A 57,671-nucleotide genomic window follows, 5' to 3' on the forward strand; every position below is an offset into this window, starting at 1 on the left:
ATTTTATTATATAAGAATAATATATAATTCTACTATTGTTCTTTCCTACCTCATTCTTTTCCAACCGTGAAATCCTTTATGATATAATGGCGTAGTTATTTCTGTTTATATAGAAATAACTGCAAAGATATTACATACTACGGAGGATAACTATGCCTAGACTATATACATTTGCATTTAAATCATTGCAAATATTAACGGCTTTATTTTTTGCAATGACGCTTATTTTCTCATTGCAATATTTAATAACCGAACCGAAGTACAACACCTTTTTACTTATAGTTGCACTCATGATTGTTCTAATCGGTATCGTATTCATTTCTATCATCATGAACCGATTCTTTACTCAAACACAATTTATCATATTTCTTTGTTTACTAGCATTCATACTGCGCCTTACATGGGTGTTAACAGTCCATACAAATATCGTACAAGATTTCGCACAAATGTATAACGGAGCAGTTGATGCGGCAAATAACAATTTCTCATTCGCAAACGAAACATACTTTACTACTTGGGTATATCAGCTAGGCTTTACGATGTATCAAGCTGGTGTTTTGAAATTGTTTGGAGAAAGTGTATTGGCGATTAAATTACTAAACGTACTATACTGCACTGGTATTACGTACTTTATATATCGCATAGCTTCGCATTTATTTAACGAATTTAGCGGCAGAGTTGCAGCACTCATTTTCGCAACATACATTCCTAACATTATGATGACTTCTGTTTTAACAAATCAGCACCTCGCAACATTTTTATTCTACGCTGGTTTTTATCTTCTCGTAAAAAAAGGAATCTCGCATTCGTATGCATGGATATTTGTCAGTATTCTTATTGCATTTGGCGATATTATGAGACCGATTGGTATTGTTATTTTACTAGCGCTCATTCTTTTCCTACTGATCACTCACGTAATAGGTGATCAAAAAATTAATAAAAAAATGGTCGTTTCAAAGTTAATTGGTATGCTTGGCGTTTATTATATCGTGCACTTTATCTTTAGTTATACATTAATCGCTACAGGGGTTACACAATATCCATTATCTAGTCGAGACCCTTATTGGAAATTTGTAGTCGGATTAAACCCTGAGACAACAGGTGGATTTTCTTTCCCTGACCATAAACTTGTTTTTCAATATCCGATTGGCGAGGAACGTTTTGAAATTGAAAAACAACTCATTACAGAAAGAATTGCGGATAAAGGACAGCTATTATTGTTATTCAAAAATAAATTTAAAGTTATGTGGGGAGATTATGACGCATCCATTTATTGGGGGCTAGAAGGGTATATAAAACCTGAATTATCACGATTACTATGGACGTTAGAAAAATTATGTTACGTAAGCATCTGCCTATTCGCTCTTATCGCTTCCATCAAAACGATAAGAGAACAAAAAAATAAAACGTTACTATTCTTCTCTCTATTAATTTTAGGTTACGCAGGAGTCCATATATTTATTGAGGTACAATCGCGTTATCGCTACTTTATAATACCGACGTTTATGATTATGCAAGGTTACGGCGTCTATCTCATTACGCAATATATGAAAAAAAGATTCAGAGCGTAAAGAAATACATTAACAAAAAAACACTCTACTTTTTCTGTAGAGTGTTTTTTTCTATATGATAAATAATTTTCTTGGCTGCTTGTTCACCTTGCAGTTGAAGCTCATCTACTCTTCTTTGCAGGGATTGCTGTATATCTTCATGCTGCATCACTTGCTTTTTCGCAATTTTATATAAATCGTCGGCACTCCAGTCTCCATCCACACTTCCTATAACAGGTTGATTCACTTGTCTTAAAAACGAATCAATTTTTGGATCGTATGAGATTCCGACCATCGGTGTTTTGGCGACAGCCGAAAAAATGAGAGCATGTAGACGCATACCAATTAAAAGTGAGCACTCTGACAAAATAGATATTTTCTCATCAATATCCATTTTATATGGAAGCATATACGTTTCTTCTCCCATTAAGTCCACTACATCACGCGAAGCATTTTGATCAAATGGCCCATGCATCGGGACGAATAAAATTTGGTATCCTTCTTGCTTCAATTTTTTTAAAGCGATCGCTAACTTTTTTATGTAATCTTCTTTTGCATTCCAGTGACGCACACTAACTGCAATAATTTTCCCGTGCAAATCATGTTTTTGTAGCCAATCCGATTGTTTTTTTCGTTTCCATGTTAAAACCGGATCTGGAACAAGCTCAATATCACTTTTCAATCCAAGTTCTTTTAAATATAAAAATGAATCCTCATCTCGAACTGATATATATGCAGCTTTTGACAAATGCCATTTCACTAATAGTCGATTATGTCTTTTTGTAATCGGTCCTATTCCTTGCGAATAAATGTAATACGGTTTTTTTAGCATACGGGCAAACCCCATTATACCCGTATAGTATAAAATGCTTTTCACACTTGTTTTATCTTGGAGGAGACTCCCTCCACCACTAATAAGCCCGTCACTATTTTTTATTGCTTTATAAACCGATTTTATACTCCAACGATTTACCGCTTCTACTCCGTACATTTTCCTTGTATAGTCAGGGTCATTTGACAGCACAACGAGTTCAATATTCGGATTCTCTTTATGTAACGATTCAATAATCGATTGTAGAATAGCTTCGTCTCCAACGTTATAAAAACCATAATATCCTGATAAAACTAACCGCACTCTTAATCTCCTCCAACATTTGGTAACCAATTGTTTCATCTATCATAACTGGTACCAACTCCTTACCTAAAAAACACGATACGTTAAAAAGTATCATCACAATAAGCCCGTCCGAATTCCAATTCTCAAATTCCGTAATTTTCTTTATCTATTTTTTCAAAAATGGTATTTGTCTTGTTGATATCCAGTTTAACTTCAAAGCACATACCCCGTACAAAATTGTTGCAATAACAAATGCTACACCACTATATACTAGCGCAATCATTCTTGAAGATGTAACGTCTATCACCGTAGTTAATTCATAGAGCCCTAATCCTAAAATACAAGATACTCCTATTACAGTAAAAAATCTTCCTATGCGAATGGAATAGGAGAGATATTTTCGAATGTATAGATGATTTACGATACAGATTAACACATATATAATCAATGTACTATACGCCGCTCCATCTATACCGAACTTTCTCGTTAATACTATGTTTAATAAACCTTTCACAAAGCTTGCGCCGATAACAATCCACGCAGCTTGTGCAGAACGGTTAATCCCTTGCAAAACTCCTATTGATAATACCATAACTGATGTGAAATACGAACTACCAATCATAATAGCTAACATACTACTTCCCTTCGCATCTGTAAACAATCCCACATTTAATGGAACTGTTAATGCCATTAGCCATATCGTTAACGGGGCTGTTAGCACATGCATAAGTGAGTTCGTATTTTGAACTGTCGTTTTAGCTAAATTCATATCTCTTTTCGTTAGCGCAGATGTTAATAATGGTATTAACGGAAATACAATTGCACTTGCGAAAACAACGATTAATTGTGTAAATGCAGAACCTCGGCTATATATACCAAATTGCGCTTGAATTTCTGCAGATGACCCTTGCAGTACATGTGGCACTGTAAGCGAATCTACTAAATTTAAAAGCGGCATGGATAAAGCTCCAATAGCAATTGGAATAGATACTTGCAATATTTTCTTTCCGTCTTCTCTCAAATCTCGCAGTGAATACGAGCTTTCCTTATATCGGTATGAACTTTTGTTGTACGTCATACGTAAATATATAAGGGAACTTATTACCCCGAGAAAAGATCCAACCATTGCCCCACTAGTAATGACTGCACTACTTTCATTCCAATATACTAATATATAAGCGATGATTAACATAAAGAATACTCGTACAAATTGCTCAATGACTTGTGATATCCCCGTCGGTTTCATATCACCAAACCCTTGGAAATAACCACGATAAACTGCCATATATGGTGCAACGAGTAACGCCGATGACGTAACGAGTAATGGAATCCTCGTTTCTTGTCCACCAAGCATGCTTGCAATTTCAGTAGAGAATAATACAATCACTAAACATCCAAATGCACCGAAAGCCATTCCTATAATCGATGCCGATTTAAATAATTTCGCAATGTCTTTTTTCTTATTCTTTCCGTTTAACTCTGCAATCAATTTTGAAATTGCTAGCGGAACACCCGCTACTGACAATGTAAGAGCAATCATATATACAGGGAAAACAAGGCGAAATATACCAAGTACTTCATCTCCTGCAATATTTTGTAACGGAATTTGAAAAAAACTACCAAGCAATTTCGACAGAAAAGTTGTAATTGTTAAAATTGCCGCACCTTTTACAAATTTCTTATTCATGTTCCTTCTCTTTTCTTTTTTACATATATTCTCAAACATATTATTACAAATTATAGAGACCGTATTTTATCTCATTAAATTATCATACCAAATTTCTTATATATTGAATACTTCCTTTTTTACAACAAAACGAAAGAATACTTACTCAAATAACCCTTTTACACACATCGCCTACCACTTTCCATTTCTACTTTTTTCTAGTATAACTATGCTATAATGTATCTATTGTCAGTCAGAGGAGTGTTACAAGAATGCTGGATTCGGTCAAGAAGTTATTGGGAGATTCACAAAAAAGAAAGATTAAAAATTATGAACAAATTGTGAATGATATTAATCAATTAGAATCTGTAATGGAAACATTATCAGATGATGAATTACGCCAAAAAACTATTGTTTTTCAAAACATGTTACAAAACGGAAAAACAGTTGATGATATAAAAGTAGAAGCATTTGCTGTCGTTCGAGAGGCTGCAAAACGAGTGCTTGGTCTTCGTCACTACGATGTACAGTTAATCGGTGGCCTTGTATTACTAGAAGGAAACATCGCTGAAATGCCTACAGGAGAAGGAAAAACGCTTGTTTCTTCTTTACCTACGTACGTACGTGCTCTTGAGAAAAAAGGTGTTCACGTTATTACAGTAAATGATTATTTAGCGAAGCGTGATAAAGAATTAATTGGACAAGTTCATGAGTTTCTCGGCTTAACAGTTGGATTAAATACGGGACAAATGGAATCTACTGATAAAAAGCTCGCTTATGAAGCTGACATTACATATGGAATTGGTACTGAGTTTGGTTTCGACTATCTTCGCGATAATATGGCAGCGTCTCAAGATCACCAAGTGCAGCGCCCATATCACTTTGCAATTATCGATGAGATTGACAGCGTTTTAATCGATGAAGCGAAAACACCTCTTATCATTGCTGGAAAGAAATCAAGTAGTTCTGATTTCCACCATTTATGTGCAAAGGTAATGAAAACCTTCCAAGATACAGAGCACTATATTTTTGATGCAGAAACGCGAACGTGTAGTTTCACAGAGGATGGCATTACGAAGATTGAAGACTTATTTGATATTGATAACTTGTATGATTTAGAACATCAAACTTTATATCATTATATGATTCAAGCATTACGTGCAAATGTCGCTTTCCAACTTGATGTAGACTATATTGTCGAGGATGAAAAAATCATGCTCGTTGATATTTTCACAGGACGTATTATGGATGGCCGCTCGTTAAGCGATGGATTACATCAGGCGCTTGAAGCGAAAGAAGGCTTACCGGTTACAGATGAGAATCAAACACAAGCATCTATTACAATTCAAAACTTCTTCCGCATGTATCCGTCATTATCTGGTATGACTGGTACAGCAAAAACAGAAGAGAAAGAATTTAACCGTGTATATAATATGGAAGTTATTTCAATTCCAACAAATCGCCCTATCATCCGTGAAGATAAACAAGACGTTGTATACGTTACTGCTGATGAAAAATATAAAGCGGTCCGTGAAGAAGTACTACATATACATCAAAAACAACGCCCTATTTTAATTGGTACGATGTCCATCCTTCAATCTGAAACAGTTGCACGTTATTTAGATGAAGCAAAACTATCTTATCAACTATTAAATGCAAAAAGTGCCGAGCAAGAAGCTGATTTAATTGCTTTAGCCGGGAAAAAAGGGCAAATTACAATCGCTACAAATATGGCAGGACGCGGAACGGATATTTTATTAGAAAAAGGTGTTCATGAACTTGGTGGTTTACATGTAATCGGAACAGAAAGACATGAATCTCGCCGCGTTGATAATCAATTAAAAGGTAGAGCCGGTCGACAAGGTGATCCTGGAAGTTCTAAATTCTTCCTTTCACTAGAGGATGAGATGATTCAACGTTTCGCAGGTGAAAAGGTAGATAAATTAAAAAAATCACTTAAAGTTGATACAGATGGGCTAATCCTAACGCAAAAAATTCACGATTTCGTAAACCGTACACAATTAATTTGTGAAGGCGGTCATTATGGAATACGAGAATTCAACTTAAAATTAGATGACGTGACTAACGATCAACGAAATGTCATCTATAAACTTCGTAATAACCTTTTAGACGCAGAAACAAATATGATAGAGATTGTTATCCCAATGATTGAACATACAATAAGTGCTGTAGCACAAAGATATTTAATAGAAGGTATGCTTCCAGAAGAATGGGATTATAAGAGTTTAACAGAAGAGCTAAAAGCCTTATTAGCAGACGAGGAAATCCCATCATTAACAGCAAATAATATCCATTCTATCGAAGATTTACATATTGCATTAAAGGATAATATTTCAAATCATGTAGAGCGTATTAAAACTTTAGAAAACAATACAAATGCACAACACGCATTACGTCAATTAGGGCTACACTTCCTTGATTCAAATTGGACAAATCACTTAAGTGCAATGCAACATTTAAAAGAAGGTATTGGCCTAAGACAATATCAACAAGAAGACCCAATACGCCTTTATCAAAAAGAGGGTCTTGAAATTTTCTTACAAACGTATAGTCATTTCGAGAGAGAAATGATTTTATATCTTGCACGATATTTAGAAGTTCCACAAAATGCATAATGAGGTGAATTACAATGTTATCATTTTTAAAAAAAGCAAAGAAAAAAGGTAAAGATACTGTCGTTTCTAGTTCTCAATTATTAGGCGGAGAAGAAACCCAACTAAAAAGTAAAAACGTAAAACCTACGCTTTACTTCCATCCTTCATGGGGCGAGGTTGCGCAAGAACAAAAATACATATATCAATTTTTACATAAATCATTACCTAGCTTACAAGAAAGTCAAGTTTCATTGGCTGGTATCGAAGCTGAACGACGTGATCACACGTATTACATTACAACATTCATTCGAAATAGTGTCGCACAACCTATTTCGTTCGAAACAATTACTTTATTACTAATAAACAAAGATGATGAGATTTGCGCACGTAAAACATTTGATCTATCAAACTTAGAAAATATCCCTTCAAATGTGAATATGCCTTGGACGTTTACATTTGAAGAATCTACAATGACAGATGCTAAATTGTCTGCTGAAGATTGGCAATTAGCCTTTGAATTTGATAAAGAACATACTTTAGATTTAGACCCTGCTTGGGCAGCACAACTAGCAGATTCTGCAAAAGAGAAATTAAAAGAACTCGTTGCAGGCCTAACGCCACCTAAAGTAAACGAACTGAATTTCTTAGGATTACAAGCTCGTCTAGCAGAAAATGATGGTTTACACACAACGATCTTACTACGTAATGGTCACAATCGAAATGTTACAATCGAACAGTTGCCGCTTCACATCTCAGACGCAACTGGAAATGTCATTGCAAAAGGTAGTTTCAACCTGAAAAACTTTGAAATAAAAGCAAATTCAACAAAACCGTGGACATTTACTTTCCCTACAACTGTAGTAGCTCAACAAGATATTGATTTATCAACATGGACTGCATTTGTTCCAAAATAAAACAAAATAAAAACAAGTCGTATTTTCTTTCCTATACGACTTGTTTTTTTATGTAAAATGTCATGTAATTCAACTACAAGCACTCAATATGATACGCTGCTTCTAACTTACAAAAATCATCTATATTGTTTATTTTGTTATCTTTTAATATTTTTAATTGCTCTTCAGTCGGCTCTTCGTTAATAAGCTCGTTAATTTTTTCATTCACTTTCACTGCTAACGCTTGATGGAAATCTGGATGTCCTTTCAACTCATCATCTACTTTATTAATCCAAGTTGATTTTGTGTATAAATACTGTTTCCACTGTTCAACAAATTGTTGCATATCAAACTTTTCTTCGTTCCATTCAATTTCCTTCATATACTGCTCAAAAGAAGCAACAATTGAACGTGTAATGCCGACTTTTACTCCGTGTGGTAACTGTTTGTACATCAAATATTCCCTCCAGCTTAAAACGATTTCTTTTCAGTGCAAAGAAATCTTAAAATTCTTACACTTTTTATGATATTATACTGCCAATCTAAGATGTTACTATACTGCTAAGTTTAGTAATTGTCAACAGACGTATAACATCTAGATATTCGAATTCAATACATACATATGCGAATAATAAGAAACCCTCACACTCTATCATGTGAGGGTCCTTCTCTATATTGTTTCAGCTTTCAAAAATTGCAATTGTTCCTTCTGCTCATCATTCGCCATCGTCACGATTGTTTTTTCAACATGCGGATGCACCTGTTCAAGCGTCACACTCATCCCCGCTTTACGAGACTGCTCAATGAAAGTTAATAATGCCATAGCTCCTGATACATCTATATAACGTACATCTTTCATACGTAAAATAACTGGAGATTTCACATCTTGTAAAGTATAAAAAACACGATCCACCGATAAGAAAGAAAGCGGTCCTTTAATTTTATACGTCACGTCCCCTTCATTTACAATAGAAGTTTTACGTTCTTTACATTTCACCATATATATAATGAAAGAAAGAATAATACCAAATGCAACAGCAATCATTAAATCAAACTTCACTGTAACGATCATCGTTACGAGCATAACAATAACATCACCTTTTGGCGCTACATGCATTTTCTTCATACTTTCCCAGTCGAACATTCCAATACCAGTTAAAATTAAAATACCTGATAATACAGCAAGCGGGATGTATTGTACGACCGAACCAAGTCCCATAATGAAAATAAATAATATAACACTATGCATACATGCTGAAAGCGCCGTTTTACCGCCACTTCTTATATTAACGATAGACCGAACCGTCGCACCTGCACCCGCTAATCCGCCAAACAATCCGCTCATCATATTACCGATACCTTGTCCAACGAGCTCTTTATTACTTTTATGACGTGTACCTGTCACATTATCCATTACGACCGATGTTAACAACGAGTCAATCGATCCTAACAAAGCAATACTAAGCGCTGGTAAAATAAGTTCCGCTATCCCTGCTCCACTTAAAGAGGGAATATGAAGCGTAGGCATCGCTTCTGGAATCGTTCCAATCTTTTCAATTACTTTATTTAGTGAAAGATTTCCGATAAACGGTACCTTCACTGTAAGCCCTTCAAGTAACGAAGAAAATAAAGGAAGCAAAGCAGTCACACCGACTAATGCAACTAAACTAGATGGAATTGCTTTAATCCACTTTCCAGAAACAATCATTACAATAATCGTTAATACTACGAGTAAAAAACTATTTTGCACATGTTTCATTTCACCTAAAATAATGATCAATGCTATACCGTTCATAAATCCTGAAACGACAGGATACGGAATATATCGAACGTAAGAACCGAGCTTACATACACCAAATAAAATTTGAAATAGTCCTGCCATCATAAAGGCAATAAAACTCGCCTCTAACCCATGCGTCGCAATAACTCCTGTCGCAATAACCGTAATCGGTCCAGTTGGCCCCGTTACTTGTCCAGGTGTCCCGCCAAATAACGCTGCGAATAAACCAGCAAAAATCGCACCGTATAATCCGACAAGCGCTCCTTCAGATGTTCCTGTCGCGGCAATACCAAATGCAATAGCAAGTGGCAACGCAACGATCGCAACAGTAAATCCTGCTAAACATTCCTTTGCTATTTTTTGAAACATATAAATAACCACCTTCATATAAAGTCCATTTCCCATTGTACACCTAAAAAGATATATTCGTTAGTCCACTTTTTACAGTATCGTGACGTAAACGTATTCAATGAAAAGTTTTCCCGTTATCTTTGGAAACAATTGCAACTATGCTATAATGAACGAATTAAATCTTTTACTATATACTTGGAGGCACTATGCTAACTTTTGAAGAAAAATTATCAATTATTGAATCTTTCCCAGAACTAGAAAGAAAGAACGTATCATTAAAACGTGTAAACTTTCACTTTGAAGAAAGTCGTTTAGATAAAAAGAACGTTGTATATCACTTACACCCAAATGGAAACGGATTTGTATATGCAAGCGGCATTAAAGGTTACAAAACGGACGATAAAGGCATGATTAACATCCGCGAGTTCTCAGCAGAAGAATTACGCTCAGTAATCGAGCAATCAATTGAATTACTTTCACAAGAAGAAGTAGTAGTACCTGCAGAACCTGCGAAAGAAGAAGAATGGCATAACGAAGATGGTCATATCCTGACTCTTATATCAGAAGATGACATGTGGAACGTGTACGCTGGTGTAAACTTAGACGGTACATTCAACTCTTATCCAGAAGCTGCAGAATACCTTGATGAAGAAGGATTTTCACGTAAATAATACGTTCAGCTGCATGCACAAAGAAAAAAGCGGAGACCTATCGTCTCCGCTTTTTTTACATCTTATTCTAAAAATACAAGAGCTTAACACTCTCAAATTCATTATTTTTTCGGGCGTCTAAATAACAACGCACCCATAATTAATGCGAACATACCTGCAATAGTAGAAGTAGCTTCAGTTGATGCTCCTCCTGTTTGAGGAAGTGATTTTGATTGCTTATTATTCTCTTTACTAGATGGTACTTCAGATTTATTTTGTGCTTCTACTTTATCTTGAGCCTCTGGTTTGTTTGAAACTTCCGGTTGCTCTTTTACTTCTGGTTTTTCTAGCACATTCGGCTCTTCTGTTACCTTTGGTGCTTCCAATTGTTCTTCTTGTAACTCTTCTGTTGCTTCAACTTCTACTTGTTCTTCTTTTGGTGTTACCCAAATTTCCGGTTTGTCTGTTACCTCTGGTTTTTCAAGCTCATTCGGCTCTTCTGTCACCTTTGGTTCTTCCGGTTTTAATGACTCTTCCAGTTCTTCTGTTGTTTCTTCTTCTATCTGTTCTTCCTCTAGATCTACATGAATTTCCGGCTTTTCTGTTACCTCTGGTTTTTCAAGCTCATTCGGCTCTTCTGTCACCTTTGGTTCTTCCGGTTTTAATGACTCTTCCAGTTCTTCTGTTGTTTCTTCTTCTATCTGTTCTTCCTCTAGATCTACATGAATTTCCGGCTTTTCTGTTACCTCTGGTTTTTCAAGCTCATTCGGCTCTTCTGTCACCTTTGGTTCTTCCGGTTTTAATGACTCTTCCAGTTCTTCTGTTGTTTCTTCTTCTATCTGTTCTTCCTCTAGATCTACATGAATTTCCGGCTTTTCTGTTACCTCTGGTTTTTCAAGCTCATTCGGCTCTTCTGTCACCTTTGGTGCTTCCGGCTTCTCTAGCTCTTTCAACTCTTCTGTTGTTTCTTCTTCTACTACTTCTTCTTTTGGTGTTACCCAAATTTCCGGTTTGTCTGTCACCTCTGGTTTTTCAAGCTCATTCGGCTCTTCAGTTACCTTTGGTGCTTCCGGTTTTTCTAACTCTTTCAAGTCTTCTGTTGTTTCTTCTTCTACTACTTCTTCTTTTGGTGCTACCCAAATTTCCGGTTTATCTGTTACCTCTGGTTTTTCAAGCTCATTCGGCTCTTCTGTCACCTTTGGTGCTTCCGGTTTTTCTAACTCTTTCAAGTCCTCTGTTGTTTCTTCTTCTACTACTTCTTCTTTTGGTGCTACCCAAATTTCCGGTTTATCTGTTACCTCTGGTTTTTCAAGCTCATTCGGCTCTTCTGTCACCTTTGGTGCTTCCGGTTTTTCTAACTCTTTCAAGTCCTCTGTTGTTTCTTCTTCTACTACTTCTTCTTTTGGTGCTACCCAAATTTCCGGTTTATCTGTTACCTCTGGTTTTTCAAGCTCATTCGGCTCTTCTGTCACCTTTGGTGCTTCCGGTTTTTCTAACTCTTTCAAGTCCTCTGTTGTTTCTTCTTCTACTACTTCTTCTTTTGGTGCTACCCAAATTTCCGGTTTATCTGTCACCTCTGGTTTTTCAAGCTCATTCGGCTCTTCCGTTACCTTTGGTGCTTCCGGTTTTTCTAACTCTTTCAAGTCTTCTGTTGTTTCTTCTTCAATTTCTTCTTCCTCTGGTTTTACCCAGATTTCCGGTTTGTCTGTTACCTCTGGTTTCTCTAACACATTCGGTTCTTCTGTCACCTTTGGTGCTTCCGGTTTTACTGACTCTTCCAGTTCTTCTGTTGTTTCTTCTTCAATCTTTTCTTCTTCTGGTTTTACCCAGATTTCCGGTCTGTCTGTTACCTCTGGTTTTTCTGGCTTATTCGGCTCTTCTGTCACCTTTGGTTTTTCCGGTTTTACTGACTCTTCCAGTTCTTCTATTGTTTCTTCTTTACCTTGCTCTTCTACCTCTGTTGCTTCATGGATCTTTATATTTGTAATATCATATCCATTAACTTTCGACTGATATCCCGATACAGGTTGTTCTTTCACTTCATACTTATAAGCTTTTCCTTCATTATCAACTGCTGCTAAATTTTCAAACTCATATTTCCAACCATTTGCCGCAGTAACTTCTTTCGTTGCAATGACTTTACCATTTTGCAGTAAATCTACTTTAATGTTTTCTGGGCGATCGTTTATTTTGTCGTCTTTCCACGTTTTCGTTCCTACAACAGATGTAGTTTTTAACTTATTTGGGATCATAAGTTTTATTCCGTTTATATCATCCTTCTTAATTGTGAAAGGAATTTTTGCTTTCGGATCAAACTCTACGTAGTTCGGGGCAGAAATTTCTTGCACATAGTAATTGCCTGGAGTAAGATTCGGAGCTTCAACTATTCCTTCTTCATTTGTTGTATAAGAATCACCAATTTTCTGTCCTGACTCTGTATACAATTCAAAAGAAACACCTGGGATAACTTTCCCTTCGTTTCCTTCAATATGCTTAACAATTTGCAGCGTTCCTTTTGCAGGTAAATCTCCTTCAGCTCCGCCGCCAAATGATATATTTTCAACCTGTGCACTATTAGTTTCAGTAATAGGTTTCTCATATAAAATTTGATAATCAAGTTTATAGTCATTCTGTAAATATTTTAACTTTTTTCCACTCTCAGTTATAGTTGATTTATAGGAAACGGTAAATGAAGTAGCGTTCGCCATATGTCTATAAATTACAACTTCAAATGAGTTATCACCCGTAAACTTTATAGTTCCATATCCTCGCTGTTGAAATTGCTCAAGAGACAAATATTCTCTACTATTAATAGTTATATTAAAACTATCTTTATTAAGCATTTGTCCTTCTTGTAAAGTATCTTTCAAAACAATATTGTCATGTAAATATTGTTTCTTTAAATTGAAATTTAAAAACCAACGTACTTCATCACTTTTGTTTGGCTGAATATCACCAGCTTTATAGAAAAAGATTCCCGGTTCTGTACCTTCCCCTTTCGGGTGTGTAACACTTACCGTTTGTTTTTCTAAATTTGTTCCTAAATTCGTTTGTACATCTTTCGTTTTTCCTGATTCTACATTCGTACCTTGAACAGTGAAATTAAAGTTCCCTCGAATATTTTCAAGCTTCTCTACTGTATCGTTAAATGTACAAACTACATTATTTGTATTGATCTGACACGTACCGAAAACACGCCCTGATTCATCCTTCAATGCAATCGTGCCACTATAGCCCATTAATTCTGGAGGAAGCGATAGCGTTAATGTGTCCCCTGACTTCATTTTCTTTCCAGGTTTTTCACTAAAGTTTACATGTATACTAGTCTTTTCCCCATAATTTAATTTTGTTTTTTCAAATGCAAAACTATCAACAAACCCTGCCGTGTTTAACTCTTGAGCATGCCCTATGATAGGCAGAAAAACCTGCCCAATGATAACAGTAAAAATAAAACAAATTACAGATATTCTTTTTAAATATGTACTCATAACGCCTCCAATTTTAATTATCACTTTGTTCTGTTGTTACATCTTCTCTCTCTTTAACCACCTTAAAAAAAGTTACGACTAGATTATTTGCAGCATCAAATGACCATTAGTCACGCAACGTAAAGCGATAAACAACACAATTCATTAATCATTCACTTACTAAATCATGTCGTTCCACTGTACTTCTTTTTGGGCAGCCAACAATAAATATTAATACTTATAAAAATATATTACAAGACTAGCTATTTAAACTTATTTTTGTTACTATTTTAGTAGTAACCTTTTCAAACCAAGTGACCATTCCGCTCATAAGGTCATCTGATGACTAACTATCTTTCTTTTCCAATATGCCCCACAACACTCTCCCTCAAATTTATTTATTCCACTCATACTAAACTATGAATATATTTCGTAATTACAAAAAGACTTCTATTTAAGACATAAAATATGATTTCAATGCCTCAACACTAAAATAGGATGTACATATTATTTTTTAATCAAACTACCTCACTTGATCATTCTAAAAAAACAAGGCTATCTTTCCTTAATAAGAAAGATAGCCTTGTTTATATAGACAATCACTTACTTTTTCGCGCCTTTCAACGACTCTCTCAGTACAAATTTTTGTAATTTCCCACTCGCATTACGAGGAAGTTCATCCACAAATAAATAATGACGCGGACGTTTATAATCTGCTAATTCATCACTTTCTTTACAATATGTTTCTAAATCAGCTTCTGTTATTGTTTCATCTTTCTTCACAACAACTGCCACAACACGCTCTCCCCATAATTCATCTGGCTCACCAAGTACTGCAACATCTAATACACCAGGATGACTATGAAGGAAATCTTCAATTTCACGAGGATAAATATTAACTCCACCGCTAATCACCATATCATCAACGCGATCTGCAACGAATAAATAGCCGTCTTTATCGAAGTAGCCTAAATCACCAGAATGATACCATCCTTTATACATTGATTTTGCATTTGCTTCTTCACGGTTATGATAGCCAGCCATCATAGTTGGGCCGCGTAAAATAATTTCTCCTACTTCATAAGGTGGCAATACATCATCTGGTTCTGCCGGTGCATCTTCATTCGGTTTTACAATACGAATTTCATGACTAAAACATGGCGTTCCTGCTGAACCGGCTTTCGTAATTTGATCCTCTTCTACTAGAAATGCAACAACTGGCCCCATCTCTGTCATTCCATATATTTGAACAAGATCAATATAAAGACGTTCTTTACATTCCTTCACTAGCGCTGGTGCCATCGCAGCCCCGCCATAAACACCGATCTTCATCGACGTTAAATCATACTCTGCTAAATCTTTTTGCAGTAACATATTCCACATCGTTGGCGCTGCAAAGAACGTTGTAATCTTCTCTTCTTGAATCGTATGTAATACTGTTTCTGTATCAAAATGATGTAAAATAACATTCTTCCCGCCAACTTGAATACGCGGGATGATTCCAGCGTTTAACTCACCGCAATGATATAAAGGTGCGACTACAAGCCCGACACTATCTCTATGATATTTTAGGAAATACGTACAAATCATACTATGCTCCGCCATATCGCGATGGCGATGCAGCACACCTTTCGGATGACCCGTCGTACCACTCGTATAAAGCATAGAACAATAATCCATTTCATCAATTGCAATATCTACTTTTTCAGAAGATGCTGCATTTACTTTTTCATGGTAAGAGCTTGCATAGGAAGGTGTATCGTCTTCTACATACCAAAAAAACGAATTAGGAAAATCTCGTTCAATCATAGCAACAGTTGACTCCACTGCTTTTTCAAAGACAACTACTTTTGAGGATGCATCCTGAAGGATATAAGATACTTCTTTTGCCTTTAAGCGAAAATTAATCGGGTTAAAGATCGCACCAATTTTCGCACAAGCTAAGTAAACGTTTACAAATTCACGGCAATTATATAAGTAAACAGATACACAATCTCCCTTTCTTACCCCTTCTTCTAATAGAGCGTGCGCCGTTTTATTTATTTGTTCATCCCACTGTTTATATGTCCAGCGAATATTTTTTTCCGGTTCCACTAACGCCTCTTTATTTGGATACTTACCAACAGATAAATCAAATATTCTCCCTATCGTCATGTACATGCCAACATTTTCCCCCTTTTCTCTTTCATAAATCTATCATTTCGTCTATAAGTAGACATTGTCCTCTAATAATTTGACTAATTTTTCTGATTATTATCGACATAGTTTTACAAACGATGCTGCATCTTGGTAAGTGAAATTATATTAGCGTTTTTTCGAATATATCAACTTACCAACAAAAACTAACAATATAAAGTGAAACTTTAATCAGTGGGGGTTTTCTTCATCCCCCACTGATTATTAGCCTTCACCAATCGGACTTTTATGGGCAGCCCGACCCCCACCTAACTTCTTTGCTTTCGCTGAATTTTGAGGTGGGGGTCTTACTGCCCATTAAAGCGGGATAAAAAAGAGATTGTTCCTAATTGGAACAACCTCTTCACTCTTACACAAATAGCTCTTCTAAAATTTTCAGTTTATCTTCTGTATATTTCACAAAGCCATCGTTATATGATTTTGGATCTTTCGGATTCGCAAAGTGCGTAATTGCACCTGTCTTCGGATGAACGAACTTACTTGAAGCACCACATCCAAGTCCGATAATCGATTGTACTTCTTCCATAATAACAATGTTGTAAATACTTTCTTGCGTCGGAATTGCATAACCAACGTTTTCTAAGTTACCTAAAATATTCTTTTGACGATATAGGTAATATGGTACGTAATTATGCTTTTGTGTCCATTCTTCTGCTTCGTGCATCATCGCTGTAATTTCTTCACGACCTGCCACTTTATATTTACGTTTGTTTTGCGTCATTTCAGAAGCACGTTTAAATGATAACGTATGAACTGTTAATGATTCTGGCATTAACTTTTCTGTTTCATCTAACGTATGCTTGAAGATTTCTAACCCTTCACCAGGAAGACCAATAATTAAATCCATATTAATATTGTTCATTCCCATTTCACGAGCTAAATGATACTTCTCAATTGTTTCTTCTACAGTATGATGACGTCCAATTGCTTTTAGTGTTTCTTGATGGTATGACTGCGGATTAATACTAATACGGTCAATATTCCATTTATTTAACACTTCTAGCTTCGCTGGCGTAATCGTATCTGGGCGACCTGCCTCAACTGTCACTTCACGCACATTTTTCACATCTGGGAACGCTTCATACATTTCTTCATACAGCATATCCATCTCTTCTGCTGTAATACTTGTCGGTGTACCGCCGCCGTAATAAATCGTCGTAACTTTCACACCTTTTTCTTTTAAAAACTTACCAATTTCACGAACTTCATAATGTAAACCACCTAAGAATGAATCAACTGATCCTTGGCGTCCGTTAATTGCATAAGCTGGGAATGTACAGTATGCACATTTCGTCGGACAAAACGGAATACCGATATAAATACTTACTTCCTCTTTCAAGCGGTATAAATCTGGAACAACCGCTAATTGGCAATCAACAATACGCTGAAGAAGTTCAATTTTCTCTTCATGAATTAAATAGCTTTCACGAAGTTCTTTGTGTGCTTCTTCTTTTGACATACCATTTTGAAGCATTTTGTGAAGAAGTTTCGTTGGACGTACTCCTGTTAAAATACCCCAGCTTTGTTCAAGTCCAGTTAACTGCTGAAGGACAGAAAGATATACATAAGAAACAACGTGTTTCACTTGCTTCATACGCTCTTTTTCATCTGTAAAAGCAGATAAATCTTTCGCGAATGTTTCTTCATACACATTTCCTGTGCTAACATCCGTTAAACGAGCTGATGCTTTCACATTATCCTCAATGTGAATATCAACGATAAGATTTGCTTCCTCTTGTTCAAATCCAATCGTACTATCTTCAAAAAATAAGCCGCCAATATTTTGTAGCGGACGTAAAAAACGATCATCTTGTAACGTTTTAATTGAAATTAACAACATTATCACCTTTTCATTTGCAAACTCTCTTTAGTTTACTTGAAGGGCGTTTGCAGGTCAATACAGAAGCTTTTACCTTATTTTTATATTCTATTTACAACTGAATAAATATTGCTTCTTCACGAAACTACACTAATACGAACAAAGATGCTAACGATTGAAATTGAATCTTAAACGCACAAAAAAAACGTAGCCAAAAAGCTACGTTTTCCTTTTATCGTCTCGATGTGTTTTTATGATTTTTCAAAAATGGAAGCGGGAATTGCTTACGGAAATGTTCTTTAATCATGTACTCCACACCATTTTCACTATTTGAACGTGTAATCCAGTCTGCTGCTTGCTTTAACTCTACAGGTGCATTCCCCATCGCTACCCCAAGCCCTACATTTTCAATTACTTCTAAATCCTCCATACTATCCCCAATCGCAACCATTTCATTTAGCGAAATATTTAAATGCTCTCCAAGCAATTGTAATCCACGTAATTTTGATACATTTTGCGGCAAAATTTCTATTCGTTTCGAATCACACTCCACATACTCTATATCTTGGAACGCTTTTCTTAATGTATTTAGCCCTCTTTCTTTTTCACCTTTACTATGGAAAATCACATCAATTTTTGGCGCGGCTACTGGATGATCACGAAGCGCATCCCCTAACGAATCTACAAATTGAACCGGATAAAATAGCGGATCTGCGCTTGATAATACAGTACGCGCAATTATGTTTGGTGTATTTCTCTCGCGATTCCCTATCGAAAACCGTTCATGGGCAATACGTACGTTACAATCAAAGTGCTCCAATACTTGCACAATGTTAAAAGTCTTCTCTTCAGATAATCTCCTTTGAACATACGGCTTATCTAACGTTGCTGAAACGAAAGCACCACCGTGTGTCACTAATATAGAATCTAATTTTAACGCTTTTGCTACTTTATGAGCGGACTGAAAATTACGGCTCGTAAATAATGTAACGTATACATCTTTTCTTTTCACAAATTCAATTGTTTCTCGTAATCCTTTTGCAATTTTTCCATTGTTGTATAGTAGTGTCCCATCTATATTAAGAGCTAGTAAGCGATAAATCATGTCGCACTCCCCCTCTTCGCTGTTGTACTCTATCCATAATTTATGAAATAAATGTAGCAAATAGAACGAGTTAGAATTACTACTGAAAATTTGGTTTACTATATACATATACAACCGGTAAAGGAGATAGTACAATGCAAGCACCACCTTCTTTTTACGAAGGCGATACGTTAGAAATCGCAAAAAAGTTACTCGGACAAAAACTTGTACATATTGTAGACGGCATAAAACGAAGCGGCATCATTGTAGAAGTGGAAGCATACAAAGGTCCAGATGATAAGGCTGCACATAGTTACGGAGGCAGACGAACAGATCGTACAGAAGTCATGTTTGGTGCACCAGGGCATGCTTACGTATATTTAATTTATGGCATGTACCATTGTTTTAACGTCATTACAGCACCTATTGGCATCCCGCAAGGAATTCTCATTCGTGCTCTTGAACCTGTAGATGGAATCGAAGAAATGAAACGAGCGCGCTACAACAAAACCGATCTCACAAAAGCGCAGTACAAAAACTTAACAAACGGCCCCGGCAAACTATGCCGTGCACTTAGCATCACTTTAGAAGAACGCGGTGTATCATTACAAAGTGACACGTTACATATTGAATTAATGCCAGAAGAAGAACACATGTCATCACAATATAAAATAACGGCAGGACCTCGTATTAACATCGACTATGCAGAAGAAGCTGTTCATTATCCGTGGCGATTTTATTACGAGGGGCATCCTTTTGTTTCAAAATAAAGGAACCATTTCATACTTCATCACACGTCAAAAAACCGAGACCCAAGATTGGATTTCGGTTTTGTTTTATTGCCAAAGAAAAAATTTTGAAAGCATTATTTTTTTAGTGCATTATAATTTTCCAAATTAAATCTCGACAGAATGAAAGTTCCTGTTGGTGTTAAAAGTTGCGAAATAGATTGTAGGACCTGAGGGAATTGCGCTAATTCAATAGGATGCGATATTAGAATGTACTGGAACTTTTGATCAGTAAATACCTCATGTAACTTGTCATACGCAACAGAAGTTGTAGGAGCTGTCCGATTTGCAAGAGCTGCCGCTTTTTCATTCACTTCTGCCCCGAATAAGGAAGCCTCTGGATAACACCTTTTCATTTCTAACAAAGTTGCACCGCATCCAGCTCCTAGATGAAGAACATTTACTTTATCAGGCGCAAATCGCTCTAAAATTGTTAGTAAATCATAATGAATGTATAAACCTTCACCATAAAATCCCCATTTTTCATGCAATTTTATATTATTCGCATGTAAAATTACGGAAAACTTCAAACTATCTTCCTTCCACGAGACGCTTCCATAGTGATGAATAAATGTATCTCTACATAAATACAATTTATATCCTTTTTCAAAAATTCTTAATGACAAATCATCATCTTCATAATTCCCTGGTGTAAATCGTTCATCTAGTAATCCAACTTCATCTAACACTGATTTTTTTATAAGCATACAAAATCCGATTAATTTCATACGTTCTTCCCATTTATTTTTATCACTTTGATTATATAAAGTTGCAAAAGTCTGCATCTCTTTCATATCTTTATAAAAGGTCGGTATAGCAGTATAGTAAGCAGCATTATTAGTTACGGGCCCTACCGCTCCAGTATCCTCACTTTCATACAGACACCGAATTAAGTTACTTAACCAATTTTCAGTTACGACCACATCATTATTTAATAATAAAATGTTATCGCCTTTTGCTTCTTTAATTCCCTGATTGCAGCCTTTTGGAAAACCCATATTTTCCGCATTTTCCACTAGCAAAATATCCGATTGTTTTTGTAACCATTCTACAGTACCATCTGTTGACGCATTATCGACAACTATTAATTCATATTCTTTTTCCTCTGTATAAGTTCTAATACTTTGGATGCATTCTTTTGTATATTGTAATTGATTATGCGTCAATATAATTATACTTGTGAGCATGAAACAAACTCCTCTCTGCAGCCAAAATGATTATCAAATACTATTTTTTGAATACACTATCAAAATATTTTCTATTATATTCAATACTTGGATTATTAGGTATGAACTTTGCAGCTTCTTCATTATGATAAATTGCCTTTTCATATTCTTTTATTCGATCATAGCAAATACATAATTGAATATGTGGCAACCACGTATGACACTCTTCCCGGACAAATGGAGAATCTTTCGGTCTTGGTCCGTCAATTGCTGCATGGTACCAATATATTGCTTTAGAGTATTCACCTTGTTGCAAAAACACACGTCCTAAATGACAACAAAGTTCTCCTCTCGGTATGTCATACATAAATGATTCTAAACAAGAATCGATCGATTGTTTAAGATTCTCCAATGCCAAATAACATTCGGCTCTTTTTAAACAAGCTTGAATATTATCTTCAACCCAACCCTTTCCTTCATCTAAAAACTTGGTATACCCCTGAATAGCTTTTTCATATAACCCGTGATCCTTACATTCATTTGCATAATAGTACACATCACGAGGGCTAAATTCTTTTCCACTTTCAAGATGTTTTTCGTATATTTTCAAATTACGATTCGTATATACTTTTACTTTTTTATGACTTACCCCAACATCACTATTTATAAGGTTTCCATACACCTCTAAATATTCGTGAATAAATCCATGCCATTGAAAATTTCTACTTCTTTTAACTAATCGATATCTCCTTAAAGAATGCGTTGGTTTTCCTTCTGCATCAAAAGTTAAGTAATAATGCATCGATACTGCATCCGTACTACGATGTAACGTATCTTTTAACTGCAGAAATTTCTTTCTATCCTCCGTAGCTATTATGTCATCTGCGTCTAGCCAAAGAATATATTCCTTTGTAGCTTTAGAAAACGCAAAATTTCGTGCCGCTGAAAAATCTTCAATCCATTCAAAATCATATATTTTTGCATCATACTTCTGCACAATTTCTTTTGTAGCATCTGTGGAACCTGTATCTACAATAATAATTTCATCCACAATACCTTTGACCGATTCTAAGCATTTTGATATCGTTTGTTCCTCATCTTTTACAATCATACATAAACTAATAGCAATTGAGTTTCCCATCATATCCCCCCTATCCTTTTGATATATATGTTTAGAGGGAAAATTATATTTCCTTTGCTTCACAGTTGCGTTTGGATAGAGGCATTTTATAAGGAGATTACGCGGCAATAAAAAAAACGAAGCTTGAATAAAGCTTCGTTTTTTTTCCTACTGACGTTAGTCACTTATTTCTTTATGGGCGAAAGTGTCAATCTGCACCTTCCGCAGTCGCAATATTATCCTCTAAATTTTCTCTTGATAATTCAGCTGCCATAAAATCAGCTGTTTCTGGAAGTGCTAAATGCATATGAGCTTTTTGACAAATTTGGATCGTACAGTTTTCAACAACATAGTCGAAAACATGTCCGCCCCCACTTCTTTCATCATCAATGTAATGTAAGTGGAATCCGGCTACACCAATACCTTGCGCATAATCTGGCGTCCAAAATCCAGCGAGCGTACCTTCTGTATTTTTAAATGAAAAGATTGGCTGTGATTTCGTCACTTCAACAAGTGGTGTATACGGTTTTTCTTGTCTTGGAACAGTTCTCGTCCTTACTTCACGGAACGTACCGTCCATTCGAATACCGTAAAATAGGTTTTTACTAGGCATTAATTCATGTAATAAAGCTTCCACTTCTTCACGTTTCATCGGACGCTCTACTGTATAACTCATTTCTTTTTCAAAAAACGTTACCGTCGCAAACGGTGTTGTTTCTTCTGGCTCCACTTTTTCTGCCGAACCGTCTGAACGTAAATGATAAAATTCGTTATCAAACGCAATCATTTCACCATCTAATTGATCAAAAGTGCCGATACCGAAATCACCACGTTCCTTTAGTTCCTCAAAGCTAATCACACCATCATATATACCATCTAATAGCGCAAGCATTGTAGATGTTTGATATACTTCGTTACTCATTTTCGTTCTTTTTGCATCAATATCAATTAATTGCGCAACAGTCATCTCAACCATGCCTCCATTAGTTTAATTGGTTTGGTAATAATTTTTCACTTAATTTAATGTTGTCACGGTAATCGATTGGAATATCAATAATGACAGGGCCGTCTGCTGCTAGTGCTTCTTTTAATACACCTTCTAATTCATCAGGCGCGTTAACACGAAGACCTGTCGCACCAAAACTTTCTGCATATTTCACAATATCAACATCACCGAACTCTGTAGCCGATGTTCTACCGTATTTCATCATTTGTTGGAACGCAACCATATCATACGTACCGTCTCTCCATACAAGATGTACGATCGGAGAATTTAAACGTACCGCTGTTTCTAATTCCATCGCTGAGAATAAGAAACCACCGTCACCTGATACGGAAACTACTTTTTTACCTGGTTCTACTAAAGTAGCAGCAATTGCCCAAGGAAGTGCAACACCTAACGTTTGCATACCGTTACTAAATAATAACCTACGTGGTTCATAAGAACGGAAACATCTTGCCATCCAAATGTAATGGGAACCGATGTCACACGTAACAGTTGTATCATCATCAATTAAAGAACGCAGTGTACGAATAACTTGAAGTGGATGCGTAACACCTTCTGATGCACGATTTGGAACTTCTGCTTGTTCTGATAATTTCGCACGTAATCTTTCTAATACTGCTTCTGATTTCGAACTTAATACAAGTCTCGGTAATTTCTCCGCAATACTATTTACAGTTAAAGCGATATCACCAATTAATTCACGTTCTGGTTGGTAATCATGGTCGATATCTGCTTGATGGTCATCAAGATGAATAATCGTTCTGTCTCCAAGTTTATTCCAGAATTTCGGATCATACTCAATTGGGTCATAACCGATAGAAATAACAAGGTCCGCTTCTTCTAGTAAAATATCACCTGGTTGGTTACGGAATAATCCAACGCGGCCAAAGAAATGATCTTCTAACTCACGTGAAATGGCACCAGCTGCTTGATATGTTTCAACGACAGGAAGTTCTGTATCCGCAATTAATTCACGAACAGCTTTCGTCACTTCATTTGTACTTGCTCTCATACCAAGTAAAATAACTGGTAATTTCGCTGATTTTATTTTTTCTACTACATATGTAATATCATGTGTGGGAGCGATTCCAAGCTGTGGCTTAGAAAGCGCACCGATAGACCCTACAGTCGTTTCCGCAGTCATAACATCTTGCGGAAGACTTACTAAAGTAGCGCCTGGATTTGTAGAAGTCGCACTTCGGAATGCATTTGATAATGCTTCTGGCACATTATCAGGATGCTCTACTTCTACGCTATATTTTGTGATTGGTTCGAATAGTGCAGCATTATCCATAGATTGGTGCGTACGTTTTAATCGATCTGTACGTGGAACTGCACCAGCTAAAGCAACAACGGGATCACTCTCCGCATTCGCAGTAACAAGACCTGTCGCTAAATTTGATGTCCCTGGTCCTGAAGTTACAAGACATACGCCCGGTTTCCCTGTTAATCTACCAATCGCAGCTGCCATAAATGCTGCGTTTTGTTCATGACGACAAACAATTAACTCTGGTCCTCTTTCTTGCAGTACATCAAATACAGAGTCAATCTTCGCTCCTGGAATACCGAAAACATGTGTAACACCTTGTTTAATTAAACAATCAACAACAAGATCTGCTCCTTTTGTTTTTGTCTTCACGTCGTTTGCTTTTACACCTGTACTCAAACTAATCACCCTTTATTTCATAATGTGTGTAATAAAGATTTTTAACTTCACCTAGTTAATTAACGTAGTGAAGTATTGTTTATCATTATATTACAAATGCATTATTTTTCCAATGATATGAATTTGACAGTTTTTTGACAAGCATCAAAGAATACGCTTACAACCCTTTATTTATCCTAGAATAATATTTTTATATCTCCTCTAAAAATACACAAAAAACTTCCATTTCATCACAGTATAAAAAAAATCACAGTACCTTGCAAAGAATACTAGCAAATGATATATTTGTAAATATTGGAACACCCATTAATTGGAATAAAGTTCATGATTAGTATATCGCCCTTTCAAAAAAGAGAGGATTCTCAGCTTTAATTCATCATTTTATAAAGGACAGTGATTGTAATGAACAAAAGTGAATTTTTAAGCCAACTTAGTTCCTCCCTACGGAATATGCCTAATTTAGAAAAGGAGGATATTATCTCAGAGTACGAAACTCATTTTATTAGTGGTAAACAAGATGGAATATCTGAAGAGGAAATTTCTAAAAAACTAGGAAACCCTAAAACGATCGCTAAAGAACTTAATGTTTCATATGCAATAAGCAATGCTGACAATAAACGAAGCTTTAAAAATATGATAACCGCACTTTTTTCTGTTATGAGCTTAAGTGTTTTAAACTTTGCCTTTATCATTATCGCCTTTTTCGTACTACTCTTTTTATTACCGATTCTACTAGCACTGATCATCGCTACTCCAATATTAATTATTTCACCTATTTTATTAATAGGATTAGGATTCTTTAAAGGGTTTCATCAAATTAGTTATTCCGATGTTTATAATGTGTTCATCGCTTTTTGCGTCGGTTTACTGATATCCGTCATATGTTATCAAATGGTAAAACATCTATATGCACTTTTAGTAAAGTATTTGAAATGGAATATTGCTATTTTACAAAGATAATAAGGAGATTAATATGAAAAAGTATATTTTATACCCAATTATGTTACTCACTATTGTATTTCTATCAGCTTGCTCAAACAGTTCACAACCTAAGGAAGAAAACGATGTACAATCTATTAAAGATGTTTCGATTAAAATTCCGGAAACTATATTCACTTCCTCAAAAAAGAATGAAACTATTAACGAAGACGAAATGAAACAAAATATAAAAACGTATTTAGATTATAGCGGAGAGCTATACGAAAACATAGTTCCACTTTCGTCAGCTATGTCTGACGAGAATGCTACGGAATCTGATCGGGAGAAATTAAAACAACTAGTAGATTTAGCGCAACAAAACGATGCGAACTTCCATAATTTTATTAGTAACAATACGATCCCTAATGATTACAAACAGCCTTCGAAGGAAATTCATGAATATATTTCATCATCTACGGCACTTTCAGTAGAACTAGAGCAAGAACTAGACAAACTCGCTGAAGATGGTAACTTATTCAAGACTGATTTTTCTTTTACAAAACACTTTGAGAAAGTTAATGGTAGGAAGCAAGAAGAAATTGAAAAGTTTTTGAAGGAAAAGAACATTGAGACTGAGTATTTCAAAAAATAACGTTCTATACAAATATCAAATGCCCTAAATAAAAAAGACGCCCCATCCAAGGGGCGTCTTCCACTATTACGCTTGTTGTTGCGCGTTATATAATTCTTCAAGTGGCTTCATGATAATTTTATTAATGTCACCAACTACAACGTTTAGACGTTGCTCAGTTTCCATTAATTTTGTGATTTTAGCATCTTGTTGAATGCGAACTACAACTTCTTGTGCTTGTTGGTTATCTTCTTCAGTGATTTCTTGACCTTGCATCATTTTTTGTTGTAGGCTAAGTTGCATTGTACGGAACTCATCGAATAAGTTCTTTGAAGCTGCATCAGCTTGAACTGCTGCGTAGCTTTCTTTTAACGTTTTGAAGTCTTCGTTTTCAGCGATTGCTTTTTGTAATTCATATGCAACATCATGAATGTTTTTTGTCATTTTATTTTTCCTCCTTTAGAAGGCTAGCACTTGTCATGCGCACTGCCTTTTAAGTACGTTTTCATACGCACCTCTTCTTACCATATCAAACTATGCAAGAGATGTGAAGAAATTTCACTTTTATTTCTATGTACTCATCTTTATTACTTAAGAAACAACAGTAACAATCCTTGCACAAGTCCGATCATTCCACCTAATAATGCTCCTAAATACGTAATCATTTTCAGTTCATTTTTTGTAATGGACAGAACTAGATCTTCTAGTCTCTCTGTTGAAAATGTAGATACTTCTTGCTGAACAATTTCCGCAAGATGTAGATTGTTTAGTATGCTCTCTACATTTTCTGTTCCCCACTTCAAGCCTTTCGTTACTATGCTTGGAACCACTTTTTCAAGTATTATTTCTCGAACCGGCTCACATACTTGCTGAACAGACTGACTTAAAAATTTACTTACTGTTTCTTCTACTTTAACAGCTGACAGCACGGAGCTTACAATCATTTCTTTCTCTACAAATACTTCTACTTCTTTAACATCTCTTCCTTTTAACTTTTCCCACTCTTTTTGCAGTACGTCAATTAAAATTTGCTTCGTGCCATCTTGTCCTAAAAACTTAATGACTTCTGGCTGCACACGATCTACTACACTTACATTTCCTAAAAACATCCCGACTAAGTTAAGTAGCGTTCCGCGAGAAGCGAAGAAATCATCAATCATTTTTGAAAGACGTGCTTTCCCTTCTTCACTTTCAAAAAACTCAATTCCTCGCTTTAAAATAAACGCCGAAATATTCGGAATCACACGCTCTACTTTTTCATGGACAGAATGAGGTAAAGCTTGTTCCCATGTATATGTATAATACTCTGCTAAAAATGCCTCTACTTTTTCTGTAATCACACGTTCGATTTTTTCTGTTGCCTCTTCTTCTACATGCGATACATTCCATTTTTCTAACATATGTCGCAGTGACTGTTCATTCGTCATTACTTTATCCACTTCTACTTGTGTCCATTGAATTAAACTTTTTTGAAATTCTTCATTTGTTAGCTTTTTTCCGATTCCTTCAGGCGTTAACAAATGCTCGACAACCATTTTTCCTAATTGAACAGCAAGCTCATCTCGGCGTTTCGGAATTAATCCTGGCGTAAATGGGACTTGAAACTTCCCGATATAAATAGGACGATGAGGACGAAATAACATTTTTATCGCTAAATGATTTGTGAATCCTCCAATAATTGCTCCGAGCCCTGTCGTCGTTAACATACTTAACCATGTATTCATTATAATCAACCTTTCGCTTCTCCAAAACTATAGCATATCATCATACGGACAAAAGTATAATGGTATAAAAACGTATTTGCAATATATAGCTTCGCCTATTATGCAAATGTTTGTAAAGGAGTGATTTCGTTGGTTCTTGGTCTTTTAACTTCTCCAATTCATTATGAGCAAACGTATTACACCGAAATCGCGAAACGCGCTCGGCTTTATCATAATGTCGTTGCCCAGTTTACGCCATTTAGTATTGATCCTAAAACAGACCTTGTTTCTGGTCTTATTTATGATACAGATACAGGAAAATGGAAAGAGCAAACATTCCCGATTCCTTCTTATATATATGATCGTTATTCTTTTCATGAGGAAACAGACTTTGAAAAAGCAAAACCAATTATCCAATCGTTACACAACCGCCCTACCACTACCTTTTTAAATAACACACTCATTGACTTAAGCGAACTACATGATTTGTTTCTCACTAATAAAAAGTTATCTCCTTATATACCAAAATTCGAAATAGCAACGATACAAAACATTTTCAAACTATTATTAAAAACAAAGGATATTATTATACGCCCTACTAATGCACATTCCAATGAAAGTTTGTACCGGGTCGCTTATAAAAATAAAACATTTTATATCGATACAATACATGAAACATACCATACCTCTACTCAATTCAAGCGGACAGATGAATTTATATGTTGGTACAAATCTAACGTACATTCAGCACGTTACATCACACATACGATGCTCCAACCACCAAATCAATTAACATACCCACTCCACATTCGAACTATTTTGCAAAAAAGTAAAGAACATACTTGGAACGTTATCGGTCAATTTATACAAACGAGCTCATTTCCGAATCAATTTTTACTTTCAGCAACAGATGATTCCTCACTGCATTCATTTTCAAAAATTAAATATGTACTATCTAGTACTGGCGTTCAACTATTACAAGACGCTTTACATGACATTATCAATGAAGTGTTTCAAACATTGGACCACTCTTATACTTCCTTATTCGAACTAGAACTTTCCACTATTATGGATCAAAAAGGAGCTATTTGGCTTATGTATGTAAACACAATTCCCCCTTATGAACGCTACATTCGTCATAGTGATGCATTAGCTGAAAAAATCTTTCACGGACCACTAAAGTTTAGCCGTTTTACACCATAACGAAAGGAGGAAACCTTATTTTGAAAGAGCACATATACATTAAATATTTCAGATGAACATCCAAATAGTATTACTTTACCTTACGTTTTTTCTATTACACCACCTATTACATCCCTATCCTTCGGCATACGTCATGTTGCAAGTGAAGATGTAAAAATTCATTATTCTTTTACTCGCGAAATTATGATTGGAAAACATATTGCCGAAAAACTTTTACTCCCTGAGTCCACTACCATTCATGCCTTTACACAAAATCAAACCATTATTTTCGGACCATTAATCGGCATTTTCACAACGGGCTTCAACGATGACTCACCTACTCCTTTAGGAAACCGGTCAACGTCTCTCAGTGAGTTACTAACACCACCCTTCACGTTACGACCATTCGTATTCGTCTTTGGCGTTCAACATATACACTGGGAAGAAGAAACAATTGAAGGGTTTTTCTTTCAAGAAGGAACATGGCAAAAGAACAAAGTCCCTTTACCAAATGTCATTTATGATCGATTACCAAACCGCCAAGCAGAAAATTATAAACCAATCGTCAGAGCAAAAAGAAAATTAGAACATGACTACGCTATTCCGTGGTTTAATCCAGGGTTTTTCAACAAATGGGAAGTTCATCAACTTCTCATGAAAGACGAGTCAATCATGCCTTTATTACCAAACACAGAAGCATTTCAACACTTCGAACAAGTAGAACGATTTCTCGGTACGTATAAATCCATTTACATGAAACCGATACATGGTAGCTTCGGAAGAAATATTCATCAGCTATTTTACTCTCAAACAGAAAATTGCTACTACTGTCGTTATCGCGAGAATGAAGAAAATAAACTAAGAAAGTATCAATCATTGGAAACACTTCTGAACCATGTATTAAAAGGACATGATTTAAAAAAATTTATCGTACAGCAAGGTATTTCGTTACTCCGCTTTGACGGGCAACCTGTTGATTTCCGTATTCATACAAATAAAAATCATTTCGGTAATTGGGTCGTCAGTGCCATCGTCGCCAAAATCGCTGGGAAAGGTAGCTTAACGACTCATGTAAATAGCGGCGGTGACACAAAATTACTGCAAGAGCTTTTTCCGGATTCAACGAAACAAGTTCAAATTGAAAACAAATTAAAACAAACAGCCTTGCAAATCAGTTATGCACTGGATGAGCAAGTAACCGGAAACATTGGCGAAATCGGTTTTGATATCGGTTTAGACACACAGGAAAATCCGTGGCTATTTGAAGCAAATTCTAAACCAGGGCGAACTGTATTCCAAGATAAAAAGTTAAAAGAGCAGAGTGAATTGACGCGCCAATTATTTTACGAATATGCCATCTACTTAACTGAACATTCTTTGCGTGATTCGAAAGAAAAAACATCTCACATACAATCCAAGTCTGCTCCTAACACTGGAAATATTCCTTCTCCTATGATTCACTCACAAATACAAAAACAAAAACTTCCACCTAAATGATAAGGTGGAAGTTTTTGTTTACACGAGTTTTACTGCAACGTCTGTTTCCACATGACACACACCGCAATAAAAAATATGATTGCAATATTCTTGTGAATGATTATGTGTTAAACCATCCACTGCACTTAATAATTCTTGATCCATATACGCGCTATAATCGTCTATGTAATCTACAGCCTTCCCATAATCTTGGAGTATACCTTGGCAATTTTGACAAGAATATGTTTGTAATTCTAATGCATTGCAAAGCGGGCAAATTCCCATCATGATTCCTCCATACGTTATCGTTTAAAAACTTGTACAACCTTTTCTCTTTAAATTAGAAGAGACCATCTAACCATGCACCACTAGTTAAAACAGGACTATGAAGTTGTTGCCGATTTATTTTTCATTTTACGAAGCTGCAATTTATCTCACTTTCATACATCATAAATAAGAAGCTAATAATTAGCTAAAAAATAGCGGGTTACAACGAGAACAACCTATCTCATATCGCTCTTAGTTTAGCCTTCTTTCTTAAAAATACAACGATTACTCTTATTTCATAATTTACGAAATCGCTAATATTTTTTTACAAAATTTACAAATTATTATTTCGTATATCTTTCTAGGTAACATCCATACTATGAGTACAAACTTAATTACCGATGGATTAGCGCCAACCGGGGCGATAATCTGGTTCAACTCCAGCTAGTCCAACCAAAAAAACTTTTATACTCTAAGGAGGATATATTCCTATGGCAAACCAAAGTTCTTACAATCAATTAGTAGTACCAGGAGCAACAGCTGCAATCGATCAAATGAAGTACGAAATCGCTCAAGAATTTGGTGTACAATTAGGAGCAGATTCTACGGCTCGCGCTAACGGTTCTGTTGGTGGAGAAATTACAAAACGTCTAGTTGCAATGGCTGAACAAAGCCTTGGCGGATTCCAAAAATAAATATATATGGCAAAAAGGTCTCAAGGCATATGCCTTGAGACCTTCCTTATTTACTGCAACATTTGTAAGAACCTTTTCGTGCGTTCTTCTTTCGGATTTGTAAATACATCTTCTGGTGTCCCTTGTTCGACAACGACACCGCCATCCATGAAAATAACACGGTTCGCAATTTGATGAGCAAAACGCATTTCGTGCGTTACAATGACCATCGTCATACCCTCTTTAGCAAGCTCTTTCATAACCTTTAAAACTTCTTGAACTAGCTCAGGATCAAGCGCTGATGTTGGCTCATCAAATAGTAACACTTCCGGCTCCATCGCAAGCGCGCGAGCAATTCCTACGCGCTGTTGTTGTCCACCTGATAATTGGAATGGATATAAGTCTACTTTATCCGCAAGACCAACTTTTTCAAGGAAATAGTTTGCTTTTTTCTTCGCTTCTTCTTTCCCCATCTTTTTCACTGTAACGAGCCCTTCCATTACATTTTGAAGTGCTGTTAAATGCGGGAATAAGTTATGATGTTGGAACACCATTCCTGTTTGCGTACGAAGATTTACAATATCTTTTTTCGTTACTTTTTTCGAGAAGTCTAGTGATTCCCCGCCAATACGAATCGTGCCCGCATTCGGTGTTTCTAGTACGTTTAAACAACGTAAGAACGTCGTTTTACCAGATCCAGACGGCCCAATAATAACGACAACTTCGCCCTTCTCAACTGTTAAATCTATATGTTTTAGTACGGTATTATCTCCAAAACTTTTTTGTAAGTGCTGAATTGAAATCATAAAAACAAAAACTCCTTTTGTGAAAGGATTATTTTAACGTGTAGCGTTCTGAACGTTTTTCTAACATCTGTTGTACGATTGATAATAAGAAACAAATAACCCAATAAATAAGACCTGCTTCAAAATAAACAATTAAAAATTCATAATTCATTGCCGCAATTTCCTGTGCTTTTCGGAACATTTCTGTTACTAAAATTAATGATGCTAATGAAGTATCTTTCACTAAGCTAATAAATGTATTCGAAAGCGGCGGAATAGATACGCGCGTTGCTTGTGGTAAAATAACGCGTTTTAATGCTTGCGGGTATGTCATCCCAATTGTGTAAGCTGCTTCCCACTGTCCTTTCGGAATAGAAAGGATCGAAGCACGAATAATTTCTGATGCATATGCACCAACGTTTAATGAAAATCCAATAACTGCTGCTGTATACGGCTCAACCTCAATATTAAGAGTTGGAAGACCATAGAAAATAATAAATAATTGTACAAGAAGTGGTGTTCCGCGAATGATAGATACATAGATACGAGCAATCCATTGTAAAATACGACTACCTGAAATACGTGCAAGTGCTGTTAACGTCGCAAGTATAATCCCGATAATAAACGTAATAAGCGTTAATGGAATTGTTGTAAAAACAGCTTCCTTCAGCATAGGCATGAAGGAAGACTGCATAATATCTATCCAAGTAGACAGTCGATCTGAAACCAACGCACTACTTAGATACATTTTCACCGAACCATTTTTTCGCTATTTTGTCGTACGTACCATCTTTTTTCATATCTTCTAACGCTTTATCTACTTCTTGTACAAGCTTATCGCTACCTTTACGGAATAAGAATCCACTTTGTGAAGCTTCTTTTTCTGTATCTACAATTTTAATTTTTGCATCTTTTTTCGTTTCTAAATAGTTTAATACTGATAATTTGTCATTGATTGTGAAATCAACGCGACCCGTATTCAATAATTCTGCCGCTTGGCTAAAGCCTTCTACATTCTCAATATTCGCACCGTTTTTCTTCGCGATATCCGCATAGTTACTTGTTAAAGATTGCGCTCCTTTTAAACCTTTCACATCAGCAAATGTAGCAGGTTTATCTTTATCTTTTGCAATAACTAATACCGCTGAAGATGAAACGTATGGTTTAGAGAAATCATATTTCTTTTGACGGTCTTCACGAATACCAACTTCGTTTGCAACCATATCGAAACGTTTCGCATCTAATCCTGCAAGTAAGCTATCCCATTGCGTTTCTTTAAATACAGGTTTTACACCTAAACGTTTTGCAACTTCTTCTGCTAATTCAACATCAAATCCAGTTAATTTATTGCTTGAATCATGGAATGTGAACGGTGGGTATGTACCTTCTGTTCCAATTACAAGTTCTCCACTTTGTTTAATCTTTTGTAATGCGTCTTGACTAGCTGTATCTTTTTTCTCTTCTTTACCGCAGCCAGCTACAATCCCGATCGCTAATGTAGTTACTGCAAGCACTGAAAATAATTTTTTCATGATAGTAATCCTCCAAGTATTCTGATAGGAATTTAAAAACTATATTGATTGTATGCAATCTTGAACAATTTTTCAATGAAAATGTTCTTATTTAGTTTATCCTTTTTCTTCATAATCAAACAAAATGGAAAAATAACGCTACATACAAAAAATAAGTAACATTTTTTAATATAGCATTTATTGTAGGAAAGGTAAAATAATACTTCTTATTTAACCGATTGTAATTTATAGAAGAACCGATATGTTCATCAATACAAAAAGAACTTGCGAAAATCGCAAGTTCTTCTCTATTAAGCACTTTGATTGCCTTCCATTTGCGTTTTATACATATCATAATAACGCCCGCGCTTTTTCATTAGTTCATCATGAGAACCTTTTTCCAATATTGTTCCTCTATCGAGTACAATAATTTGATCTGCGCTTTTAATTGTTGAAAGACGGTGCGCGATAATAAATGTCGTTCTTCCTTTTTTCACAACTTCCAGCGCTTGTTGAATCATCGCCTCTGTTTCTGTATCAATACTAGACGTTGCTTCATCTAAAATTAAAATGGCTGGGTCAAAAGCGAGAGCCCTAGCAAACGATATAAGCTGACGCTCTCCAGTGGAAAGCGTACTACCCTTTTCTGTAATTTCTTCATTTATATTGTTTGCAAATTTCTCAGCACCAACATCACGCAATGCTTTTACGATACGCTCGTTTGAAATTTTTTCGTTCTCTAAACTTACATTAGATGCAACGGTTCCGCTAAATAAAAATGGATCTTGTAATACAATCCCCATATGCTCACGAATAGCTTGTTTTGGCATCTCTTTTATATCGTGTCCATCAATCGTAAGCTTCCCTTTTTCAAATTCATAAAACTGAAAGAGTACATTCATAATTGAACTTTTCCCCGATCCTGTATGACCGACAAGTGCAACCGTCTCCCCTTGTTTCGCTTCAAATGAAATGTTTTTTAACACTTCATCTTTTCCATTATAAGAAAACGACACATTATCAAACTTCACATTTCCTTGTAAACGAGACATACGTTCTTCTTCTACTGCCTCTCCCTTTTCCTCTAACAATTCAAAAACACGCTCGGATGCAACGCGCGCTTGTTCCAAGTTCGCAAGCTGATTCACCATATTCGTAATTGGCGAAAACAATCTTGTTAAATAATCGACGAACGCATACAGTACCCCAAGTGAAATAATACCTGTAGCACTCAATGACGCACCGCCGAAATACCAAATCACACCTGTGAATGCAATATTTCTTAATACAGACACCAAATTATGCGAAGTCGCTGCATTTAAATTTAAAATTTTATTTTGATATTTAAAGTAATCGCCATTTAATTCTTCAAACTCTTTTTTCGTTTCATGCTCTTGACGGAACGCTTGAATAATTGGCATACCTTGAATCGATTCATTTACTGTTCCGTTAATATCAGATAGACGGGAACGCATTTTATGATTATAGACGGACGCATACTTTCTATAAAGAATCGCCCAAACAATTAAAATCGGGATAATTAATAAACATAACGACGCAAGCTTCACATCGAGTAAAAATAGCGCTGCAAAAATCCCGATAATGTAAATAATACTCGAAACGAATGTGGCCAACACCGTTACATACAAATCACGAATGGCCTCTGTATCATTCGTTACGCGCGAAACAATTTTCCCCGCCGGTAAATGATCAAAGTACCGAATCGGCAACGTTTGAATATGAGAGAAGACGTCTTCCCTCATAATTTGAATAATTTTATTCGCTGCTTTCTGCAAGAAGAACTGTTTTCCATATGCAAACAATGATACAACTACTAGTAAAGCAAAATAGCCACTACCAAGTAATAATAGACGGTTTATTTCTGGCTTATAAAACGCAAACACTTCTTCCTTCGTTAATGCTTTCGCTTTATACACCTGCACTGCCTTATCGTTTTTAACGGTAATCATATCACCTTTTACAGTACGTGCTCCTTCAATATTCACTTTATTTGGTACAAAGTAATATTGAAAACCGACTTGCATCACGCGCACTTCTTTTCCTTTTGTCTCACCTTTTTCAAAACGATCACTTCGCTTATAAAAAGCACCATTATACGAAACAGCCTCTTCACTCTTTTCTGTTTCATACCAAGGTTTCTCTATCCCAACGATATGATCGTCAATCATCGTTTTAGCGACGAAAGGACCGGCAAGCTCTGCGATGACGAAAATAAATAACATTAGCATCGCTGCAAAAATCGTCCCTTTCACTTTCATCGCATATTGAAACAATCGTTTTGAAACGCTCATATTTTCACCCCACTATCCGCACTTTCACTTTCCCCTTGTTGTCTTTCAAATTGCTCAGCATACCAGCCATTATTTCGAAGAAGCTGATCATGCGTACCCTCTTCCATTACTCCACCTTCATCCATAACGAGAATCCAATCCGCATGCTGCACTGCAGATAAACGGTGCGTCGTAATAATCGTCGTCTTTCCGCTTCTTTCCGTTCTTATATTTTCAATAATGGCTGCTTCCGTACGAGCATCAACAGCTGATAAAGAATCATCTAAAATTAAAATTTCTGGATTTTGAATTACAGCTCGCGCAATCGAAATCCTTTGTTTTTGCCCTCCTGATAAAGAAACACCTTTCTCTCCAACGAGCGTTTCTAATCCTTCTGGTAAAAACTCTAAATCCTTTTTAAACGCTGCAATTTCAATCGCCTTCTGTAGTTCTTGTTCCGTCGCTTCCCTATTCCCGAATAAAATATTTTCTCTCGCTGTTTTTGAGAATAAAATATGTTCCTGCGGTACATATCCAATCCACCCGAGTACATTTTCATTCGTCATTTTATCTAATGTCACATCAGAGACTGCAATATCCCCATCTCCAAGTGGATATTGACGAAGAAGCTGACGTACGAGCGTCGTTTTTCCGCTTCCTGTTTTCCCAACCACTCCAAGCGTTTCTCCTTGTTTTAATGTAAACGAAACCTTCTTTAAATTTGTTTCAGTTGATGAAGGATATGAAAAGGTAACGTCATCAAACTGAATATAATCCGGCTCTTGTACAAGCTTTGGATTTTTCGGATCCTTAACATCCGGTTCATACGCTAATGTTTCATTCACACGGTCGAGCGACGCATTTCCTCTTTGCATAACATTGATTAATTCACCAATTGCAAACATCGGCCAAATCATCATCCCTAAATACACGTTAAACGAAACAAGTTCACCAAGTGTTACCTTTGATTGAAATACAAGATACGCACCATACACTAAACCGATTAAATAACTAAGCCCGACAAGCATTTTCACAGTTGGTTGGAATAATGCATCGATTCTTGCTACCTTCATATTTTTTTCGTAGACATCATCTCCTAAATGATGAAACCTTTCCTGATCTGCGTTCTCTTGCACATACGCACGAATAACGCGCACGCCGGCAATCGATTCCAGTACTTTATCGTTCATATCACCGAACGCATCTTGCGCAACTGTAAATCTTTCGTGCAATTTCTTCCCATATATATTCATTGCATATGCCATAATCGGAAGCGGTATAAGTGCCGCAAATGTAAGCTCCCAACTGATTGTAAACCCCATCATAAAGACAATCGTAAGCATATATAAACTAGAATCTACGAGCGTTAATATACCAAAACCAGCTGTCATAGCGATTGCTTTCAAATCATTTGTCGCTCTCGCCATTAAATCGCCAGTACGATTTTTTTGATAAAACGTCGGTGACATCTTAAGTAAATGCCCCATAAATTTAGAACGCATCGTTTTTTCAAGTACGAATGCACCACCAAACAATTGATGTTGCCAAACGAAAGTGAGGCCATATCCAACTATCGTAACCCCTATTAAAATAAGAATAGACTGTATAATTGCTTCGTTCGATAACGTTCCTGTTTTTATATTATCTATCGTAACCCCTAACACTTTCGGGGGGATGACTTCAACTATATTCACAATTAAAAGAGCCCCAATGGCGATACTATATCTCTTCCAATGCTCCCTAAAAAACCATTTTAACTTTAGTAATACTGACAACAATGTAACCTCTCCCTTCTCGTTCTCGTTTGCCTCTCATTGCGTTATCCACTATCTAAACCCATCACATTTACATTTCGTAAGCCATACAGTCTCATCACATTTTTCCACCTTCCCAAATTTTATTTAGTAACGCGTGGAAAATAAACAAAAAAAAGCATACCGTCGCTTGACGATATGCACAAAAATGCATAAAAGCGTACGTTACGATATACGCAACGTACGCTTTTTATAAGACAAAGATGCCTTATATATCCGTACGGGTTGCGTAATGATATGAATGTTTTCTGCCATTTAACAGAGCTAAACTCACTACATTTACGATTACAATCATTACGCACACCCCTTTCATTTATTTTCCATTTATAATCTTACAACTTTATTGAGTATTCTGTCAATTATTTTTTTACACATAAAATAAAATACACGAAAATCACAAAAAATGAAGATGGTACATGACATAATAAATCAGTTTGAAATAAGAGAATGTTCTGTAAGAAAGGGCATACAAAATAAAAAAAGAATAAGAAATCGTTTTCACAAACATTTCATTTGAAAAATATTCTCAAACCCCCTACAATCACCTTATACTCACTCTTACAAGTTGCTATTTTAGGAGGACTAATCATGACAACTAGCAATACGTACAAATTTTATTTAAACGGAGAATGGAGAGAAAGCTCTTCAGGAGAAACAATCGAAATCCCATCTCCATACTTACACGAAGTAATTGGACAAGTACAAGCAATTACTCGCGGAGAAGTAGATGAAGCAATTGCATCTGCAAAAGAAGCTCAAAAATCATGGGCAGAAGCTTCTCTACAAGATCGCGCAAAATATTTATATAAATGGGCTGATGAGCTCGTAAATATGCAAGATGAAATTGCCGATATCATTATGAAAGAAGTCGGTAAAGGATATAAAGATGCGAAGAAAGAAGTTGTTCGTACAGCTGACTTCATTCGTTATACTATCGAAGAAGCTTTACATATGCACGGAGAAAGCATGATGGGCGATAGCTTCCCGGGCGGTACAAAATCTAAACTTGCGATTATCCAACGTGCACCACTCGGTGTTGTATTAGCAATCGCACCATTTAACTACCCAGTAAACTTATCTGCTGCAAAACTTGCACCAGCATTAATTATGGGTAACGCTGTTATTTTCAAACCTGCAACTCAAGGTGCAATTAGCGGTATTAAAATGGTTGAAGCACTTCATAAAGCTGGCCTTCCAAAAGGTCTTGTAAACGTAGCTACAGGACGCGGTTCTGTAATTGGTGACTACTTAGTAGAGCATGCTGGCATCAATATGGTATCGTTCACAGGTGGTACAAACACAGGTAAACATTTAGCGAAAAAAGCTGCAATGATTCCACTTGTATTAGAACTTGGTGGTAAAGACCCTGGTATCGTTCGTGAAGATGCTGACTTACAAGATGCTGCAAACCATATCGTAAGCGGTGCATTCTCTTACTCTGGTCAACGTTGTACAGCTATTAAACGTGTACTTGTACACGAAAACGTAGCGGACGAGCTTGTTAGCTTATTAAAAGCGCAAGTAGCTGAGCTATCAGTTGGATCTCCAGAACAAGACAGCACAATCGTTCCATTAATCGACGACAAATCTGCTGACTTCGTTCAAGGTTTAGTTGACGATGCTGTAGAAAAAGGTGCTACAATCGTTATCGGTAACAAACGTGAGCGTAACTTAATTTACCCAACATTAATCGACTACGTAACAGAAGAAATGAAAGTTGCTTGGGAAGAGCCATTCGGCCCAATCCTTCCAATCATCCGTGTTTCTTCAGATGAGCAAGCAATTGAAATTGCTAACAAATCAGAGTTCGGCTTACAAGCAAGTGTCTTCACAAAAGACATTAACAAAGCATTTGCAATTGCTAACAAAATCGAAACTGGTTCTGTTCAAATTAACGGACGCACAGAGCGCGGCCCTGACCACTTCCCATTCATCGGTGTAAAAGGTTCAGGTATGGGCGCACAAGGTATTCGTAAGAGCCTTGAGTCTATGACACGTGAAAAAGTAACTGTATTAAACTTAGTTTAATCTTATATGTAGAAGCTGATCTAGTTTTAGATCAGCTTCTTTTTATACAATTTAGTTCACGAGTTGTTTCTCCATAGGTAAATTCACATATTCTACAGAAATTTGATACCCTAGCCATCTCTCAGCAATATGTTCAAATGAAGAAACAGAGCCTGTTGTAAAAAAACGATGCTTCGGATTCAAATTGTCAGACAGGATTCCTTTGTGCTGTAAAATTGTGCTTAACTCTATCGCTGTTTCTTCTGCAGAACTAATAATCGTTACACCCTCTCCTAGTTCCTCTTTAATATAAGACTCTAAAAGTGGATAATGCGTACATCCGAGAATTAACGTATCTATATCTTCTTTCGTTAATGGCAGTAAAGCTTGTTTCACTTGCTGCGTTACATATGCTATATCTTCTAATTGATTTTCTACAACTGTAGCTAAAGTCGGACACGCGTGACTATGCACTTCCAAATATGTATCAAGCTCGTGTAATGCTTTTTCATACATATTAGACTGGATCGTACCTACAGTTCCAATTACTCCGATTTTCCCTTTCTTTGTCACTTTAATTGCCGCTCTTGCTCCTGGATGTATAACGCCAATAACCGGAATGGACAGTGCTTCTTGCAGCGCAGTCAATGCAGCTGCTGCACCAGTATTACATGCTACAACTAGAGCTTTTAACGGAAACTGTTTGAGGAATTCAACCATTTCAAATATGAAAGATTGTACCTCCTCTACACTTCTTGGTCCATACGGACAACGCTTATTATCACCAATATAATAAATGCTCTCTTTCGGCAATTGTCTTATAATTTCACTCGCAACTGTTAATCCCCCAACTCCCGAATCTAGCACACCTATTACGGAACTTTTATGACCTGTAGACATATACTTCATCCCCTTCTCAATCTTCTAGCCCTCATAATATTTATTATATTATGAAAATTCGATATTACATAATAATCCCTCTCTCTTTTAATCACAAACTCTTCTCTATAATCTGATTATTACTATATCCATTGACGTATAAAAATTCATTTGTTACTCTTAAATACGTTAATTTAATATTTAAATCCTCATTCGTATCTCGGTGAGGTAGAGGTTGCAATCATTAAGAGTATCATTTCAGGAGATGTAGTGGCATTGATGAAGAAATGAGAAAGGAATGGTTGCCGAAGTAAGTCGTGTCCACCATGCACGCTTGCTGGGTCTGCATTTAATAAGTGCAGAACTGTCACAAACGTTTCGTTTGTGGAGAGCTATCGAGAGGTATGTCGTGGGTTTCTTATAAGATAGAAAGCATGTAGCGGCAAATTACGTGCTTTTTTTGTTTTGTTTGGGACTTCTCTTCTCTACTAAGAAGACATACATATCTCCTCGCTTGACTTGGTTATACTAACTTTGGAGGTATTTTCTATGCAACAAAAAAAATGGGGCTTTTGGGTACTAACAGCTTTCGTTGTCGGTAACATGGTTGGCGCTGGGATTTTCATGGTGCCAAGTACGTTAGCACAAACAGCAAGCCCTCTCGGTGTCACTTTAGCTTGGTTAACAACAGGGTTTGGTGTTTTAATGCTAGCTCTTGTTTTCGGTAATTTAGCAATTCGTCGTCCTGACTTAACGACAGGACCACAAAGTCATGCATATGCTTTATTCTCATCACCAAAAAAGAAAAAAATGGCTGGTTTCAGTATGGTATGGGGATATTGGGTTGCAAACTGGGCAAGTAACGTTGCCATTATTACATCTTTTGCGGGATATTTATCACTCTTCTTCCCGATCATGAAAGATACACGACTACTATTTTCAATCGGTTCTTTCAACATAGAAGTCGGAAAACTAATTACATTTACTATTTGTTCCATCTTACTATGGGGAACTCATATTATATTAACAAACGGTGTAAGCGGAGCTGGAAAACTAAACTTCTTAGCAACAACAACGAAAGTAACTGGATTCCTTTTATTCATCGTCGTTACTTTATTCGCATTTGAAGCTTCTAAGTTTGGACAATGGTACACACCGATGGTCGATAAATCAGGTGTATCACACGGCCTTCTTTCACAAGTAAACTTAGCCGCTCTTACAACACTTTGGGCATTTATCGGCATTGAATCAGCCGTTCTTTTATCAAATCGTGCTACTTCTCCAAAAACAGTAAAACGTGCAACAGTTGCAGGATTACTAATTACAGTTGCCATTTACTTAGGAATTACGATTTTAACAATGGGTGTGCTTCACGTTGATAAATTACAAGCTTCTGAACGTCCATTAGCGGATGCATTAAATGCTGCAATGGGTCATGGCGGCGGGAAATTGATGGCATTACTTGCTCTTACTTCCCTATTCGGTTCTATCTTAGGCTGGATTTTATTAAGCTCAGAAGTGCCTTATCAAGCAGCAAAAGAAGGTTTCTTCCCTTCCTTCTTTGCAAAAACAAATAAAAAAGGAAGTCCAATTTACTCATTACGACTAACAAACATTATGTCGCAAGTGTTCTTATTCTCAACATTATCAGGAACCATTGCGGAAGCTTATACATTCGTTATTACCGTCTCGACTTTAGCTTATCTCATTCCATATCTCGTTTCGCCAATCTTCCAGTTAAAACTAGTTGCAACTGGTGAAACGTATAAAAATGAAATGCGGGCAAGAATTACAGATGGTATAGTCGCAGTTATCGCACTTTGTTACGCACTATGGGTTATTAAAACGGGTGCATCCGATATTAAAACGTTCCTTCTCGGAATTGGTTTATTCGTAATCGGTTTTGCCTTCTATCCATTAATGAATCGTGATCAGAAAAAAAATAACGAAAAGAAAAACGAGCAAGTTGCATAACGCAATTTGCTCGTTTTTTCTTTTGTAAAACATATATAATAGAACAAAGAGGTGAAAAACATGTCAATCGAATCACTATGGAGCAGTCGCTTCCAACAACATATTCAAAATATCATTACATACTTTGCACGTATGATTAACGGTTTACTATATAGCTTTATCTTTATTTCATGCGTTGGCGCATACTACTATGCTCAGTTTCTAAAAGCATCTCCTTCTAAAGGAATATCTTTACTACTCATCACGATTGTACTTACATTCATTATAACGAGATGCTCGATCCGTACATTTATTCAAAAACCTGATGCTGTCTATTTGCTTGCATTAGAAGAGAAACTAACATCTTATTTTAAAAAGTCTCTTCTATATAATTACATCATTCAGCTTTTCCCATTATTATTTACGTTCCTTATTCTCGTTCCACTTGCCCTGCAATCATTACAAGTAACGGTACCTTTCTTATGTACAATCTTTATCGTTTTAATGATTACGAAAGCTTGGAATATGTACATACATTGGATGTGGCGTGATAGTCACGAAAAAAGCATATGGCTTATCACTCGTCTTATTTGTAACGCACTCATTATTTACATGCTGTTTTATACAGCAAATGTAATCGTGTTAGGCGGATTACTTTTACTTCTCGCTTTCCTATTTCTATATACGAAAAAACAACCTACAAAACGAATACCGTGGGACTACATAATCGAGCAAGAAGAAAAAATGGACATACGCTTTTATCAATTTGCGAGCATCTTCACCGATGTACCGCAACTAAAAAAACAAGTAAATAGCAGAAAATGGCTTACGAATTGGATTGAACCTTTATTACATAAAAAACGAGCAACTTTCTTCTATTTACATACACTAGCATTTTTACGCGGAAATGATTATTTCGGTATATATACTCGCTTAGGGTTAATCGGTGCTTTCGCCTTATATTTTGTTCCGAATATATATGTAAAAGGTGCTATCGCTTATATCGTCCTATATATGATTTCTATGCAGCTTCGCTCTCTGTGGAAATATTTTTCGGGAAATATTATTGTAGCATTATATCCGATTGGTACTGAGAAACGAATGAAGCAATTTCTTCACTTAATTTTCATATTGCTAGTCATTCAATTAGCTGTATTTTCAGTTGTTATACTTGTTTCTACAGGACAAATTCTACATAGTCTTATCATTATGATTGCCGGGTTACTATGGATCAAATTTATTATTGTACCAAAAACAAAAAAACGGATTTCCTCATTTTAACGTAAAAGAGGCTGTATACAACAGCCTCTTTTCTCGTCCTAAAATTTCTTATCACTATTCATAGGCACTTCTCATATAGTGAAAATGACTATACAATTCCACTCCATACGTTAAACAATGATTTCACACATACAAATAAAAAAAGATGGGAGCCCTACTATGAACAACACTCCACCTTCAACGCCCCAAAGTTCAGCAGCAACGAATAAGCGTGAAGTGACCTTACAAACATTACGCGTCGTCGGACTTATTGTACTTATTAGCGGCTACATATTGGTCGCGCTTTCTGAAGTAGGAACGTTAAAAACCCTTTTACTACAACCGAGCACCACCCCAAATTTAGCTGACGTTGATCCGTTTTAATAATTATATAAAAAGCGATCCTAGTTCGTTCGCTTTTTATATAATTTATCCAATCTGAGAAACATTCCGTTCATCCTGATACTTCTCTTTCCCTATCGCCTTCATAAATAATAAAATACTGCTCATACCAACGATAAAGTACAGAGCACTCATGCCCCAAGATGCAAGAAATGAACCTAGCATAACACCTAATGCTCCATTCATTTTTGCAAATTGAAAGACCATCCCATTAATCGCCATATAAGAACCTCTCGCCTCGTTTGGCACCATATCTGCCATAATAGATTGACGCACTGGCACATACATCATCTCGCCTACCGTTTGGAAAATCCCTGCCATTAATAAAATCCATAAACTATTGCTCGTTCCGAGTATTGTAAATCCAATTGTATAAATGAATAAGCCTACATATAATATTTTCAAATCGTTGAAGCTTTTCAGCATTTTAATAAGAAGCGCTGAACATAACACAACTAAAATTGTATTCTCTGCAGAAATCCAGCTCAGCATGCGAATACCTGTTAAATCAAACGTGAAACCATTACCGAAGAAAAAGTGAACCGTTTCAAATTCCTTCTGCAAGCGAACGCCTAAATAATTATTAATTTGAAACTCTAACGATAATGTACATATACTTGCCAAACAAAAAATTAAAAACGCCCTATCTTTCATCACAACTTTATAACTATCTGCCATATCTTTTAACACATTTTTCTTTTCTACTGTTTTGCGCGCTACATACACTTCTTCCATATATACAGCCATCACATATAAAGTAATAACGGCAACAAGCGTTAACACGATAAACAGTTGTAATCTATAGTTCTCAAATAGTAATCCTCCAAATATCGCTCCAATCGCAATCGATAAATTAATAGCCCAGTAATTAATGCTGTACATCACTTTTCGATTTTCAGGTGTACTCACATCAATTAACATTGCCTCTGTCGCTGGGTTCATAAGTCCAGATCCTAAACTATTCACTAACATAAACACAAATGTTAACCACGGAGAATCTACATAATCTGAGTTTGCAATCCCCATACAAGCAATGGAAACGACTTGTATACTTTGTCCAATAATCATCACCTTTTTACGACCGAGCCGATCCCCAACATACCCACCATATAAACCAATAATTAATGAAGCTAACACATTGATTAGCAATAAAGCACCCGCAAGCGCACTACCTAACTTGATTGAAAAATAAATCGCCATAAATGGAAAAATCATTGTGGACACAGTACGTGTTAAAAACGAAGTTATAATTCTAATTTTTATATTTCGATGCATACTCCAAAATCCCATTGTTTCCCCCTCCTTATGCTTACTTATTTTACTTTGAAAAAGAGGAAGAAAAAGGTTAGAATATTCTAAAGAGTTTCCCCTTTTATGACAGAAGGAAGTGTATACGCATGAAGATTATGGACTACTACATTCGTTTAAGATTACATGCACAAGATCAACAACATATACGAAATAGCTTACAAGAATTAGCGGATATTTTATATTGCAGTACGAAAAACGTAAAAATTTTATTAAAGAAAATGAGTGAAGAACAATTAATTCACTGGACTCCAGGGCGAGGTCGTGGGAATAAAACAGAAATTATATTTGTACATAGTTTCATAGAAGCCGTTGAATCCCATACAGATGAACTATTAGCACAAGAAAAATTAAAGGATGTCTTTCTTCTTTTAAAGGAGCCCTTGCCTCCTACACTTCATAAGAACATTGAAGGTAAACTCCATCATCATTTTGGCTATGAACCTTCAAATGATATGTACGACATTTTAAAAATTCCAATATCAAGAAAAGTAATGCCGCTGGATCCCGCTTTTGCGGCTGTCACAACAGAGAGCCATCTTACGAGTCAAATTTTTGATACATTAGTCGTTTATAACGATATTACCGAAAAAATGGAACCGCACATTGCACATACGTGGGAATTAAGTGAAGACGGGCTTACATGGACGTTCTATTTACGAAAAGATATACATTTTCATAACGAAACAGTTTTAACTTCTAAAGATGTTCAATTTTCATTTGAAAGATTAAAGCAAGTTCACTCTCCTTTCGAATGGTTAACAGAAGAGATTGTTCAAATTGAAACACCATCACCACTTCAAATTCGATTCCATTTAGCAAAGCCCAATTTATTTTTCTTACACTATGTAAGTTCCATGCAGCTCGCAATTTTGCCGCATGATGCGAGTATTCAAAATCATCATTACATCGGAACGGGACCTTTCAAACTTGCTCATTACTCTGAAGATAATATCGTACTCGAAGCATTCACCCATTATTTTAAAGAGCGTGCATTATTAGACCGTATTGAATTTTGGGGTATTCCTGATCATGTGCAAGTAGATTCTGACTATGAGCTGCCAAATGAAGAGGAAGATGACAGACACGACATACAAATAGAAGAAATAGGCTGCGTTTATGCTGGGTTCAACTTTACAAAATCTGGTCCGCATCACGACATTTATTTTCGTAAAGCTTGGAGAGAAATATATGATGTTGAAACGATACTTAGTAACATAGAAGGCAGACGAACAATTGCTGCTTCGAGCTTTTTTCCTGAAAAAAGTCGCCAAGCCAAGAAGAGATCTTCCTCTTTAAAAAAGGCGAAAGAATATTTGAAAAAGAGCACCTATAATGGAGAGACGATACATATTTATTTCTTCGCATTTAAAGATAGTGCAAATGATGCAGATTTCCTAAAAGAACGTTGTGAAAGTTTAGGTATACAAGTAGAACTCCACCCATTTCTCGTTTCCGATTATATGAATCGTACTATCGATCAACATGCCGATATTATTTTAATGGGAGAAGTGTTTGCTATCGATCATGAGATTGCATTCTTAAATGTATTTAAAAATAAAAGTTGCTTCGTAAGACGGTTCATGGACCCACACTATGAAAAACAAATTAACTGTTTGCTAGATACATTTTTACTAGAAGAAAATAAAGAAAAGCGTTATGAACTCATGGATGAGATTGAAGAGTTTTTACAAGAAGAACACATCATTTTATTTAACTATCACGTTTTAAAAAGAAAAACATATCCCTCTTCTTTGAAAAACGTAACAATTGATTCATTCGGTTGGGCGAATTTTGCGAAGTTATGGATACAGCCATCCAGGTCTTAAAATGTGAGTCATTATAAAAGGAGAGAAACCATGAAACACAACCTAGAAAAAAGACTTTCCTATCTATACACAGGTGAATTATTTTCAGTCATTACTTTTATTTTCACAAGTTACTTACTTAATTATGCTTATCCTACGTTACATTTATATTCCCTACATTCTTTTTGGGTCTCATTTCTTCTTTTAGAGTTTATCTTATTACAAGGAACAATTTACTGGTACGTAAAGTGGAAACGACTAAAAAAAGAGAAAACATCTGTTACGCCTATTAGGATGATTCAATATTTAAAAGTACTTAAAAAGATAAATATAGCATTAATTATCACGGGATTTATTACGTTTACTATTGATTTTGTAATTTGGTATCCCCACTTACCTTTAGGCGGGCTATCATTCACTCTATTTATTTATATTTTTGCATTACTTGAGTACATTAACTATTATCATACTCAGCTTTCATACGATAACATCTCTGATATGAAACATTTAATCAAATCAAAAAAACTAAAACAGTCCTGTATAAGTAAAGATTTTCAACGTATTTCATGAAAGAGAAGGTACTACATCCTTAGTAGTACCTTCTTCACATACAGATCCAAACTATTATTTAATTACTCCATCTAAGTGATCTTTCAAGTTCAATAAATATTGCTCAATATTTGGATTCTTCACCACATCATAACAAGCAAAACTCTTTAACGGACTCATACCGAGAAACTTTTGCACGCGATGTAAATGACTAAGCACTGATTCTAAACTTTCCCCTTCAAAGAACTTCGTCTTATCTCCAAATGCTTTCTCAGGTGCATTCCAAGTTGTAGAAAACATATATTTCTTCTCTTTTAATAAACCACCTGTTCCATATTCATCAGCACCTTTAAAGAACAAACCGTATTCATATACTTCATCCATATACGTTTTAAATAAGCCCGGTACACTAAACCAGTAAATCGGTGTTTGATAAATTACAACATCCGCCCATAAAAACTTCTCTTGTTCTTCTTTCATATTGTAGCCATCTTGAATCGTTGTTGTTTTCACATGATGATTCTCGCTTAATACCGTTACCATATGATCCACTAACGTTCTATTTAATCGCCCTTCTTTCGTACCGTATTTTTCATGTCCATTTATAATAAATATATTTCCCATCGCTTTTCTCTCCCTTATTTTATTCCTCGGCTATTAACCCAAGTTGCTGTTTCAGCGTAAGATTATCTTCCAAATGCCAGTCTTCCATGATCTTTCCATCTTTCACATGTAAAATATCAATTGCAAAAAAATTGATTTCCGTATCATTATGCGTTCCTGTAAAAGAAAGACGAGCTGTTACTTTATCTCCAACGACTAATAAATCTTCAATCTCGCAATGTATATCAGGCACAACCTTACGAAAATTTTGTACCGCAAACTTTAACCCTTCCGTGCCTTGTGGTCGCCCTTTCGGCAATGTATTATCGAAAAAATTTTCAGCAACAGTCTGCGGAATAAGCTCCTCTTTACCTGTATCCCAAAATGTATAAAAACGCTGCGCGGCATGAACCATTTCGGTCGCTTCCTTTTTACTGATTGAAGGATCAACTGTCATTGCTTTTGGCTGTGGCATTTCTTTTAATAGCTGGACTTCAGTTTTTTGCTCCCCGCCGCACGCTACAAGTACGATACAAATAACAAACAAACTAAGGAACCCAAACAACTTTTTTATCCCCATGAAAATCACCTCCCCCTCATACAAACCCTTTATATTTCGTATTGCTATTGTATATGCACTAACTTCCTTTATGGAAGTAGTGATATTTTTTTCATATAGTTACTAAAAGTATAGTTTTGTGATACTATAAAGCAAATTCATTCAAAAAAATTTTATGGAGGCTAGTTCCATGAACAATATAGATCCAGTTGAATTAACGAAAGGTTTACCTGGCATACCTTGTCCTATCGCTAAAACGCTTGATGTAATTCGTACAAAATGGACGTTTTTAATTATTCGTGATCTTCTTATCGAAGGAACATTACGCTTTAATGATTTGCAGAAATCAATGGACGGGATTAGTCCGAAAACATTATCGCTTCGACTAAAAGAATTAGAATCTCAAGGCATTATAACGAGAAAAGTATATCCAGAAGTTCCGCCTCGTGTAGAGTACACATTAACGGATAAAGGAAAACAATTAGAGGGGATTTTTATTGAATTAAAACGGTTTGGATTAAGTTTATAAAACAAAAACCCCTTACCGTCGTAAGGGGTTTTATTACTTCGCAAAACTTTCAGCTAGCTGCTTCTCTCTCCACATAAATGTAATGCCGAGACCAACTATTAAAACAACTCCTGAAAATGCATATGGATAATGAATATTCATATCAAATAATATTCCACCCATCGCTGGTCCTGCGATATTTCCTAAACTCGTATACGTCGAGTTCATACCAGCAACGAATCCTTGCTCTTTTCCAGCTGCTTTTGATAAAAACGTCGTTAAAGCGGGACGAAGTAAATCAAATGCTAGGAAAATGAAGCAAGTAACGAGAAGTACAATCCAATAATTAAAGACTACAGTTGATACGAACGCTAATACTGCTCCTACAATTAAACATATTTGAATTAATACTTTTTCGCCAAACATGTCTACTAATTTTCCAAACATAAATACTTGCACAACTACCCCAAAGATTGAACTAATTGTAATAATTGCCGCAATATCTTTCGGTGTAAAACCAAACTTATGATCAGAAAACAGGCTAAACACAGTTTCATACGCTGATAATCCAAATGCGAGTACAAATACGATAATAAATGCAATTGCATACATTGGATGTAATGATTTCTTTAAGTCACCAATAAAACTTGATTCTTTCGTATTAGCAGAAATCTCTGCAAGCTCTTCTTTTGTTAACGGTTCTTTTAAAATAAAGATAGAAATTACACATGCTATAAAAGCAATTGCTGCTGCTACGAAGAACGGCACACGTATACCGTATTCTGCAATAAACCCACCGATTCCAGGTCCTATAATAAATCCAGTACTAATAGCCGCAGATAAATATCCCATCGCCTTTGGACGTTCTTTAATAGATGTAATATCAGCAACATATGCCGTAACACCAGGCATAATAAACGCAGCACTAATTCCGCCTAACACCCGTGCTACATAAAGCATCCACACATCTTTTCCTAATCCAAAAAGAAGTTCTGAAACACCAAAAATAAATAATCCAATGATGATCATTTTCTTCCTACCATAAAGATCGACCCATCGGCCTGTAATAGGTGACGTAATGAGCTGAGCCATTGCAAACACTGCAACGAGATATCCCATCGTCTTCCCTGTTAAATTCATATCATTCATAAAGGACGGCATAACCGGAATGATTAATCCAATCCCTAAAAAAGCGATAAATATATTACTCAAAAGAATGACCAATACCATCTTTTGTTCTTTTATCGGTTTCTTCATGTTTTAACACCTCTTCCCGTAAGTTCCTCTCAAAATAATGCCCAACAAGCTTTTTCTTTATCCTGCTATTTGTGGGCTAATAATGAATGAAGATGCCCCACTCATTAGAATTTCACTCTATCCTTCCACACATACATAAGCATTAGGTGAATGACTATCATTCAGTTTTCCTCAAAAATGAACCTACCTTTTCAGACAGGTTCATCTTACTATTTCTTTATATGTAGTGCATGTGTTAAAAAATCTAGTACTTCTGCCTTTTGTAGCTCGACTTGCTCATCATCTTTATGATCATATAAATAAACTTGTTCCGCTGCTGATTCAACAAGAGCGATAAATAACTTCGCTGTTCGCTCTGCATGAACCGAATCACGAATTTCACCAGCTTCTTTCGCCTCACTTAAAAATTCACTTAACCACATATAAAGAGGCTCATACACAGCTTCCCATTCTTTTATATGTTCAGTAGATGCAAGACCCGCATACATTAAGGCTTGTATTTCACGATATTCAGCTATGAAGTTAAATACCGCATCTATTACTTGCGTCACTTTACTTGAAAAAGGTGCATCGTTCTGCACTTTTTCCTTTACTGCAAGTATCATCTTTTCAACCATCACTTCTGCTATTGCAGGCATAACAGATAACTTAGAAGGAAAATATAAATAGAAAGTTCCTTGTGCAATGCCAGCCAATTTCACGATATCAGAAATCTTCGTTTTTTCAACGCCCTTTTCCTGAAACACTTCAATAGCTGCATAGACAATTTTTTCTTTTTTATTCATCATCTAAACCCTTTCACACACATATTGAATGACTGTCACTCATTTTATAAAATAACTAGCTGTACTGTCAATTATGGTGCACTTTTTATAACAAAAATCTCCTAACGAATTGTTAGGAGATACAGTATATCTTTACGACAGAGCCTTTAATCCTGTCACACCACATACAATAAGAGCCACACTAATAATACGTGCCTTACTTTTCGATTCACCAAACAAGAACATATTTAACAAAACGGCACCGGCTGTTCCAATACCAATCCAAACCGCATACGCGACACTTACTTGTAAAAATAAGAAAGATGTGTATAAGAATGCGAAGGAAGTTGCAAAACCACCTATATAAATCGCTCCATTTGCTAACGTCTTGTCTTTACTATACATTTTAAGACCGATCACACCGACTATTTCACTAATTGCAGCACAAAATACGAAAAACCAACCCATCTTTAAGCAGCTCCTTCCATCGCTTCTTCTTTATTATCAGCTAGCTTTAAACCGATAACGCCGGCTACAACCATCACGATAAAGAATAACTTTCCTACACTAAAACTTCCGCCGAAAAGGAATACATCCATTAAGAAAGTACCTACCGTACCAGCTCCGGCGAACACAGCATATACAGTCCCTGTCGCAAGATGTTCACACGCTTTAGAAAGGAAGTGAAAATCAACAGCGATAACTCCTAAAATAATAACCCAATGCCACCAAGTATCGGCCGTATTAAAGCCAAACACCCAAAAAATTTCAAAGATACATGTTAATATGACATATAACCAAGCTTTATTTTTCATACCTCTCACCTCTTATGACTGACTATCAGTCATTTTTGTTTTAAAAAATATACTCTTTCATCACTACTATATAAAAACAGCTATCAACCTCTTTTATCGTTATATTTATTCTCTTCCAACGCTGACTACATTCAAAAATTATTTGATTTACTTTTAACATCCTCGATCAATGAATTCTCATCTTCTTGCATGCATCCAAAAATATCTTATCAGCAGTCTTCCGAAAATGACTGAATGTCATTCATAGGTATTGTATATGAATACTTCACAACGTGTCAACAGTAGATTTTCATAATGAATATGGACAAATACATACTACGAAATATGTTTAGGAAAAAATTTCATTTCCGCCTGTATATTTCTCAATAATCTGTTAATAATAAGAGTAACAGATTATTTTCTCCATTCCCCCTTGGAGAGATCCCTTGAATAGAGCAGTTAGCTTTTGCTAGCTGCTCTTTTTAATTTTCATCTTTCATAATCCCATTCAATCGCATATTCACTTGATCCAAAATAGCACTTATATTCAATTACCACCTTCACTTATTTGTTTTATAATTCAATATGCAATATTGCATATTTTATTATTGCAATATCACTTTATTTATCATCTCTTTATATAAACGAGTGTCTATCATGCGGTAAATCAACATTTGTAATTTAATTCCTTATTTAAAATATCTAGAATTCATTTTAAACACTATATTCGGATAATTATATTGGAATTTCCTGTTCTACACATCCAAATACATCTTGTGTATTATGTAGGAGAAGAGTAATTAAAAGACTTACTCTTTGCTATTGAGGGAAGAGCCTGAGAGCCATATCAGGCTCTTCTTTGTTTATAAACTTATATGCCGGAAATCGCGGTTTATCTACTATACTCTTCCTTTTGAACCCAGTTTAATAAAAATAACAATCACTTATTCAACTATAAAAATATACATACTAAATTTTCAAATCCAATTTATCGAGCAGTTAGCTTTTGCTAGCTGCTCTTTTTAATTTCTCCACACACTATGATGAAATTCTTTTTTCATCACATAACAAGGAACGAAGGATTTTTTAATCTATTTATTTTCCAATAATCCTTTATATGCGCTAATTTTATGCTCGAGCATCTTCTCTGTAACTTCTAAGGTTTCTCTTTGAATCTGAATAGATTTCCTATGATCCTCTAGGAGCTGTAAACGCGCTTCGGCTGTATGCTCCCCTTCTGTATATAATCTAGCGTATTCTCTTATTTTCGCTATCGGCATTTGTGTTTGTTTTAATTTCATTACAAACTGCAACCACTTTATATGTGATTCTTCATAAATTCGATTCCCATTTGTATCGCGATTTGTAATTAATATATTTTCCTTTTCATAATAACGTAGTGTATGCGTGCTCACTCCTAATAATTTAGCTACCTCACTAATTGTGTACATACTCTAACTCCCTCCATATGCTTACCCTCATATATTTTACGGCCTTATCAAATTTATAAAAAACATTTGACTTAGAGTATACTCTAACAAATAAAATCTAACCATAATAATTAATTTGAATTTAGGGGGATTTTATATGAAATATACTGTGATTACTGGTGCTAGTTCAGGAATCGGCTATGAATCAGCTTTAGCCTTTGCATCTCGCGGAAAAAACTTAATACTTGTAGCTCGAAGACAAGAAGAATTAGAAGAATTAAAATTGAAAATTAACGAAATGCATCCAGAGTTGGATGTTGTCATTCGAAGAACTGATTTATCCGTCACTGAAGAAGTTTATAAGCTGTATGAAAGTCTCAAAAGTTTTCAAATTGAAACGTGGATTAACAACGCAGGCTTTGGTAATTTCGCCTCAATTGCTGAACAAAATTTAAATAAAATAGAGACGATGTTACATGTAAATATAGAAGCACTAACTATACTCTCTTCTCTTTTCGTTCGAGATTATTCAATGGTTGATGGAACCCAGCTTATCAACGTTTCATCGGGCGGTGGCTACACAATTGTTGCTGATGCTGTTACGTACTGTGCTACGAAATTTTATGTAAGTGCATTTACAGAAGGACTGTCCCACGAACTGAAACAACAAGGCGCGAAACTGCAAGCAAAAGTTTTAGCTCCTGCCGCAACTGAAACAGAATTTGCGAAACGCTCATTTGATATTGATGAGTTCCAATACGATAATGTTGTACCGAAATTCCACACTGCAAAACAAATGGCACAATTTATGCTCGACCTTTATGATAACGATAAAGTTGTAGGAATTGTCGACGGTTTTACGTATAACTTTGAACTTAAAGATCCACTTTATAATTTTGCCGTGAGACAAACGAATTCAAATTCTTAATACCATCTCATTTCTTATTGAAATATAGATGCCCACTATTATGTAAATAATAGTGGGCATCTATATAAATTTTTCATCCAACATACCGAACCATCGCCACTTCATCACAATAATCAACCTTTGGACAATGTCTGCAATCAATCCATACTTTCTCTGGCAATGCATCTCTATTCACAAAATCAAACCCGCATTTTTGAAAAAATTCCGTTTCATACGTTAAAGAAATGACTCTACTCACTTTTATTTTCGCTGCCTCATTTATTACATGGTTCACTAACATACGCCCGATTCCTTTTCCTGCATATGTATGCGAAACGACTAAAGATCGTACTTCTGCAAGATCTTCCCCTAATACATGCAATCCAGCAACTCCAACAATTTCTCCGTCTTCTTTCATAACATATAAACATTGCAAATATTGATAGAGAGACAACAGAGAACGCGGTAAAACAACTCCCTCTTTTGCGTAAGTTTCAATGAGATTATAAATTTCTTTCACATCACTCGTAACCGCATTAAAGATTTTCATATTCTATCCCCTTGCCCCCAATATTAATATTTATAACTTCAAATGAATTTTAATTCATAATTTTATATAATAATACATCTCTCTTTTCTCCTCGTCAATCACTTTATACAAACAAAAAACCAAGCAGTCTAATCACTGCTTGGTTCCTCACTTCGTATCGGTAATACCGTTGAATATTTAATTTCACGCAGTGCTAAACTCGTCTGTATACGTGTAATACCAAGCTTATTCAGCTTTCTAATAAACTGCTCCAGCTCTTTACGATCACGATTTGCAACCTTTAATAAATAATCGTACTCTCCTGTTAAACAGTGACATTCTAACACTTCCGGCATCGATTCTAATTCTTTCTCCAGCACTTCCAGTTTATCCGATTGATGAATATTCGTACTCATAAAAATGAAGCATAACAAATCAAAACCAAGCTTTTCTTGATTTAAGATGGCTACTTGCTTATCAATAAAACCTTCTCCATCTAACCTTTTTATCCTTGCATGCATCGCAGCCGGTGATAAATTAACGCGGCGTGCTAGCTCGGCATTACTTACTTGTGACTCCTTCTGCAATATATCTAAAATCTGTACATCTAAATCGTCTAGCACTTTAATAACAGACGACTCCATTACAATTCCCCCTTTTTCCTTACCGATGATTATTCGGAAAAACACCTTACACTCTCTATGAAACTGAACATTTTTTCATTAAAATCATTTTCAACTAAACATTTTATCGAGTTTTTATCATTATACAAAAGAATATATTACACAATAAAGAAAAATGCTAAAATTATTTACAATTCATATTGATTACAACAAAGGGGATTTTAACATGCCTTATTTTTATGTCTTTTTACTATTACTAACGAGCTTATTATGGGGAGGAAATTTTGTCGTTGGGAAATCACTCGTTGATCATGCGTCTCCGATGACACTTACAAGTTTAAGATGGATAATTGCAATCGTTTGTTTATTACCAATGGTTTGGTTTAAAGAAAAGAAAATCATTCCGCCTCGTGCTGCCATACTTCCGCTAATATTGATGGGAATTTCAGGGGTTGCTCTTTTTAACATCTTTCAATTTTTAGCTTTAGAAAAAACATCCGCAACGAATGTAGGGCTTATTTCTACATTGAACGCAATTTCAATTGCACTATTTTCAGTATTATTTTTAAAAGAAAAAGTAAATACACTTCAAAATTTATCTATGATTCTTTCATTCTTTGGCGTTATTCTCGTACTTCTAAAAGGTGATTTCTCACTTTTATTTTCACTACATTTTAATAGCGGAGATTTATGGATGATTGCGGCAGTTTGTATTTGGGGAATCTATTCTGTTTGCAGTAAATGGGCAACAAAAACAACGACGCCACTTATGGCGACATTATATTCTGGTATTTTCGGCGTTATTTTATTACTGCCATTTAACATAGGGAGCTTCACTGTTACAAATATAAATACTTCTTTCATAACATCACTTTTATATACAGGACTCATTTCCACAGTTCTTTGTATGGTGTTTTGGAATATTGGCGTACAAAAATTAGGAGCGACAACGTCAGGGATTTTTCTAAACTTCAATCCGATTTTCACAGCAATCTTAGCATTCTTTTTCATAGGTGAAGAACTAACATGGATACAAATTTTAGGGACAATGATCGTCGTGACAGGATGTTATTTATTTTCTCATTTCAAAACTGTTGCTGTTCAGCCGACTAGAGCTTTACTGCGAAAACATTCTTAATCAAAAAACATCGCCACCCTAGTGGCGATGTTTTTATTTACGTTTCATTTCTTTCACATACTGCTTTTCTTCTTCTGGCGATAAACGTTCTGTTGCCTTTCCAGTATCACCACCTTGAATTTCCCACAAAAAGTTATGCTCCTCAACCGTTTGTGAAAAATCCCCTGCCTCCCAGCGCTCTAAAGTGGCAAGTAACTTCGACTTATG

At 35.8% G+C, this 57,671-nt stretch carries 50 protein-coding genes, 1 pseudogene and 1 riboswitch (1 of these 52 running past the window's edge); of the genes and pseudogenes, 19 read left to right on the forward strand and 32 right to left on the reverse strand.

Going from position 1 to position 57,671, the window contains the following annotated elements; all coding sequences use genetic code 11:
* Positions 1–152: 152 nt before the first annotated feature.
* Positions 153–1,571: a glycosyltransferase family 39 protein gene (locus EUC40_RS21475; RefSeq protein ID WP_156576546.1), complete on the forward strand. Its 1,419-nt coding sequence runs from the start codon at positions 153–155 to the stop codon at positions 1,569–1,571.
* A gap of 25 nt (positions 1,572–1,596) precedes the next feature.
* Here EUC40_RS21475 and csaB read toward each other — a convergent pair whose 3' ends face one another.
* A complete protein-coding gene (csaB, locus tag EUC40_RS21480) occupies positions 1,597–2,685 on the reverse strand; it encodes a polysaccharide pyruvyl transferase CsaB (RefSeq protein ID WP_156576547.1) in 1,089 nt (362 codons plus the stop codon).
* A gap of 148 nt (positions 2,686–2,833) precedes the next feature.
* On the reverse strand, positions 2,834–4,354 hold the full coding sequence (locus EUC40_RS21485) for a putative polysaccharide biosynthesis protein (protein ID WP_156576548.1): 1,521 nt from the start codon (positions 4,352–4,354) through the stop codon (positions 2,834–2,836).
* Positions 4,355–4,605: 251 nt separating this feature from the next.
* On the opposite strand from EUC40_RS21485, the gene secA2 reads away from it, so the two are divergent.
* Positions 4,606–6,969 carry an accessory Sec system translocase SecA2 gene (gene secA2 / locus EUC40_RS21490; RefSeq protein ID WP_156576549.1) on the forward strand — a complete coding sequence of 788 codons (2,364 nt, stop codon included), beginning with the start codon at positions 4,606–4,608 and terminating at the stop codon, positions 6,967–6,969.
* Positions 6,970–6,983: 14 nt separating this feature from the next.
* Positions 6,984–7,862, forward strand: coding sequence for an accessory Sec system S-layer assembly protein (locus EUC40_RS21495; protein WP_156576550.1), 879 nt, complete (start codon positions 6,984–6,986; stop codon positions 7,860–7,862).
* Between the two features lie 73 nt (positions 7,863–7,935).
* Here the strand turns inward: EUC40_RS21495 and EUC40_RS21500 are convergent, their stop codons facing one another.
* Both EUC40_RS21500 and EUC40_RS21505 read right to left on the reverse strand, forming a co-directional pair.
* Positions 7,936–8,295, reverse strand: a complete 360-nt coding sequence (locus EUC40_RS21500; protein WP_071710786.1) for a hypothetical protein — start codon at positions 8,293–8,295, stop codon at positions 7,936–7,938.
* Positions 8,296–8,511: 216 nt separating this feature from the next.
* Complete coding sequence (locus tag EUC40_RS21505; RefSeq protein WP_156576551.1) at positions 8,512–9,990, reverse strand: SulP family inorganic anion transporter; 1,479 nt, start codon at positions 9,988–9,990, stop codon at positions 8,512–8,514.
* A gap of 188 nt (positions 9,991–10,178) precedes the next feature.
* On the opposite strand from EUC40_RS21505, the gene EUC40_RS21510 reads away from it, so the two are divergent.
* Complete coding sequence (locus tag EUC40_RS21510; protein ID WP_156576552.1) at positions 10,179–10,643, forward strand: hypothetical protein; 465 nt, start codon at positions 10,179–10,181, stop codon at positions 10,641–10,643.
* Between the two features lie 101 nt (positions 10,644–10,744).
* Here EUC40_RS21510 and EUC40_RS21515 read toward each other — a convergent pair whose 3' ends face one another.
* From EUC40_RS21515 to EUC40_RS21530, 4 genes are all read right to left on the reverse strand, one after another.
* Entirely contained in the window at positions 10,745–14,110 is a 3,366-nt protein-coding gene (locus EUC40_RS21515; RefSeq protein WP_156576553.1) for a Cna B-type domain-containing protein, read from the reverse strand.
* A gap of 582 nt (positions 14,111–14,692) precedes the next feature.
* On the reverse strand, positions 14,693–16,249 hold the full coding sequence (locus EUC40_RS21520; RefSeq protein WP_156576554.1) for a fatty acid--CoA ligase: 1,557 nt from the start codon (positions 16,247–16,249) through the stop codon (positions 14,693–14,695).
* Between the two features lie 385 nt (positions 16,250–16,634).
* Positions 16,635–18,125, reverse strand: a complete 1,491-nt coding sequence (locus EUC40_RS21525; protein WP_156576555.1) for a coproporphyrinogen III oxidase — start codon at positions 18,123–18,125, stop codon at positions 16,635–16,637.
* Positions 18,126–18,336: 211 nt separating this feature from the next.
* Complete coding sequence (locus EUC40_RS21530) at positions 18,337–19,209, reverse strand: Cof-type HAD-IIB family hydrolase (protein WP_151627772.1); 873 nt, start codon at positions 19,207–19,209, stop codon at positions 18,337–18,339.
* Positions 19,210–19,343: 134 nt separating this feature from the next.
* On the opposite strand from EUC40_RS21530, the gene EUC40_RS21535 reads away from it, so the two are divergent.
* Positions 19,344–19,958: a DNA-3-methyladenine glycosylase gene (locus EUC40_RS21535; protein ID WP_151627771.1), complete on the forward strand. Its 615-nt coding sequence runs from the start codon at positions 19,344–19,346 to the stop codon at positions 19,956–19,958.
* A gap of 95 nt (positions 19,959–20,053) precedes the next feature.
* Here the strand turns inward: EUC40_RS21535 and EUC40_RS21540 are convergent, their stop codons facing one another.
* The 4 genes from EUC40_RS21540 to alsS form a co-directional block, all read right to left on the reverse strand.
* On the reverse strand, positions 20,054–21,163 hold the full coding sequence (locus EUC40_RS21540) for a glycosyltransferase (RefSeq protein ID WP_156576556.1): 1,110 nt from the start codon (positions 21,161–21,163) through the stop codon (positions 20,054–20,056).
* 40 nt (positions 21,164–21,203) lie between these two features.
* On the reverse strand, positions 21,204–22,283 hold the full coding sequence (locus EUC40_RS21545) for a glycosyltransferase (RefSeq protein WP_084064530.1): 1,080 nt from the start codon (positions 22,281–22,283) through the stop codon (positions 21,204–21,206).
* Positions 22,284–22,470: 187 nt separating this feature from the next.
* Positions 22,471–23,229 (reverse strand): alpha-acetolactate decarboxylase, encoded by a 759-nt coding sequence (alsD, locus tag EUC40_RS21550; protein ID WP_156576557.1) that lies wholly within the window; start codon positions 23,227–23,229, stop codon positions 22,471–22,473.
* Between the two features lie 16 nt (positions 23,230–23,245).
* On the reverse strand, positions 23,246–24,934 hold the full coding sequence (alsS, locus tag EUC40_RS21555) for an acetolactate synthase AlsS (protein ID WP_156576558.1): 1,689 nt from the start codon (positions 24,932–24,934) through the stop codon (positions 23,246–23,248).
* Between the two features lie 402 nt (positions 24,935–25,336).
* Here alsS and EUC40_RS21560 point away from each other — a divergent pair, with 402 nt between their 5' ends.
* Both EUC40_RS21560 and EUC40_RS21565 read left to right on the forward strand, forming a co-directional pair.
* Positions 25,337–25,894 (forward strand): HAAS signaling domain-containing protein, encoded by a 558-nt coding sequence (locus EUC40_RS21560; protein ID WP_156576559.1) that lies wholly within the window; start codon positions 25,337–25,339, stop codon positions 25,892–25,894.
* Positions 25,895–25,907: 13 nt separating this feature from the next.
* Positions 25,908–26,504, forward strand: coding sequence for an NDxxF motif lipoprotein (locus EUC40_RS21565; RefSeq protein ID WP_156576560.1), 597 nt, complete (start codon positions 25,908–25,910; stop codon positions 26,502–26,504).
* Between the two features lie 66 nt (positions 26,505–26,570).
* On the opposite strand, the gene EUC40_RS21570 is transcribed toward EUC40_RS21565, so the two are convergent.
* Together EUC40_RS21570 and EUC40_RS21575 are read right to left on the reverse strand one after the other, a co-directional pair.
* A complete protein-coding gene (locus tag EUC40_RS21570; RefSeq protein WP_000164613.1) occupies positions 26,571–26,927 on the reverse strand; it encodes a YlbF/YmcA family competence regulator in 357 nt (118 codons plus the stop codon).
* Positions 26,928–27,070: 143 nt separating this feature from the next.
* Positions 27,071–28,207 (reverse strand): DUF445 domain-containing protein, encoded by a 1,137-nt coding sequence (locus EUC40_RS21575; RefSeq protein WP_156576561.1) that lies wholly within the window; start codon positions 28,205–28,207, stop codon positions 27,071–27,073.
* Positions 28,208–28,336: 129 nt separating this feature from the next.
* On the opposite strand from EUC40_RS21575, the gene EUC40_RS21580 reads away from it, so the two are divergent.
* Both EUC40_RS21580 and EUC40_RS21585 read left to right on the forward strand, forming a co-directional pair.
* Positions 28,337–29,389, forward strand: coding sequence for a YheC/YheD family protein (locus EUC40_RS21580; protein WP_156576562.1), 1,053 nt, complete (start codon positions 28,337–28,339; stop codon positions 29,387–29,389).
* 20 nt (positions 29,390–29,409) lie between these two features.
* Positions 29,410–30,865 (forward strand): annotated as a pseudogene (locus EUC40_RS21585) (YheC/YheD family endospore coat-associated protein).
* 18 nt (positions 30,866–30,883) lie between these two features.
* Here the strand turns inward: EUC40_RS21585 and EUC40_RS21590 are convergent.
* Positions 30,884–31,129 (reverse strand): hypothetical protein, encoded by a 246-nt coding sequence (locus tag EUC40_RS21590; RefSeq protein WP_156576970.1) that lies wholly within the window; start codon positions 31,127–31,129, stop codon positions 30,884–30,886.
* Between the two features lie 473 nt (positions 31,130–31,602).
* Between EUC40_RS21590 and sasP the strand changes: the two genes are divergently transcribed.
* Positions 31,603–31,806, forward strand: coding sequence for a small acid-soluble spore protein, SasP family (sasP, locus tag EUC40_RS21595; protein WP_000013349.1), 204 nt, complete (start codon positions 31,603–31,605; stop codon positions 31,804–31,806).
* A 50-nt stretch (positions 31,807–31,856) separates the two neighbouring features.
* Here sasP and EUC40_RS21600 read toward each other — a convergent pair whose 3' ends face one another.
* The 5 genes from EUC40_RS21600 to EUC40_RS21620 form a co-directional block, all read right to left on the reverse strand.
* A complete protein-coding gene (locus EUC40_RS21600; protein WP_156576564.1) occupies positions 31,857–32,591 on the reverse strand; it encodes an amino acid ABC transporter ATP-binding protein in 735 nt (244 codons plus the stop codon).
* 28 nt (positions 32,592–32,619) lie between these two features.
* Positions 32,620–33,318, reverse strand: a complete 699-nt coding sequence (locus tag EUC40_RS21605) for an amino acid ABC transporter permease (RefSeq protein WP_000281495.1) — start codon at positions 33,316–33,318, stop codon at positions 32,620–32,622.
* Positions 33,305–34,102, reverse strand: a complete 798-nt coding sequence (locus EUC40_RS21610) for an amino acid ABC transporter substrate-binding protein (protein ID WP_000732849.1) — start codon at positions 34,100–34,102, stop codon at positions 33,305–33,307. The genes EUC40_RS21605 and EUC40_RS21610 overlap by 14 nt, the downstream gene beginning before the upstream one ends.
* Positions 34,103–34,392: 290 nt before the next feature.
* Complete coding sequence (locus tag EUC40_RS21615) at positions 34,393–36,393, reverse strand: ABC transporter ATP-binding protein (RefSeq protein WP_156576565.1); 2,001 nt, start codon at positions 36,391–36,393, stop codon at positions 34,393–34,395.
* Positions 36,390–38,150 carry an ABC transporter ATP-binding protein gene (locus tag EUC40_RS21620; RefSeq protein WP_071711034.1) on the reverse strand — a complete coding sequence of 587 codons (1,761 nt, stop codon included), beginning with the start codon at positions 38,148–38,150 and terminating at the stop codon, positions 36,390–36,392. The genes EUC40_RS21615 and EUC40_RS21620 overlap by 4 nt, the downstream gene beginning before the upstream one ends.
* A 624-nt stretch (positions 38,151–38,774) precedes the next feature.
* Between EUC40_RS21620 and gapN the strand changes: the two genes are divergently transcribed.
* Entirely contained in the window at positions 38,775–40,214 is a 1,440-nt protein-coding gene (gene gapN / locus EUC40_RS21625) for an NADP-dependent glyceraldehyde-3-phosphate dehydrogenase (protein ID WP_156576566.1), read from the forward strand.
* 51 nt (positions 40,215–40,265) lie between these two features.
* On the opposite strand, the gene racE is transcribed toward gapN, so the two are convergent.
* A complete protein-coding gene (gene racE / locus EUC40_RS21630) occupies positions 40,266–41,093 on the reverse strand; it encodes a glutamate racemase (protein WP_156576567.1) in 828 nt (275 codons plus the stop codon).
* Between the two features lie 200 nt (positions 41,094–41,293).
* Positions 41,294–41,475: riboswitch (Lysine riboswitch) on the forward strand.
* Positions 41,476–41,621: 146 nt separating this feature from the next.
* Here racE and EUC40_RS21635 point away from each other — a divergent pair.
* The 3 genes from EUC40_RS21635 to EUC40_RS21645 all read left to right on the forward strand — a co-directional run bounded on the left by EUC40_RS21635 (position 41,622) and on the right by EUC40_RS21645 (position 44,669).
* Positions 41,622–43,046, forward strand: a complete 1,425-nt coding sequence (locus EUC40_RS21635) for an amino acid permease (protein WP_071711038.1) — start codon at positions 41,622–41,624, stop codon at positions 43,044–43,046.
* Between the two features lie 60 nt (positions 43,047–43,106).
* Positions 43,107–44,306: an ABC transporter permease gene (locus EUC40_RS21640; RefSeq protein WP_156576568.1), complete on the forward strand. Its 1,200-nt coding sequence runs from the start codon at positions 43,107–43,109 to the stop codon at positions 44,304–44,306.
* Positions 44,307–44,465: 159 nt separating this feature from the next.
* On the forward strand, positions 44,466–44,669 hold the full coding sequence (locus EUC40_RS21645) for a hypothetical protein (protein WP_156576569.1): 204 nt from the start codon (positions 44,466–44,468) through the stop codon (positions 44,667–44,669).
* Positions 44,670–44,714: 45 nt separating this feature from the next.
* Here EUC40_RS21645 and EUC40_RS21650 read toward each other — a convergent pair whose 3' ends face one another.
* The gene (locus tag EUC40_RS21650; protein WP_156576570.1) at positions 44,715–45,977 is read right to left on the reverse strand and encodes an MDR family MFS transporter; all 1,263 of its coding nucleotides are present in this window, start codon (positions 45,975–45,977) and stop codon (positions 44,715–44,717) included.
* Positions 45,978–46,084: 107 nt separating this feature from the next.
* Between EUC40_RS21650 and EUC40_RS21655 the strand changes: the two genes are divergently transcribed.
* Positions 46,085–47,824 carry an SgrR family transcriptional regulator gene (locus EUC40_RS21655; RefSeq protein ID WP_156576571.1) on the forward strand — a complete coding sequence of 580 codons (1,740 nt, stop codon included), beginning with the start codon at positions 46,085–46,087 and terminating at the stop codon, positions 47,822–47,824.
* Between the two features lie 30 nt (positions 47,825–47,854).
* A complete protein-coding gene (locus EUC40_RS21660) occupies positions 47,855–48,373 on the forward strand; it encodes a general stress protein (RefSeq protein WP_156576572.1) in 519 nt (172 codons plus the stop codon).
* 54 nt (positions 48,374–48,427) lie between these two features.
* Here EUC40_RS21660 and EUC40_RS21665 read toward each other — a convergent pair whose 3' ends face one another.
* Entirely contained in the window at positions 48,428–48,976 is a 549-nt protein-coding gene (locus EUC40_RS21665) for an NAD(P)H-dependent oxidoreductase (protein WP_156576573.1), read from the reverse strand.
* A gap of 19 nt (positions 48,977–48,995) precedes the next feature.
* Positions 48,996–49,535 (reverse strand): ester cyclase, encoded by a 540-nt coding sequence (locus tag EUC40_RS21670; protein ID WP_156576574.1) that lies wholly within the window; start codon positions 49,533–49,535, stop codon positions 48,996–48,998.
* Between the two features lie 169 nt (positions 49,536–49,704).
* Between EUC40_RS21670 and EUC40_RS21675 the strand changes: the two genes are divergently transcribed.
* Complete coding sequence (locus tag EUC40_RS21675) at positions 49,705–50,043, forward strand: winged helix-turn-helix transcriptional regulator (RefSeq protein ID WP_071711046.1); 339 nt, start codon at positions 49,705–49,707, stop codon at positions 50,041–50,043.
* Positions 50,044–50,076: 33 nt separating this feature from the next.
* Here the strand turns inward: EUC40_RS21675 and EUC40_RS21680 are convergent, their stop codons facing one another.
* From EUC40_RS21680 to EUC40_RS21700, 5 genes are all read right to left on the reverse strand, one after another.
* Positions 50,077–51,279, reverse strand: coding sequence for an MFS transporter (locus EUC40_RS21680; protein ID WP_156576575.1), 1,203 nt, complete (start codon positions 51,277–51,279; stop codon positions 50,077–50,079).
* A 209-nt stretch (positions 51,280–51,488) separates the two neighbouring features.
* Complete coding sequence (locus EUC40_RS21685) at positions 51,489–52,067, reverse strand: TetR/AcrR family transcriptional regulator (protein ID WP_002017530.1); 579 nt, start codon at positions 52,065–52,067, stop codon at positions 51,489–51,491.
* Positions 52,068–52,196: 129 nt separating this feature from the next.
* Complete coding sequence (locus EUC40_RS21690; RefSeq protein WP_000539670.1) at positions 52,197–52,511, reverse strand: DMT family transporter; 315 nt, start codon at positions 52,509–52,511, stop codon at positions 52,197–52,199.
* A gap of 2 nt (positions 52,512–52,513) precedes the next feature.
* Positions 52,514–52,858 (reverse strand): DMT family transporter, encoded by a 345-nt coding sequence (locus EUC40_RS21695; RefSeq protein ID WP_156576576.1) that lies wholly within the window; start codon positions 52,856–52,858, stop codon positions 52,514–52,516.
* 1,070 nt (positions 52,859–53,928) lie between these two features.
* Positions 53,929–54,288: a MerR family transcriptional regulator gene (locus EUC40_RS21700; protein ID WP_156576577.1), complete on the reverse strand. Its 360-nt coding sequence runs from the start codon at positions 54,286–54,288 to the stop codon at positions 53,929–53,931.
* 136 nt (positions 54,289–54,424) lie between these two features.
* Here EUC40_RS21700 and EUC40_RS21705 point away from each other — a divergent pair, with 136 nt between their 5' ends.
* Complete coding sequence (locus EUC40_RS21705; protein WP_156576578.1) at positions 54,425–55,195, forward strand: SDR family NAD(P)-dependent oxidoreductase; 771 nt, start codon at positions 54,425–54,427, stop codon at positions 55,193–55,195.
* Between the two features lie 73 nt (positions 55,196–55,268).
* On the opposite strand, the gene EUC40_RS21710 is transcribed toward EUC40_RS21705, so the two are convergent.
* Both EUC40_RS21710 and EUC40_RS21715 read right to left on the reverse strand, forming a co-directional pair.
* Entirely contained in the window at positions 55,269–55,724 is a 456-nt protein-coding gene (locus tag EUC40_RS21710) for an N-acetyltransferase (RefSeq protein WP_071711051.1), read from the reverse strand.
* Between the two features lie 128 nt (positions 55,725–55,852).
* On the reverse strand, positions 55,853–56,347 hold the full coding sequence (locus EUC40_RS21715; protein WP_156576579.1) for an Lrp/AsnC family transcriptional regulator: 495 nt from the start codon (positions 56,345–56,347) through the stop codon (positions 55,853–55,855).
* Positions 56,348–56,552: 205 nt separating this feature from the next.
* Between EUC40_RS21715 and EUC40_RS21720 the strand changes: the two genes are divergently transcribed.
* A complete protein-coding gene (locus tag EUC40_RS21720; RefSeq protein ID WP_156576580.1) occupies positions 56,553–57,464 on the forward strand; it encodes a DMT family transporter in 912 nt (303 codons plus the stop codon).
* A 33-nt stretch (positions 57,465–57,497) separates the two neighbouring features.
* On the opposite strand, the gene EUC40_RS21725 is transcribed toward EUC40_RS21720, so the two are convergent.
* On the reverse strand, positions 57,498–57,671 hold the 3' portion of the coding sequence (locus tag EUC40_RS21725) for a PRK06770 family protein (RefSeq protein WP_156576581.1). 309 nt of this gene lie beyond the right edge of the window; the window shows 174 of its 483 coding nt (coding positions 310–483); its start codon lies beyond the right edge, outside the window; its stop codon occupies positions 57,498–57,500.

Source organism: Bacillus luti, from assembly GCF_009739945.1.
In the GTDB taxonomy this organism is placed as follows: domain Bacteria; phylum Bacillota; class Bacilli; order Bacillales; family Bacillaceae_G; genus Bacillus_A; species Bacillus_A luti.

Excerpts from the sequence above, each read along its gene's own strand:
- EUC40_RS21475 (WP_156576546.1), top strand. The coding sequence starts at position 153 with ATGCCTAGACTATATACATTTGCATTTAAATCATTGCAAATATTAACG.
- EUC40_RS21485 (WP_156576548.1), bottom strand. The coding sequence starts at position 4,354 with ATGAATAAGAAATTTGTAAAAGGTGCGGCAATTTTAACAATTACAACT.
- secA2 (WP_156576549.1), top strand. The coding sequence starts at position 4,606 with ATGCTGGATTCGGTCAAGAAGTTATTGGGAGATTCACAAAAAAGAAAG.
- EUC40_RS21495 (WP_156576550.1), top strand. The coding sequence starts at position 6,984 with ATGTTATCATTTTTAAAAAAAGCAAAGAAAAAAGGTAAAGATACTGTC.
- EUC40_RS21500 (WP_071710786.1), bottom strand. The coding sequence starts at position 8,295 with ATGTACAAACAGTTACCACACGGAGTAAAAGTCGGCATTACACGTTCA.
- EUC40_RS21505 (WP_156576551.1), bottom strand. The coding sequence starts at position 9,990 with ATGTTTCAAAAAATAGCAAAGGAATGTTTAGCAGGATTTACTGTTGCG.
- EUC40_RS21510 (WP_156576552.1), top strand. The coding sequence starts at position 10,179 with ATGCTAACTTTTGAAGAAAAATTATCAATTATTGAATCTTTCCCAGAA.
- EUC40_RS21515 (WP_156576553.1), bottom strand. The coding sequence starts at position 14,110 with ATGAGTACATATTTAAAAAGAATATCTGTAATTTGTTTTATTTTTACT.
- EUC40_RS21520 (WP_156576554.1), bottom strand. The coding sequence starts at position 16,249 with ATGTACATGACGATAGGGAGAATATTTGATTTATCTGTTGGTAAGTAT.
- EUC40_RS21525 (WP_156576555.1), bottom strand. The coding sequence starts at position 18,125 with ATGTTGTTAATTTCAATTAAAACGTTACAAGATGATCGTTTTTTACGT.
- EUC40_RS21530 (WP_151627772.1), bottom strand. The coding sequence starts at position 19,209 with ATGATTTATCGCTTACTAGCTCTTAATATAGATGGGACACTACTATAC.
- EUC40_RS21535 (WP_151627771.1), top strand. The coding sequence starts at position 19,344 with ATGCAAGCACCACCTTCTTTTTACGAAGGCGATACGTTAGAAATCGCA.
- EUC40_RS21540 (WP_156576556.1), bottom strand. The coding sequence starts at position 21,163 with ATGCTCACAAGTATAATTATATTGACGCATAATCAATTACAATATACA.
- EUC40_RS21545 (WP_084064530.1), bottom strand. The coding sequence starts at position 22,283 with ATGGGAAACTCAATTGCTATTAGTTTATGTATGATTGTAAAAGATGAG.
- alsD (WP_156576557.1), bottom strand. The coding sequence starts at position 23,229 with ATGACTGTTGCGCAATTAATTGATATTGATGCAAAAAGAACGAAAATG.
- EUC40_RS21560 (WP_156576559.1), top strand. The coding sequence starts at position 25,337 with ATGAACAAAAGTGAATTTTTAAGCCAACTTAGTTCCTCCCTACGGAAT.
- EUC40_RS21565 (WP_156576560.1), top strand. The coding sequence starts at position 25,908 with ATGAAAAAGTATATTTTATACCCAATTATGTTACTCACTATTGTATTT.
- EUC40_RS21570 (WP_000164613.1), bottom strand. The coding sequence starts at position 26,927 with ATGACAAAAAACATTCATGATGTTGCATATGAATTACAAAAAGCAATC.
- EUC40_RS21575 (WP_156576561.1), bottom strand. The coding sequence starts at position 28,207 with ATGAATACATGGTTAAGTATGTTAACGACGACAGGGCTCGGAGCAATT.
- EUC40_RS21590 (WP_156576970.1), bottom strand. The coding sequence starts at position 31,129 with ATGGGAATTTGCCCGCTTTGCAATGCATTAGAATTACAAACATATTCT.
- sasP (WP_000013349.1), top strand. The coding sequence starts at position 31,603 with ATGGCAAACCAAAGTTCTTACAATCAATTAGTAGTACCAGGAGCAACA.
- EUC40_RS21600 (WP_156576564.1), bottom strand. The coding sequence starts at position 32,591 with ATGATTTCAATTCAGCACTTACAAAAAAGTTTTGGAGATAATACCGTA.
- EUC40_RS21605 (WP_000281495.1), bottom strand. The coding sequence starts at position 33,318 with ATGTATCTAAGTAGTGCGTTGGTTTCAGATCGACTGTCTACTTGGATA.
- EUC40_RS21610 (WP_000732849.1), bottom strand. The coding sequence starts at position 34,102 with ATGAAAAAATTATTTTCAGTGCTTGCAGTAACTACATTAGCGATCGGG.
- EUC40_RS21615 (WP_156576565.1), bottom strand. The coding sequence starts at position 36,393 with ATGAGCGTTTCAAAACGATTGTTTCAATATGCGATGAAAGTGAAAGGG.
- gapN (WP_156576566.1), top strand. The coding sequence starts at position 38,775 with ATGACAACTAGCAATACGTACAAATTTTATTTAAACGGAGAATGGAGA.
- racE (WP_156576567.1), bottom strand. The coding sequence starts at position 41,093 with ATGTCTACAGGTCATAAAAGTTCCGTAATAGGTGTGCTAGATTCGGGA.
- EUC40_RS21635 (WP_071711038.1), top strand. The coding sequence starts at position 41,622 with ATGCAACAAAAAAAATGGGGCTTTTGGGTACTAACAGCTTTCGTTGTC.
- EUC40_RS21640 (WP_156576568.1), top strand. The coding sequence starts at position 43,107 with ATGTCAATCGAATCACTATGGAGCAGTCGCTTCCAACAACATATTCAA.
- EUC40_RS21645 (WP_156576569.1), top strand. The coding sequence starts at position 44,466 with ATGAACAACACTCCACCTTCAACGCCCCAAAGTTCAGCAGCAACGAAT.
- EUC40_RS21650 (WP_156576570.1), bottom strand. The coding sequence starts at position 45,977 with ATGGGATTTTGGAGTATGCATCGAAATATAAAAATTAGAATTATAACT.
- EUC40_RS21655 (WP_156576571.1), top strand. The coding sequence starts at position 46,085 with ATGAAGATTATGGACTACTACATTCGTTTAAGATTACATGCACAAGAT.
- EUC40_RS21660 (WP_156576572.1), top strand. The coding sequence starts at position 47,855 with ATGAAACACAACCTAGAAAAAAGACTTTCCTATCTATACACAGGTGAA.
- EUC40_RS21665 (WP_156576573.1), bottom strand. The coding sequence starts at position 48,976 with ATGGGAAATATATTTATTATAAATGGACATGAAAAATACGGTACGAAA.
- EUC40_RS21670 (WP_156576574.1), bottom strand. The coding sequence starts at position 49,535 with ATGGGGATAAAAAAGTTGTTTGGGTTCCTTAGTTTGTTTGTTATTTGT.
- EUC40_RS21675 (WP_071711046.1), top strand. The coding sequence starts at position 49,705 with ATGAACAATATAGATCCAGTTGAATTAACGAAAGGTTTACCTGGCATA.
- EUC40_RS21680 (WP_156576575.1), bottom strand. The coding sequence starts at position 51,279 with ATGAAGAAACCGATAAAAGAACAAAAGATGGTATTGGTCATTCTTTTG.
- EUC40_RS21685 (WP_002017530.1), bottom strand. The coding sequence starts at position 52,067 with ATGATGAATAAAAAAGAAAAAATTGTCTATGCAGCTATTGAAGTGTTT.
- EUC40_RS21690 (WP_000539670.1), bottom strand. The coding sequence starts at position 52,511 with ATGGGTTGGTTTTTCGTATTTTGTGCTGCAATTAGTGAAATAGTCGGT.
- EUC40_RS21695 (WP_156576576.1), bottom strand. The coding sequence starts at position 52,858 with ATGAAAAATAAAGCTTGGTTATATGTCATATTAACATGTATCTTTGAA.
- EUC40_RS21700 (WP_156576577.1), bottom strand. The coding sequence starts at position 54,288 with ATGTACACAATTAGTGAGGTAGCTAAATTATTAGGAGTGAGCACGCAT.
- EUC40_RS21705 (WP_156576578.1), top strand. The coding sequence starts at position 54,425 with ATGAAATATACTGTGATTACTGGTGCTAGTTCAGGAATCGGCTATGAA.
- EUC40_RS21710 (WP_071711051.1), bottom strand. The coding sequence starts at position 55,724 with ATGAAAATCTTTAATGCGGTTACGAGTGATGTGAAAGAAATTTATAAT.
- EUC40_RS21715 (WP_156576579.1), bottom strand. The coding sequence starts at position 56,347 with ATGGAGTCGTCTGTTATTAAAGTGCTAGACGATTTAGATGTACAGATT.
- EUC40_RS21720 (WP_156576580.1), top strand. The coding sequence starts at position 56,553 with ATGCCTTATTTTTATGTCTTTTTACTATTACTAACGAGCTTATTATGG.